The organism is Denitromonas ohlonensis, from assembly GCF_007625205.1.
Lineage (GTDB): Bacteria > Pseudomonadota > Gammaproteobacteria > Burkholderiales > Rhodocyclaceae > Nitrogeniibacter > Nitrogeniibacter ohlonensis.
In genome coordinates, this window is sequence record NZ_VMNI01000007.1 from 57,672 (window position 1) to 113,607 (window position 55,936).

58 protein-coding genes (1 of these 58 running past the window's edge) are annotated in these 55,936 nt (G+C 63.4%); 38 read left to right on the forward strand and 20 right to left on the reverse strand.

Annotated features, from left to right (window positions below; translation table 11 throughout):
* The 27 genes from flhC to FHP89_RS07595 form a co-directional block, all read left to right on the forward strand.
* Nucleotides 1-91: the 3' portion of a flagellar transcriptional regulator FlhC gene (flhC, locus tag FHP89_RS07465; protein ID WP_144172616.1), read on the forward strand. 461 nt of this gene lie to the left of the window's left edge; 91 of the gene's 552 nt are visible here — the last part of the coding sequence; its start codon lies beyond the left edge, outside the window; its stop codon occupies nt 89-91.
* A 196-nt stretch (nt 92-287) separates the two neighbouring features.
* Nucleotides 288-1,142, forward strand: a complete 855-nt coding sequence (gene motA / locus FHP89_RS07470) for a flagellar motor stator protein MotA (protein ID WP_144172625.1) — start codon at nt 288-290, stop codon at nt 1,140-1,142.
* Nucleotides 1,143-1,177: 35 nt separating this feature from the next.
* Nucleotides 1,178-2,242, forward strand: a complete 1,065-nt coding sequence (motB, locus tag FHP89_RS07475) for a flagellar motor protein MotB (RefSeq protein ID WP_144172633.1) — start codon at nt 1,178-1,180, stop codon at nt 2,240-2,242.
* A gap of 333 nt (nt 2,243-2,575) precedes the next feature.
* Nucleotides 2,576-3,520: a methyl-accepting chemotaxis protein gene (locus FHP89_RS07480; protein ID WP_186300168.1), complete on the forward strand. Its 945-nt coding sequence runs from the start codon at nt 2,576-2,578 to the stop codon at nt 3,518-3,520.
* 18 nt (nt 3,521-3,538) lie between these two features.
* A complete protein-coding gene (locus tag FHP89_RS07485) occupies nt 3,539-3,913 on the forward strand; it encodes a response regulator (RefSeq protein ID WP_391525461.1) in 375 nt (124 codons plus the stop codon).
* Between the two features lie 11 nt (nt 3,914-3,924).
* Nucleotides 3,925-6,072, forward strand: a complete 2,148-nt coding sequence (locus FHP89_RS07490; protein WP_144172639.1) for a chemotaxis protein CheW — start codon at nt 3,925-3,927, stop codon at nt 6,070-6,072.
* Nucleotides 6,073-6,441: 369 nt separating this feature from the next.
* A complete protein-coding gene (locus FHP89_RS07495) occupies nt 6,442-6,945 on the forward strand; it encodes a chemotaxis protein CheW (protein WP_144172641.1) in 504 nt (167 codons plus the stop codon).
* Between the two features lie 111 nt (nt 6,946-7,056).
* Nucleotides 7,057-9,921 carry a methyl-accepting chemotaxis protein gene (locus FHP89_RS07500; RefSeq protein WP_144172650.1) on the forward strand — a complete coding sequence of 955 codons (2,865 nt, stop codon included), beginning with the start codon at nt 7,057-7,059 and terminating at the stop codon, nt 9,919-9,921.
* A 2-nt stretch (nt 9,922-9,923) separates the two neighbouring features.
* On the forward strand, nt 9,924-10,847 hold the full coding sequence (locus tag FHP89_RS07505) for a CheR family methyltransferase (protein ID WP_144172660.1): 924 nt from the start codon (nt 9,924-9,926) through the stop codon (nt 10,845-10,847).
* A complete protein-coding gene (gene cheD / locus FHP89_RS07510) occupies nt 10,825-11,469 on the forward strand; it encodes a chemoreceptor glutamine deamidase CheD (protein WP_144172669.1) in 645 nt (214 codons plus the stop codon). The genes FHP89_RS07505 and cheD overlap by 23 nt, the downstream gene beginning before the upstream one ends.
* A complete protein-coding gene (locus FHP89_RS07515; protein WP_144172677.1) occupies nt 11,466-12,539 on the forward strand; it encodes a protein-glutamate methylesterase/protein-glutamine glutaminase in 1,074 nt (357 codons plus the stop codon). The genes cheD and FHP89_RS07515 overlap by 4 nt, the downstream gene beginning before the upstream one ends.
* 28 nt (nt 12,540-12,567) lie before the next feature.
* Nucleotides 12,568-12,867, forward strand: coding sequence for an STAS domain-containing protein (locus tag FHP89_RS07520; RefSeq protein WP_144172685.1), 300 nt, complete (start codon nt 12,568-12,570; stop codon nt 12,865-12,867).
* A 248-nt stretch (nt 12,868-13,115) separates the two neighbouring features.
* Nucleotides 13,116-14,795: a methyl-accepting chemotaxis protein gene (locus tag FHP89_RS07525; protein WP_144172689.1), complete on the forward strand. Its 1,680-nt coding sequence runs from the start codon at nt 13,116-13,118 to the stop codon at nt 14,793-14,795.
* A gap of 91 nt (nt 14,796-14,886) precedes the next feature.
* Nucleotides 14,887-15,855 carry a chemotaxis protein gene (locus FHP89_RS07530; RefSeq protein WP_144172691.1) on the forward strand — a complete coding sequence of 323 codons (969 nt, stop codon included), beginning with the start codon at nt 14,887-14,889 and terminating at the stop codon, nt 15,853-15,855.
* 15 nt (nt 15,856-15,870) lie between these two features.
* Nucleotides 15,871-16,848 carry a chemotaxis protein gene (locus FHP89_RS07535; RefSeq protein ID WP_144172693.1) on the forward strand — a complete coding sequence of 326 codons (978 nt, stop codon included), beginning with the start codon at nt 15,871-15,873 and terminating at the stop codon, nt 16,846-16,848.
* Between the two features lie 36 nt (nt 16,849-16,884).
* Nucleotides 16,885-17,286, forward strand: a complete 402-nt coding sequence (gene cheY, locus FHP89_RS07540) for a chemotaxis response regulator CheY (protein WP_144172695.1) — start codon at nt 16,885-16,887, stop codon at nt 17,284-17,286.
* Between the two features lie 28 nt (nt 17,287-17,314).
* Nucleotides 17,315-18,208, forward strand: coding sequence for a protein phosphatase CheZ (gene cheZ, locus FHP89_RS07545; RefSeq protein WP_144172697.1), 894 nt, complete (start codon nt 17,315-17,317; stop codon nt 18,206-18,208).
* 64 nt (nt 18,209-18,272) lie between these two features.
* Complete coding sequence (locus FHP89_RS07550) at nt 18,273-20,147, forward strand: chemotaxis protein CheA (protein WP_186300169.1); 1,875 nt, start codon at nt 18,273-18,275, stop codon at nt 20,145-20,147.
* A gap of 137 nt (nt 20,148-20,284) precedes the next feature.
* Nucleotides 20,285-20,626, forward strand: coding sequence for a DUF3135 domain-containing protein (locus tag FHP89_RS07555; protein ID WP_144172699.1), 342 nt, complete (start codon nt 20,285-20,287; stop codon nt 20,624-20,626).
* 624 nt (nt 20,627-21,250) lie between these two features.
* Nucleotides 21,251-21,796: a TRAP transporter small permease gene (locus FHP89_RS07560; RefSeq protein ID WP_222105336.1), complete on the forward strand. Its 546-nt coding sequence runs from the start codon at nt 21,251-21,253 to the stop codon at nt 21,794-21,796.
* Entirely contained in the window at nt 21,789-23,087 is a 1,299-nt protein-coding gene (locus FHP89_RS07565; RefSeq protein ID WP_144172701.1) for a TRAP transporter large permease, read from the forward strand. Before FHP89_RS07560 ends, FHP89_RS07565 begins: the two co-directional genes overlap by 8 nt.
* A gap of 78 nt (nt 23,088-23,165) precedes the next feature.
* On the forward strand, nt 23,166-24,161 hold the full coding sequence (gene dctP / locus FHP89_RS07570; RefSeq protein ID WP_144172703.1) for a TRAP transporter substrate-binding protein DctP: 996 nt from the start codon (nt 23,166-23,168) through the stop codon (nt 24,159-24,161).
* 126 nt (nt 24,162-24,287) lie between these two features.
* A complete protein-coding gene (locus FHP89_RS07575; RefSeq protein ID WP_144172705.1) occupies nt 24,288-25,190 on the forward strand; it encodes a LysR family transcriptional regulator in 903 nt (300 codons plus the stop codon).
* 150 nt (nt 25,191-25,340) lie between these two features.
* A complete protein-coding gene (locus FHP89_RS07580) occupies nt 25,341-26,459 on the forward strand; it encodes an NAD(P)/FAD-dependent oxidoreductase (protein ID WP_144172708.1) in 1,119 nt (372 codons plus the stop codon).
* A complete protein-coding gene (locus tag FHP89_RS07585) occupies nt 26,443-26,754 on the forward strand; it encodes a (2Fe-2S)-binding protein (protein ID WP_144172710.1) in 312 nt (103 codons plus the stop codon). The genes FHP89_RS07580 and FHP89_RS07585 overlap by 17 nt, the downstream gene beginning before the upstream one ends.
* Nucleotides 26,754-28,148, forward strand: coding sequence for an NAD(P)/FAD-dependent oxidoreductase (locus FHP89_RS07590; protein ID WP_144172712.1), 1,395 nt, complete (start codon nt 26,754-26,756; stop codon nt 28,146-28,148). The genes FHP89_RS07585 and FHP89_RS07590 overlap by 1 nt, the downstream gene beginning before the upstream one ends.
* A 41-nt stretch (nt 28,149-28,189) precedes the next feature.
* Nucleotides 28,190-28,546: a RidA family protein gene (locus FHP89_RS07595; RefSeq protein WP_144172715.1), complete on the forward strand. Its 357-nt coding sequence runs from the start codon at nt 28,190-28,192 to the stop codon at nt 28,544-28,546.
* Nucleotides 28,547-28,591: 45 nt separating this feature from the next.
* On the opposite strand, the gene tal is transcribed toward FHP89_RS07595, so the two are convergent.
* The 8 genes from tal to FHP89_RS07635 all read right to left on the reverse strand — a co-directional run bounded on the left by tal (nt 28,592) and on the right by FHP89_RS07635 (nt 36,648).
* On the reverse strand, nt 28,592-29,668 hold the full coding sequence (tal, locus tag FHP89_RS07600; RefSeq protein WP_144172717.1) for a transaldolase: 1,077 nt from the start codon (nt 29,666-29,668) through the stop codon (nt 28,592-28,594).
* 68 nt (nt 29,669-29,736) lie between these two features.
* Nucleotides 29,737-30,837, reverse strand: a complete 1,101-nt coding sequence (locus FHP89_RS07605) for an FAD-dependent oxidoreductase (RefSeq protein WP_144172719.1) — start codon at nt 30,835-30,837, stop codon at nt 29,737-29,739.
* Nucleotides 30,834-31,568 (reverse strand): DUF3047 domain-containing protein, encoded by a 735-nt coding sequence (locus FHP89_RS07610; RefSeq protein WP_186300170.1) that lies wholly within the window; start codon nt 31,566-31,568, stop codon nt 30,834-30,836. Before FHP89_RS07610 ends, FHP89_RS07605 begins: the two co-directional genes overlap by 4 nt.
* 65 nt (nt 31,569-31,633) lie before the next feature.
* Complete coding sequence (locus FHP89_RS07615; protein WP_260851515.1) at nt 31,634-32,275, reverse strand: TIGR04282 family arsenosugar biosynthesis glycosyltransferase; 642 nt, start codon at nt 32,273-32,275, stop codon at nt 31,634-31,636.
* A complete protein-coding gene (locus tag FHP89_RS07620; RefSeq protein ID WP_144172723.1) occupies nt 32,250-32,945 on the reverse strand; it encodes a TIGR04283 family arsenosugar biosynthesis glycosyltransferase in 696 nt (231 codons plus the stop codon). Before FHP89_RS07620 ends, FHP89_RS07615 begins: the two co-directional genes overlap by 26 nt.
* An 8-nt stretch (nt 32,946-32,953) precedes the next feature.
* Nucleotides 32,954-33,685, reverse strand: a complete 732-nt coding sequence (locus FHP89_RS07625; RefSeq protein ID WP_144172725.1) for a DUF1223 domain-containing protein — start codon at nt 33,683-33,685, stop codon at nt 32,954-32,956.
* The gene (locus FHP89_RS07630) at nt 33,675-34,484 is read right to left on the reverse strand and encodes a DUF547 domain-containing protein (RefSeq protein WP_144172727.1); all 810 of its coding nucleotides are present in this window, start codon (nt 34,482-34,484) and stop codon (nt 33,675-33,677) included. Before FHP89_RS07630 ends, FHP89_RS07625 begins: the two co-directional genes overlap by 11 nt.
* Before the next feature lie 13 nt (nt 34,485-34,497).
* On the reverse strand, nt 34,498-36,648 hold the full coding sequence (locus FHP89_RS07635) for an FAD-dependent oxidoreductase (RefSeq protein ID WP_144172729.1): 2,151 nt from the start codon (nt 36,646-36,648) through the stop codon (nt 34,498-34,500).
* Nucleotides 36,649-37,110: 462 nt separating this feature from the next.
* Between FHP89_RS07635 and infA the strand changes: the two genes are divergently transcribed.
* Nucleotides 37,111-37,353: a translation initiation factor IF-1 gene (infA, locus tag FHP89_RS07640; RefSeq protein ID WP_144172732.1), complete on the forward strand. Its 243-nt coding sequence runs from the start codon at nt 37,111-37,113 to the stop codon at nt 37,351-37,353.
* 67 nt (nt 37,354-37,420) lie between these two features.
* Here infA and FHP89_RS07645 read toward each other — a convergent pair whose 3' ends face one another.
* Complete coding sequence (locus tag FHP89_RS07645) at nt 37,421-38,320, reverse strand: HD-GYP domain-containing protein (protein WP_222105337.1); 900 nt, start codon at nt 38,318-38,320, stop codon at nt 37,421-37,423.
* A gap of 197 nt (nt 38,321-38,517) precedes the next feature.
* Here FHP89_RS07645 and FHP89_RS07650 point away from each other — a divergent pair, with 197 nt between their 5' ends.
* Both FHP89_RS07650 and FHP89_RS07655 read left to right on the forward strand, forming a co-directional pair.
* Complete coding sequence (locus FHP89_RS07650; RefSeq protein ID WP_144172734.1) at nt 38,518-39,189, forward strand: lamin tail domain-containing protein; 672 nt, start codon at nt 38,518-38,520, stop codon at nt 39,187-39,189.
* A 16-nt stretch (nt 39,190-39,205) separates the two neighbouring features.
* A complete protein-coding gene (locus FHP89_RS07655) occupies nt 39,206-40,141 on the forward strand; it encodes an SdiA-regulated domain-containing protein (protein WP_144172736.1) in 936 nt (311 codons plus the stop codon).
* A gap of 53 nt (nt 40,142-40,194) precedes the next feature.
* Here the strand turns inward: FHP89_RS07655 and FHP89_RS07660 are convergent, their stop codons facing one another.
* From FHP89_RS07660 to xseA, 8 genes are all read right to left on the reverse strand, one after another.
* Nucleotides 40,195-41,121 (reverse strand): hypothetical protein, encoded by a 927-nt coding sequence (locus FHP89_RS07660; protein WP_144172738.1) that lies wholly within the window; start codon nt 41,119-41,121, stop codon nt 40,195-40,197.
* Nucleotides 41,118-42,515 (reverse strand): sodium:solute symporter family transporter, encoded by a 1,398-nt coding sequence (locus tag FHP89_RS07665; RefSeq protein ID WP_144172741.1) that lies wholly within the window; start codon nt 42,513-42,515, stop codon nt 41,118-41,120. The genes FHP89_RS07660 and FHP89_RS07665 overlap by 4 nt, the downstream gene beginning before the upstream one ends.
* Nucleotides 42,516-42,539: 24 nt before the next feature.
* Nucleotides 42,540-43,505: an arsenosugar biosynthesis radical SAM (seleno)protein ArsS gene (arsS, locus tag FHP89_RS07670; protein WP_144172743.1), complete on the reverse strand. Its 966-nt coding sequence runs from the start codon at nt 43,503-43,505 to the stop codon at nt 42,540-42,542.
* Nucleotides 43,506-43,607: 102 nt separating this feature from the next.
* Complete coding sequence (locus tag FHP89_RS07675) at nt 43,608-44,369, reverse strand: pseudouridine synthase (RefSeq protein WP_144172746.1); 762 nt, start codon at nt 44,367-44,369, stop codon at nt 43,608-43,610.
* A gap of 1 nt (nt 44,370) precedes the next feature.
* Nucleotides 44,371-44,571 (reverse strand): zf-HC2 domain-containing protein, encoded by a 201-nt coding sequence (locus FHP89_RS07680; RefSeq protein WP_144172748.1) that lies wholly within the window; start codon nt 44,569-44,571, stop codon nt 44,371-44,373.
* A complete protein-coding gene (locus FHP89_RS07685) occupies nt 44,565-45,170 on the reverse strand; it encodes a sigma-70 family RNA polymerase sigma factor (RefSeq protein WP_260851516.1) in 606 nt (201 codons plus the stop codon). The genes FHP89_RS07680 and FHP89_RS07685 overlap by 7 nt, the downstream gene beginning before the upstream one ends.
* 145 nt (nt 45,171-45,315) lie before the next feature.
* The gene (locus tag FHP89_RS07690) at nt 45,316-45,900 is read right to left on the reverse strand and encodes a superoxide dismutase (protein WP_144172750.1); all 585 of its coding nucleotides are present in this window, start codon (nt 45,898-45,900) and stop codon (nt 45,316-45,318) included.
* 87 nt (nt 45,901-45,987) lie between these two features.
* Nucleotides 45,988-47,358, reverse strand: a complete 1,371-nt coding sequence (gene xseA, locus FHP89_RS07695) for an exodeoxyribonuclease VII large subunit (RefSeq protein WP_313792160.1) — start codon at nt 47,356-47,358, stop codon at nt 45,988-45,990.
* A gap of 357 nt (nt 47,359-47,715) precedes the next feature.
* On the opposite strand from xseA, the gene FHP89_RS07700 reads away from it, so the two are divergent.
* The 7 genes from FHP89_RS07700 (at nt 47,716) to FHP89_RS07730 (ending at nt 52,787) form a co-directional block, all read left to right on the forward strand.
* On the forward strand, nt 47,716-48,324 hold the full coding sequence (locus FHP89_RS07700; protein WP_144172753.1) for a MotA/TolQ/ExbB proton channel family protein: 609 nt from the start codon (nt 47,716-47,718) through the stop codon (nt 48,322-48,324).
* Between the two features lie 12 nt (nt 48,325-48,336).
* The gene (locus FHP89_RS07705; RefSeq protein ID WP_144172755.1) at nt 48,337-48,753 is read left to right on the forward strand and encodes an ExbD/TolR family protein; all 417 of its coding nucleotides are present in this window, start codon (nt 48,337-48,339) and stop codon (nt 48,751-48,753) included.
* A 16-nt stretch (nt 48,754-48,769) separates the two neighbouring features.
* Nucleotides 48,770-49,786 carry a tetraacyldisaccharide 4'-kinase gene (lpxK, locus tag FHP89_RS07710; RefSeq protein ID WP_144172757.1) on the forward strand — a complete coding sequence of 339 codons (1,017 nt, stop codon included), beginning with the start codon at nt 48,770-48,772 and terminating at the stop codon, nt 49,784-49,786.
* Nucleotides 49,767-49,952 carry a Trm112 family protein gene (locus tag FHP89_RS07715; RefSeq protein WP_144172759.1) on the forward strand — a complete coding sequence of 62 codons (186 nt, stop codon included), beginning with the start codon at nt 49,767-49,769 and terminating at the stop codon, nt 49,950-49,952. The genes lpxK and FHP89_RS07715 overlap by 20 nt, the downstream gene beginning before the upstream one ends.
* Nucleotides 49,949-50,725, forward strand: a complete 777-nt coding sequence (kdsB, locus tag FHP89_RS07720) for a 3-deoxy-manno-octulosonate cytidylyltransferase (RefSeq protein ID WP_144172761.1) — start codon at nt 49,949-49,951, stop codon at nt 50,723-50,725. The genes FHP89_RS07715 and kdsB overlap by 4 nt, the downstream gene beginning before the upstream one ends.
* Before the next feature lie 70 nt (nt 50,726-50,795).
* A complete protein-coding gene (adk, locus tag FHP89_RS07725; protein WP_144172763.1) occupies nt 50,796-51,449 on the forward strand; it encodes an adenylate kinase in 654 nt (217 codons plus the stop codon).
* Nucleotides 51,450-51,530: 81 nt separating this feature from the next.
* A complete protein-coding gene (locus FHP89_RS07730) occupies nt 51,531-52,787 on the forward strand; it encodes a 6-phosphofructokinase (protein ID WP_144172765.1) in 1,257 nt (418 codons plus the stop codon).
* A gap of 46 nt (nt 52,788-52,833) precedes the next feature.
* Here the strand turns inward: FHP89_RS07730 and FHP89_RS07735 are convergent, their stop codons facing one another.
* Nucleotides 52,834-53,463 carry a YbhB/YbcL family Raf kinase inhibitor-like protein gene (locus FHP89_RS07735; RefSeq protein WP_144172767.1) on the reverse strand — a complete coding sequence of 210 codons (630 nt, stop codon included), beginning with the start codon at nt 53,461-53,463 and terminating at the stop codon, nt 52,834-52,836.
* Between the two features lie 67 nt (nt 53,464-53,530).
* Complete coding sequence (murJ, locus tag FHP89_RS07740; protein WP_144172769.1) at nt 53,531-55,066, reverse strand: murein biosynthesis integral membrane protein MurJ; 1,536 nt, start codon at nt 55,064-55,066, stop codon at nt 53,531-53,533.
* Between the two features lie 137 nt (nt 55,067-55,203).
* On the opposite strand from murJ, the gene rpsT reads away from it, so the two are divergent.
* Nucleotides 55,204-55,470 carry a 30S ribosomal protein S20 gene (gene rpsT / locus FHP89_RS07745; RefSeq protein WP_144172771.1) on the forward strand — a complete coding sequence of 89 codons (267 nt, stop codon included), beginning with the start codon at nt 55,204-55,206 and terminating at the stop codon, nt 55,468-55,470.
* A gap of 84 nt (nt 55,471-55,554) precedes the next feature.
* Here the strand turns inward: rpsT and FHP89_RS07750 are convergent, their stop codons facing one another.
* Nucleotides 55,555-55,848, reverse strand: a complete 294-nt coding sequence (locus FHP89_RS07750; protein ID WP_144172773.1) for a DUF3579 domain-containing protein — start codon at nt 55,846-55,848, stop codon at nt 55,555-55,557.
* Nucleotides 55,849-55,936 lie beyond the last annotated feature (88 nt).

The following is a 55,936-nucleotide window of genomic DNA, read 5'->3' on the forward strand; positions in this document are numbered from 1 at the left end:
GTATGTGTGTGGCCTGTGCAACATGCCCTCCCGAGCCGGAAAGGGTCGCCGCTCACGGAGGATTGCGACTGATCGCAATGCACTGGTCTGACCTCCTCCTTGCTGCGCAAGGGGTTACAAGCCGCCGGAAATACCCGGCGGTTTTTTTTTGCCAAGCCCCGCAGCACATGGATTTGCCGGCGTTCGGGTGCTCAAGTTTCTCTTGGCAGCGCCGTTAGCAGGCTTGTGCAAAGCGATCCAGTGCGGGTCGCGCGCATCACAGATCAGACTACACAAGGGTTGCTTCGATGCTCCTCATCGTCGGATACGTCATCGTGCTCGCCGCCTCGCTCGGCACCTACGCCGTCCACGGCAGCCTGGCGGCGTTGTGGGTGCCGACCGAATACATCGCCATCGTCGGCTTGATGATCGGCGGCTTCATTGCCAGTAACGGCACCAAGGCCATCAAGTCCACCATGGCGACGCTGCCCTCGGTGCTCAAGGGCTCCTCGTACAACAAGGCCTACTACATGGACGTGCTCGCGCTCATGTATGAGTTGCTGTCCAAGGTGCGCAAGGAAGGCCTGATGTCGATCGAAGGCGATATCGAAAACGCCGATGCCAGCCCGATTTTTTCCAAGTACCCCGCCTTCATGTCGGATCATCACGCGGTCGAGTTTCTCACCGACTATCTGCGCATGATGGTCGGCGGCAACCTCAATGCCTTCGAAATCGAAAACCTGATGGACATGGAGATCGAAACCCACCACCAGGAAGCGCACGGCCCGGCCCACGTTATGTCGAAGGTCGCGGACTCGGTGCCCGCTTTCGGTATCGTGGTGGCGGTGATGGGCGTGGTGAACGTGATGGGCTCGGTCGGCCAGCCGCCGGCGGTGCTCGGCAAGATGATTGGTGGCGCGCTGGTGGGTACCTTCCTGGGTATTCTGGTGTCTTACGGCTTCGTGGCCCCGATCGCCGGTCAGCTCGAACAGAAAGTCGAAGAGGGCAGCAAGATCTACCAGTGCATGAAAGTCGTGCTGCTCGCCAGCATGAACGGCTACGCACCGCAGGTGGCCATCGAATTTGGCCGGAAGGTGTTGTTCTCCTCTGATCGTCCTTCTTTCATTGAACTGGAAGAGGACGTGAAGAGCCGCAAGGGCTAAGCGGCTTTGCGTTGTGCTCTTGAGACATTGATCGCATGAGTGACGATACCCAACAACCTATTGTCGTCAAGAAGATCAAGAAGGGCGGCGGCGGCGCGCACGGTGGTGCGTGGAAGATCGCCTACGCCGACTTCGTGACGGCCATGATGGCTTTCTTTCTGCTGATGTGGCTGCTCGGTTCGACCGCCGACGGCGACAAGGAGGGCATTGCTGAATTCTTTCAGAACCCGCTCAAAGTTGGCATGAGTGGTGGTTCCGGCTCAGGTGACAGTTCCAGCATCCTGATGGGCGGCGGCGAAGATCTGACGCGTTCGCTGGGGCAGGTCAAGCGCGGTGACGTGGAAGGCAACAAGACCGTCAATCTGGATGCCGCACGCGATCCCTCGGCTGAATCCAAAGGGCATGACGCGGCACAGTTCGAGAAAGACGAGCGCGCCGCGCTGGTTGACCTCAAAGGACAGATTGAGGCCTTGATCGAAGCCACGGCGGCGCTGCGGGCGATGAAAGATCAATTGGTGATGGATATCACCGAGGAGGGGCTGCGCATCCAGATTGTGGATGAGCAGAACCGGCCGATGTTCACCGGTGGCAGCGATACGCTGCAGCCCTACACCAAAGGGCTGTTGCACGCGATCGGTAAAGCGCTCAACCAGGTCCAGAACCGGATCAGCCTGTCGGGTCACACGGACGCCAGTCAGTACGCGGGCGGTAGTCGCGGCTTCTCCAACTGGGAGTTGTCGGCCAACCGCGCCAACGCCTCACGTCGGGAGCTTGTGGTTGGTGGGCTTGCGGACGACAAGGTGATACGTGTGGTCGGTCTGGCCGATACCATTCCGTTCAAGGCCGACGATCCCTATGACCCGACCAACCGGCGCATCAGCATCATTGTGCTCAACCGCAAGGCCGAGGCCGCGGTTCGCGGCACGCCGGAGCAACTTCAGGTCAGCAATGGCTCGGACGAGACGCAGATTGCCGATGGGCTGACACAGCGGGCGCCGGCGCCGGCCCTTGTCCCCGCGCTGCCACCGCCGCGCATTGCGCCACGAGAGCTGCCAAACGGCGACCGTCGGCCGCGTATCGTGATGCCATCCCAGCGATAGGGCCATCCCCGAGCTTGCTTCCGGCGAGCGCGTTTGCGCCTCGCTTGCCACCGCCTGTCGACCCCGACGCTCGCTAAAGTCAGCCGCCGTCATGACGTTATGGACATGACGGTTTGCTTAATCTCTGCGGGACCCCGAATGCCTCATTGCTCGGTTCGCCTTCTTGTTGTGGGATGTGTCTGGACACTGGTGGTGGGTGTTGTGTTCACTGCCGTGCCCGAGTTTTCGGGGCGGTTGTGGACCTGCATCGCGGTCGTGGCCGGGGGCTGGGCTGGCATCTTGGCCCTCAGCGCACGGGGGGCAAAAGGCGAGGGGGACGCCGCCGCGGCACCCATGGCGCACTTCGAATCGGAGCTGGCCACCTGCATGAGCGCCTTTGAGGCGCAGTTTCAGGCTATTGAGCTGGAGTCCGCCCAGATGCTCGGCGTGCTTGCCGACGCGGTCGATCAATTGTCCGACGGTTTCGAGGCCTTGCATGCGTCGGTGAGCCACCCGGTGCCGGCCGTTGCAACGGAAGCCAACACCAGCCGGGCGACACTCCAGCGTGTTGTGGTGGCGCTTGATCAGGTGCTGGAGACGGAGGTCGCGCACAGTCATGCCAGCCAGACGCTAACGGTGCTGACCGAAGCGCTGACGGCCCGAACCCAGCAGGCAAGCACGCTGCTCAATGAGATCAACGCGATCGCCCGGCAAAGTGGGCTGTTGGCCCTGAATGCCTCGATCGAAGGTGCGCGAGCAGGCGAGGGCGGGCGCGAATTTGTGGTGGTGGCCGACGAGGTCGCCGCCTTGTCGCTGCGAACAGAGGATTTCAGCGCGCAGATCGCGGTCTTGCTGGGCGCGATGCAAGGGCTGCTGGGGGATGCGTGTACCGCGATTGACGCGGCAAAGGCACAGAACACGCTCGGTGTGCGGGATGTGAAAGCGCAGGCCGAACAGTTGCTCGCGGCGTCCCACGACAGTGCGGATGTCGGCACGATGTCACCTGCGTCGGCGCTTGATGCCGACACCGCAAAGTTGGTTCAGGCCCTGCAGTTTCAGGACATCGTTGCGCAGATTGTTGGGCATGTGCTGGCGCGGGTCGGTGGCATGCGTGAGGCCTTGGCCGAATTGGGCGGCGTCGCCCACGATGCGGCGCTGGCGCGCGATGCCGGCGCGGTAAGCGCGGTGTGTGATCGCGCCGAGCGCATTGGTCAGCGGCTGCGGGCATTGGCCGTGCATACCGAAAACCCGCCGGTGGGGCGGGGTGCCACGCCCGGCGGCAGCATTGAACTGTTTTGAATACGGCGAACGTACAGGATGGATAGCGTGAGCAAGCACATACTCGCCATTGATGATTCGGCCTCGATCCGGCAGATGGTGAATTTCACCTTGAAAAGCGCCGGCTATCACGTGGTGGACGCGGTCGATGGGCGCGACGGTCTCGAGCGGGCAAAAAGTCAGCAGTTCGACCTCGTGCTGACGGACCAGAACATGCCGCGCATGGATGGTCTGGCATTGATTCGCGCCTTGCGCGAGATGCCCGCCTATCAGCGCACGCCGATTCTCATGCTGACCACCGAGTCCTCCGATGAAATGAAGTCTCAAGGCCGTGCGGCCGGTGCCACCGGCTGGATGGTGAAGCCTTTCGATCCGCTCAAGCTGATCGAAGTGGTGCGCAAGGTCATCGGTTAAGGGAGCCCATTGTGTCCATCGACATGAGCCAGTTCTATCAGGTGTTTTTTGACGAGGCCGCGGAGCATCTCGGTCAGATCGAAAACCTGCTGGTGTCGATCGACCTGCGCCACCCGGACGAGGAAGAACTCAACGCCGTGTTTCGCGCCGCGCACTCGATCAAGGGGTCCGCCGCGACCTTCGGTTTCAGTGACATGGCGGACATCACGCATGTGATGGAGAGCCTGCTCGACGAGGTCCGCAAGGGCGCCCGGGCGCTCAGCGCCGATATGGTTGATGCCTGCCTGGCGGCGGGCGACATCCTCACGGCCCAGCTCGCCGGTCATCGCGGCGAAGGCGAGGCCGACCCGGCGCAGGCGAGCGCCATCGTTGCGCGACTGGAGCAACTGCTCAAGGCCGGCAACTCGCCCGCGCCGCTGGTCGAGGCGTCGCCGGCCGCCGAGACACCCGCGCCCGCCGTTGCCGCGCCACCTGCGGCATCCAGCGCCTTGACGGCTGGTGTGTTCGATGTGCGCTTTGTGCCGGAACCGCATGTGGCGTCTCAGCCCGAATTGCTCGACAACATGCTCGATGAGCTGGGTCGGTTGGGCGGCGTCGAGATCGTGTCGCGCCCCGCAGTGGATTCGGATGATCCGCAGTGGTGGCTGAAGATTACCTCGATGATGCCGGCCGATATGTTGCGCGATGTGCTCGACTTCATGGCCGAGCCGGGCTCCGTAGACATCTCGCCGGTCGGTGGCGAGCCGCCGGCAGGTGAGGAGACCGCGTATGGCTTTTTTGAGCCCTTGCCTGATGCGCTGCCGCAGGCCGCGGCCGAGGGGGAGGGTGCGGCGCGTGCCGAATGCGTCGTCGTGGAAGAAGAAGCCTACGGATTTTTCACGGAACCAGGCCCGGCGGTCGAGTCCCGGTTGGTCGAGGCAGAGGTCTCGCCGGAGAGCGTCGCTGTGGCCGAGGCCGCCATGCCGGCCAAAAGCGGCGGTGATACCTCGATTCGCGTCGGGGTCGAAAAGGTTGACCAGATGATCAATCTGGTCGGCGAACTGGTGATTACCCAGGCCATGTTGGCGGCGTCGGCGCAAGGCATTGATCCGGTGCTCTACGAGCGGCTGCTGGCCGGAATCAATCAGCTGCAACGCAACACGCGCGACCTGCAGGAAACCGTGATGTCGGTGCGCATGCTGCCGATTTCGATGGTGTTCTCACGCTTTCCGCGCGTGGTGCACGATTTGTCGCGCAAGCTCGACAAACGGGTCGAGCTCAAGTTGCTGGGTGAGCACACCGAACTGGATAAAGGCCTGGTCGAACGCCTGGCCGATCCGCTGACGCATCTGGTGCGCAATAGCCTCGATCACGGTATCGAGACACCGGAGCAACGTCGCGCGGCCGGCAAGCCGGAGACCGGCATCATCACATTGTCGGCCTCGCATCAGAGCGGCAACATCGTCATCGAGGTCGGCGACGACGGGGCCGGTCTGGACCGGGCGCGGATTCTCGCCAAGGCGCGTGAAAAGGGCTTGACGGCCCCCGACAGCCTGAGCGATGCCGACGTCTGGATGCTGATCTTCGAAGCCGGTTTTTCCACCGCCGAAGTGGTCACCGAGGTGTCGGGCCGTGGCGTGGGGATGGATGTTGTCCGCCGCAACATTTCTGCCATGGGCGGGCGCGTGGATGTGCAATCGATCCTCGGCGTGGGCACGCGCTTTACCGTGCGCCTGCCGCTCACGCTCGCCATCCTGGACGGGATGTCGGTGCGGGTCGGTGGCGAAACCTACATTCTCCCGCTGGGTCATGTGGCGGAGTCCCTGCAGCCAACGGCCGACATGATCCACAGCATCTCGGGGGTGCCTCGCCTGATCCGCCTGCGTGGGCGCTACGTGCCGGTGATCGAGCTGTATCGAGAATTCGGTGTGGCCGACGGCTGCGCCGACTGGACTCGCGGGATCATGGTGGTGATCGATGTGGATGGCTCGCAGGCGGCATTGTTTGTCGACGCGTTGCTCGGGCAGCATCAAGTGGTCATCAAGAGCCTTGAAGCCAACTTCCGGCGAATCAAGGGGTTCTCCGGCGCCACCATCCTTGGCGACGGTCGTGTTGCGATGATTCTCGATCTCCCCGCGCTGGCCAGCAGCGCCCGGCGCCTTCAGTCTGTGGCTGCCTGATGCTGTCTCCTCTCAGGTAGTGTGATTTGCGGCCCGAGTTCGGGCCGTTCTTTTTTCCGCTCGGCATTCAACCCTTCAGAAGCCCCGCCAAGCTGCCGTTGTTCAGGGTGAGAATTTGAACCTGGAAACCGCAGCTGAGCGCTTGTGCCCATGAGCAAGGTATTGAACATGCGAACCTATTCGGCTTCGAGGCCGATCACCCGATGTGTGATAGCGCTACGCGCCCGATTGCGCGTCTGGCGGGCCGCCTTGCTGTGTTGCGCCTCCTTGCAGCGTGCAGGTTGTGCGTCGTCGCGCCTTGCCAGACAGCCCGCCAGACGCACACTCGGGCGCGTCCAACTACGGTCTCTAGGTTGAAAGGGTTTTGCAATGCAATATGAAGCCACGGCCCACCGCGATTCCGCGGAAGACGACGGACTTGCCCAGGAGTTCCTGACCTTCATTCTGGGTGACGAGGAGTACGCCATCGACATCCTGAAAGTGCAGGAAATCCGAGGCTACGATCCGGTGACGTCGATTGCCAATGCGCCGGCATTCATCAAGGGCGTGATCAACCTGCGGGGCACGATCGTGCCGATCGTCGATCTGCGCATCAAGTTTGGTGTGGGAAAGATCGAGTACACCGCGTTTACGGTGGTGATCATTCTCAACATCGGCCCACGTGTGGTCGGTGTGGTTGTGGACAGCGTGTCGGATGTGCTGACGCTGTTGCCGCGGGATATCCATCCGGCGTCGGACATTTCGGTCGGGATTGGTGCCGGTTTTCTCAAGGGCCTGGGCACCGCAGGGGATCGCATGCTGATCTTGCTCGATATCGATTGCATGATGCGCTCGCCCGAGATGGCCTTGATCGACACCGACGATGTGGCGTGATCGCAGGGTCGTCGCGCGGCGTTCAAGTCGCTCTGGCGCAGGCCGTAAATAGCTTCACATCAGAAACACGCCGATGGGCGACCAATGGTCGCGTATTGGAAGGACACAGCCATGAAAACCAACCTGCCGGTAACGGACCGTGAGATCGAGGTCGGCGACGAGCAAATGCTCGTCTCAATGACCGATCTCAAGGGGCGGATCACCTACGCGAGCCAGGATTTCTGCGATATCAGTGGCTATACCCAGGCCGAACTGGTTGGCAAGTCTCACAACGTGATTCGTCATCCGGACATGCCGCCCGAGGCTTTCGAGGACTTGTGGCAGCATCTCAAGCAGGGGCGCGCCTGGTCGGGCTACGTCAAGAACCGGTGCAAGAATGGTGACTATTACTGGGTGCAGGCCAATATCGCGCCGGTTCGTCAAGGCGCCGACGTGGTGGGATACCTGTCGCTGCGTAGTCGAGCTGATCAGCAGGCGATTGCCAGGATCGGCGCTCAATACCAGTTGTTTAGACAGAACCGCGCCAAGGGGCTGACGATCTGTGGCGGCCGCGTGGTGTCGGAGCGCACCGCGAAGTGGCGCAGTCGGTTTGGTGGCATCACCATTCGTCAGCGGCTGACGGCATCCTTGCTGACCGTGTTTGCGGTGATCGTATTTGGCACTGTGCTGGGTGTGGGCGGCATGCGCTCGGCCGAGAGCGGCATGGCATCGGTGTACAACCTGCGCATGGTGCCGACGGCGCAACTGGTAGATATCAACGATCAGTTGGCCGATATTGGCGCGCTGATGCGCCTGGCCACCGCGGGCGATGGGGCGACGGGGCAACGAGCCCCCTTGAACGAGAGCATTGCTCAGATCGAAAAGGACATGCGCCTGATCGATGAGCAACTGAAACGACGTGGTACGGAGGTATTACCCGAGCGCGAGCGCGCGCTGGTTGATGGGTTTGCCGATGCGCGCGATGCGTTGTTCAACGACGGTATTCGACCGGGCGTGGCCATGTTGCGCGAAGGGCGCCTTGATGCGTTCAATGCCCACTACCTGACCACCTTCTTGCCGGTCTACGATCAGGCCAACAAACTCGTTGGTGAGTTGATCAAGGTGCATCAGAGTCTGGCCAAGGAGGATTATGCCGAGGTGCAGTCGCTCGCAAGCAAGTTGCAATGGGCGGGTATTGCTGGCGGGGCGCTGGCGCTGGCGTTGATTACGTTTCTCGGCCTGACGACACTGCGCGCTGTGAGGCAACCGCTCGACACTGCCAATGCGGCGCTTCGTAAAATCGCGGGCGGCGACTTTTCGTCGGCGCTGACGGTTCATCAGCGCGATGAGCTGGGCGAGGTGCTCAATAGCTTGCAATGCATGCAAGTCAAGCTGGGTTTTGATCTGAACGATGCGATCCGTGCCGGCGAGGCGTCGCGGCGCATCAAGATTGGTCTCGACAACGTGGCGACCAATGTGATGATTGCTGACCGGGATCTGAACATCATCTATCTGAATCGGGCGATTGTTCAAATGTTTGCCGACGCCGAGAGTGATATCCGCCAGGATCTGCCGAACTTCACCGCCAGCGAACTGATGGGGCAGAACATCGACGTTTTTCATACGGATCCGGCATATCAGCGCAAGTTGCTTGAACGGCTCACCAAGACCCATCGCGCCACCATCCATATGGGCGGACGAACCTTCAACCTGACCGTCACGCCGGCGCTGGATGATGATGGTGATCGGTTGGGGACGGCCATCGAGTGGGTTGATCGCACGGTTGAAGTGGCCGTTGAGAACGAGTTGGCCGCGCTGGTCAAGGCGGCTGCGAATGGCGACCTGAGCCAGCGGGTGCCGGAGGAGGGCAAAAGCGGGTTCTTCCGTCAGCTGTCGGGCGACCTGAATGCCCTGATGGATACCATTCATGCCGGATTGAGCGATGTCGCCGATGTGCTTAACAGTGTCGCCAATGGCGATCTGACCCGCAGCATCACGGCCCAGTATGGCGGCACCTTTGGGCAGCTGAAGGAAGACACCAACGCGACAGTGGCGCGCTTGCGCGAGGTGGTGGGGCAGATCAAGGAAAGTGCCGAGATGGTCAACAGCACGGCCGAGGAGATCGCGGCGGGCAACGCCGATCTGTCGAGCCGGACCGAAGAGCAGGCCAGCACGCTGGAAGAGACCGCGAGCTCGATGGAAGAGCTGAACGCGACCGTCCAGCAGAACGCGGCGAGTGCGCGTCAGGCGAATGAGCTGGCCGTCGCGGCCAACACCGAAGCCGAGGCGGGCGGCGAAAAGATGACGCAAGTGGTGGCGATGATGCAGACCGTCCAGTGCTCGGCACGCAAGATCAGCGACATCATCGGCGTGATCGACACCATCGCCTTCCAGACCAACATCCTGGCGCTCAACGCGGCAGTCGAGGCCGCACGGGCAGGCGAACAGGGCCGCGGATTTGCCGTGGTGGCCTCGGAGGTGCGGGGTCTGGCGCAGCGCAGCGCGCAGGCCGCCAAGGAGATCAAGTCGCTGATCGCCGATTCGGCCAGAACCATTGAAGACGGCTCGCAGCTGGTGAATGACACCGGTGAGACGATGACGACCGTGGTCGGGAACTTCAAACGGCTCACCGCACTGGTGACCGATATCGCCAATGCCAGCCGAGAGCAGAGCTCGGGTATCGAGCAAGTGACCGGGGCCGTCAGCCAGATGGATGAAGTGACTCAGCACAATGCGGCGCTGGTTGAGCAGGCGGCAGCCGCCGCGGCGAGCCTGGAGGATCAGGCGCGTGCCTTGGTGGACGTGGTTCAGCAGTTTCAGCTTGGCACTGAGGCCGTTGAGAATGCGCCCGCTTCGGTGACACAGGGCAGCTCCCGCAAGTCCAAGGTGGCGACCTTGCCCACGCGCAGCGCACGACGCACGCATGTGGCTGCGCCCTTGCCCAAGGTCAAGCGTGCGCGGGGCAGTGTGCTCGAAGACGAGTGGGAGGAGTTTTGAGCATGGCTGAAGAGTTCAAGCGGCCACTGACCGCCCAGACCGTGGGCGGCGCGGCAGGCCGAAACGCTGGGCTGTCGCCGGTCCAGGTGGCTTCACCGCTACGCGAGTTTCAATTCACGACTGCGGATTTCGACAAAATCCGGAAGCTGATTCATCAGCGCGCCGGCATTTCCTTGTCGAGCGCCAAGCAGGACATGGTGTACAGCCGCTTGTCGCGCCGCTTGCGGGCGTGCGGCGACAAAACCTTTGCCGACTATCTGGGGCGACTCGAGCGGGACAAGGCGGAGGCGGAAACCTTCATCAACTCCTTGACCACCAACCTCACGTCGTTTTTTCGTGAGGCGCACCATTTCGATATTCTGGCTGAATGCCTCAAGAAGATGGGTGACCGGCAGCCGATCAAGATCTGGTGCACTGCGGCGTCCACCGGCGAAGAGCCTTATACGCTGGCGATGACAGCCTGCGAGGCCTTCAACACACTGACGCCCCCGGTGCAGATTCTGGCCAGTGACATCGATACCAATGTGCTGGCCCATGGTCGGGCGGGAGTCTATCGCGCCGACCGAATCGAGCGGATGGACCCGGCGCGGGTGCGGCGGTTTTTTCTCAAGGGCGTTGGCACTCAGACGGACCAGGTGCGGGTTCGCCCGGAGTTGCAGCGCTTGATCAATTTCAGGCAGGTGAATCTGCTGGATGCGCGTTACACGGTGTCGGGTCCGCTGGACTTCATCTTCTGCCGCAACGTGATGATCTATTTCGACAAGCCGACGCAATACGGCATATTGCAGCGCTTTTCGCCGCTACTGAAGCCTGAGGGCTTGTTGTTTGCCGGGCATTCCGAGAGCTTTCTTCATGCGGCAGACCTGTTCCGGTCCCGTGGTCGAACGGTGTACGAGCGCAGCGATGCTCCCCGCAGCAAGCCCTGAAGTCTCAGAGCATCTGGCGACTCAGCGCTATTTTGATCGGGCGTTTGATCGTGCGGCGGTGAAGGTGTTGCCGGGCGAGTATTACGTCAGTGCCACTGACGAGGTGATCGTCACCGTACTGGGCTCTTGTGTCGCGGCGTGTATTCGCGATGTGCGCCTTGGCGTGGGCGGCTTGAATCATTTCATGCTGCCCAGTGGTGGCGCCGGATCCCAGGTGTCGTCGGCCTCGGCGCGCTACGGCGTGTTTGCCATGGAGGTGCTGGTCAATCACCTGTTCAAGCTCGGCGCACGTCGCGAGCATCTCGAAGCCAAGGTGTTTGGCGGGGGCAAAGTGGTGGCGTCCTTGTCGCGCAGCGAGGTGGGCGCGCGTAATGCCGCGTTTGTGCGGCACTATCTCGCCACCGAGGAGATTGCTTTGGTGGCCGAAGATCTGATGGACGATCACGCGCGCAAGGTGGTGTTTTTTCCGGCCACCGGGCGAGTGCTGGTGAAGCGGGTCGGCGGCGCGTCGCACAGCGCCGAACTCCAGCGTGAGCAGCGCTATCAGCGTCGCTTGCAGTCCGCGCCCATCGCTGGCGAGGTGGAGTTGTTTGATACCGATCTGACAGGGGCGCGACGATGACCATCAAAGTGCTGGTCTGTGACGACTCGGCTGCAACGCGCCTGATGCTTCGCCGGGTGATCGACGCGCAACCGGACATGACCGTCGTCGGTGTGGCGGCCGACGCATTGATTGCGCGGGAGATGATCAAAACGCTCAATCCCGACGTGCTGACGCTGGATGTCGAAATGCCGCGTATGGATGGTCTGGAGTTTCTCGAGCGGCTGATGCGGCTGCGACCGATGCCGGTGGTGATGGTTTCGGCCTTTACCGGCAAGAATTCCGATACATCAATCATGGCGCTGGAGCTGGGCGCCGTCGAGGTGCTCGGCAAGCCTGACGCCCGAAGCTCCTCGGCGCTGGCGGCCTATTCTGACGAAATCTGCGACAAGATTCGCGCGGCCCAGGCAGCGCATGTGCGGCGCCATGTGCCGGAGCGCGCGACGCAGCCGATTGAGCATGCGGCGGGATCGCTCAGTGCGCGTACGGCTCAGGGGCGCATCGTCTGCATCGGCGCATCGACGGGCGGGACGGAGGCAATCCGCGAGGTATTGATCCGGCTGCCCAAGCATTGCCCGCCAGTGCTGATCGTGCAACACATGCCGGAGATGTTCACCGGGGCCTTCGCCAAACGCCTGGACAGCCTCAGTCAGATCCATGTCAAAGAGGCTGAAGATGGCGAACGCATTGAGCCCGGTTGCGCCTATCTGGCGCCCGGGCATTCACATCTGCTGCTCAAGCGGCGCGGACTGGCCTATCATTGCGAGCTTTCGCGCGCCGATCCGGTCAATCGGCATCGGCCCTCGGTGGATGTCTTGTTTCACTCGGCGGCGGAACAGGCCGGCAAGGCCGCGCTGGGTGTTTTGCTGACAGGCATGGGCAAGGATGGCGCGCAGGGCTTGCTGGCCATGCATCGCGCCGGGGCATGGACCATTGGCCAGGACCAGGCCAGCTGTGTGGTTTATGGCATGCCGCGAGAGGCTGCGACGATTGGGGCGGTGTCGGAGGTGGCGCCGCTCACGGATGTGGCACAACGCATCATGAGCCGGCTGACCGGTACTGTGCTTGCCACTGCGAAACAGGTCGGGTGAGCTGGATAGAACAGGATAGGGGATCAATATGGACGTGACGGTTAACCAGAGTGAGGCGGGCGCAGTGATCAAGCTCGTCGGGCGATTCGATTTCAACGCGCACCGTGAGTTTCGCGATAGCGTCGATCGCGCCCTCGGGCAAAAAGGCGACGTCAATGTCGATCTCGGCGAAGTGTCTTACCTCGACAGTTCCGCGCTGGGCATGCTGCTCATGCTGCGAGACAAGGTGAAGACCGACGGCCATGTGGTGAAGCTTGTCAATGCCCGCGGCAGTGTTCGTCAGGTGCTCGATATCGCCAATTTTGGCAAGCTGTTTGCCATCAGCTAGGTAGCCGTCGCGCGTTCATTCGCGCAGGATTACCGCTAAAGACATAGAAAGCCGCTGCTGGCCCGATGGGGCCAGCAGCGGCTTTTGTTCTTCAATTCCTGTCATTGCGGGGCAATCGTTCGTCGCCTCGCAAGAAAACGCCGCTAAAGATTGCGTCCCCCGACCCGTAATCCGCCTTACAGCAGCAAGGTACGGTTTGCATACAAACAGAAAGTATCCCGATCAAAATCGGGCGGAGGAAAAGGATCATGGGGACGTTTCTCGGATTGGGTCTTGTCGGGCTGATTGTTGCGGCCGCGGGTGTTGCGATATCACTGGCCGCAGGTGCGCCCATGGGCGCAACACTGATTGCGGGGCACGGCGTGCTTGGTCTGGCCTTGGCGGGCATCCTGGCCGGTTTGCTCAAAGCGCGTTTTCTGGCGCCGCTCGATGCGCTGCAAGCGGCGTTTGCGCGGATGTACCGCGATGGTGACCTGTCTCAGCGGGTGCAACTTGGCGGTGGTCCGGTGGGCGCTTGTGCCGAACGCTTCAACGAGCTCATTGGCAGCTTTCAGGGCATTGTCGGCAAGGTGATCTTTGATGCCGATTGCGTGGCAGAAGCAGCGGACAAATTGTCGGCCCATGCCGGGAAGGTGGCGGAAGGTTCTCGCACTCAGCGCATTGAGTCTGAAAGCATGGTGCATTCCATCGAAGAGATGACCGCCGGCGTCAATGCTGTCGCGGAGCACGCCGGTCAGACCGCGCAGAACGCGCAGCAGGCGCGCGAATTGTCGCTCGAAGGCGGGCGCATCGTGTCCGAGGCATCCAACGAGATCGAGCGGATCGCCAAGTCGGTTGAGCAATCGGCACAGGTGATTGCGGCCCTGGGCGAGCGTTCGGAAGCGATCAGCGGCATCGTCAAGGTGATCCGTGAGATTGCCGATCAGACCAATCTGCTGGCGCTGAACGCGGCCATCGAAGCGGCACGCGCCGGTGAGCAGGGCCGAGGCTTTGCGGTGGTGGCCGACGAGGTGCGCAAGCTGGCCGAGCGGACATCGACGGCAACAACCGAAATCAGCGCCATGATCGAAGCGATCCAGGTCGAGACGCGTACCGCCATCGGATCCATCAAGGCCGGTAGCGACCAGGCGCGGTCGGGCGCCGAGCTGGCCCGTCAGGCGGCCGATTCGCTCGACAAGATCAACCGGGGTGCGACCGAGACCATGGAGAAAATTGACGCCATCGCGGTCGCGATCAGCCAGCAGAGTCGGGTCGCGGACGGCGTGGTCTCCAACGTGCGCGAAATCATGGTCATGGTGGAGCGAAACACCGAGGGCGCTTCGGCGACCTTGGGCGAAGCGCAACGGCTTGAAAGTCTGGCCGTCAATCTGCATGACATCAGCAAGGTATTCCGGCTGGGGGCGACGGGTGAGGCTGCCATGAAGGTTCATGCGCAAATGCCAGACCTGGCCAAAGCCGCAGCGGCAAAAGTGGCTGCGGCGTTTGAGCAGGCGGTGAGCAACAAGCGGATCACGGCCGAGGCGCTGTTTGATCGCAAGTACGACCCGATCCCGAATACCAAGCCGCAGAAATTCAGTTCGCGCTATGACAAGTTGGCGGATGAGATCCTGCCGGCGATTCAGGAGCCGATGCTCAAGGACAATCTACAGGTCGCTTACGCCATCAGCATCGACAACAAAGCCTACGTGCCGACACATAACAAGGTGTTCTCGCAGCCGCTGACGGGGGACTACGAGAAGGACTTCGTCGGCAACCGGACCAAGCGTGTGTTTGACGACCCAGTGGGACGCCAGTGCGGTGCGCATGAGCTTGAATTCCTGATCCAGACCTATCGCCGCGACACCGGTGAAATCTTCCATGACGTGTCGGCGCCGGTGTACGTGAATGGAAAGCACTGGGGCGGATTCCGGGTCGGATATCGCGCCTAAAGGTCTATCGGCTACGTGCCGTTAGTAGTAGCAGAGATTGCCAAGAGGATGCCTGGCCACTGAGTTGGTAACGCATCAACGGAGAAACAAGATGTCGGATTTGCTCAAGAATATCGATGCGCGTACCCGCCTGGCAGGTACCAATAAGCTGGAGATCCTGCTGTTTTCGCTCGGGACGGATTCGCGCACCGGACGCCGCGAGACATTTGGCATCAATGTTTTCAAGGTGCGTGAAGTCATGCGCACGCCGAACATTACGGCTGCGCCCGAAATGCCAAGCTCGGTCGAAGGCATGGTCAGTCTGCGCGGCACCCTGGTGCCGGTGGTCGATCTGGCCAAGTACGCCGGAATCGGCCTGGAGTCGCAGCGCGAAATCATGATCGTGACCGAATACAACGGCCACACTCAGGGTTTTCTGGTCGAAGCGGTCGACACCATCCTGCGTCTGGACTGGTCGCAGATGCGCGTACCACCGCAGATGCTGGCGGCCAAGCTGGGCGGGCTGGTGACGGCGGTCACCGAACTGCCCAACGGCGAACTGGTGATGATGCTCGATGTCGAGAAGGTGCTGTCGGAGACCTCCGGTTACGACGATGACCACTTGTTCAAGGGCATCGAGCCGATCGGCAATCCGGAAGCGACGGTGTTGTACGCCGATGATTCGTCCGTGGCACGCAATCAGATCGCTCGCACGCTTGAAGTCCTGGGCGTGAAGGGGATTGTGGCGGTGAATGGTCGTATGGCCTGGGACGAGCTGCAAAAGATCGCCATCGTCGCGGACAGTACGGGCCGCAAGGTCAAGGATCTGGTGGGTGTGGTGCTGACCGACATCGAGATGCCGGAAATGGATGGCTACATCCTGACCAAGAAAATCAAGTCCGACCCCCGCTTTGAAGGGCTACCGGTGCTGATGCACTCCTCCTTGTCGGGGATGTCGAACCAGCAGCTCGGCATGTCGGTCGGGGTCGATGAATACGTCCCCAAGTTCGAACCCCAGCGCCTGTCGTCGACGTTGCGACGCTTGCTGAACAAAGGCGAATCGGACGCTGCGGCGGCCTGAGCGAGGATCACGCACATGAGCAAAGTGCAAGCAAAAACCAAGAGCGACGCCTACGCGGTGGCAGAGAAGAATCTGCTCGACGCGGTGGATGCACGTACCACCCTGGCCGGCTCCAACCGGATGGAGATTCTGCTTTTCTCCCTCGGGACGGGCGAGACCTTCGGCATCAACGTGTTCAAGGTGCGCGAGGTGTCCAAGGCGCCTTTCGTCACCAAGGCGCCGAACATGCCCAAGGGCGTCGAAGGTCTCATCTCGTTGCGCGGCAACGTCATTCCGGTGCTGGCCCTGGCCAAGGTGCTTGAGCTGACCCAGCCGGGCGATCCGCTCGGTGGCTCGATGATGGTGACCGAGTACAGCAAGCGCACGCTCGGTTTCCTGGTCGATGAAGTCGATCGCATCATCCGTGTGGATTGGGACAAGGTGCGCACGCCCGAGAACGTGTCGAGCGGGGTGAATAGTTTCATTACCGCGATCACCGAATTGCCCGATGGCACGCTGGTGTCGATTCTCGATGTCGAAACCATCTTGGCCAACACTTTCGGCGAAGCGATCATTGGCAATATCGAGCCGCTTAATGCCGAACACGATGTGAATATTTTCTTTGTCGATGACTCCGCCGTAGCGCGCAAGAAGATCGCTGAAGTCCTCGACAAACTCGATGTCAAGCACAAGCACGCCCAGAACGGACTCGAAGCCTGGACCCGTCTCGAAGGCATGGCCAAACACGCGCATGCCTGTGGCCGGCCGCTGATCGACGAAGTGGATCTGATCCTGGTCGATGCCGAAATGCCCGAAATGGACGGCTATGTGCTGACGCGCAACATCAAGGCCGATATTCGCTTTGAAGGCATTCCCGTGGTGATGCATTCATCGCTGTCGTCCGAGGCCAACCGGGCCATGGGCAAACGTGTGGGTGTTGACGCCTACGTCGCAAAATTTGATGCAGACAATCTCGCGGACACGCTGCGTCCGCTGCTGATGCGCAACCGCTAAGCCGTATCAGGCACAAGCAATACTCCGGAGAAAATGATGGCGGATCCCAACATGAAGTTCCTCGTTGTCGATGATTTTTCGACCATGCGCCGAATCGTGCGCAACCTCCTCAAAGAGCTCGGCTACACCAACGTGGACGAAGCTGAAGACGGCGTTGCCGCGCTTCAGAAGCTTTCCAGCGGCGGTTTTGAGTTTGTGGTCACCGACTGGAACATGCCCAATATGGATGGGCTGACCCTGCTGCAGACCATTCGCCAGACGCCGCAATTCAAGGATTTGCCGGTGCTGATGATTACCGCCGAGGCCAAGAAGGAAAACATTATCGCCGCGGCCCAGGCCGGCGCCAGCGGCTATATCGTCAAGCCCTTCACGGCTGCCACGATGGCTGAAAAACTCGAGAAGATCTTCGAGCGTATGGGGAAAAAGGCGGCCGCTTGAGCGCCGTTGGACAACAGGAGGCTCAAGCATGTCTAAGAAATTGAAGTTCGATGAAACCGGTGACTCCGACGATCTGCAGGCGCTGTTCGACAGCATTGCCGCGGTTCCGGAAAAGCCGAAGCTCGAAGTGATCTCTCAAGCGGTGGTGGACGACGGCAGCGATTCAGATGACCTGCAGGCCTTGTTCGATGCGGTGGCGGAGGATTTTGCCGCCGCCCCGGAGGCCGCGCCCGAGCCGGAACCGGAGCCCCCGCTTCAGACAGCGCCAGCATCTGCTGCCGCGCCAATGTCGGGTGTGCCGGGCGATGATCACAGCTGCGAAGTGGTTTACAAGCGTCTCGGCCAGATGACCCGAAAGGTGCATGACTCATTGCGTGAGCTGGGCTACGACCAGCACTTGCAATCGGCGGCCGAGGCCATGCCGGATGCCCGCGAGCGGCTGAACTACATCGCGCAAATGACCGAGCAGGCGGCCAGCAAGGTGCTCAATGCCACCGATATCGCCAAGCCGATGCAAGACCGGATCGAAAGCGGCGCGATCGGCCTCAAGACGCAGTGGGACAAGCTCTTTGCCAATCAGCTGTCGCCCGATGAATTCAAAGCCCTGGCCGCGCAGACGCGGGACTTCCTCGGCAAGACGGTGGATGACAGTCGTGCCACCAATGCCCAACTGACCGAAATCATGATGGCCCAGGACTTCCAGGACCTGACCGGTCAGGTCATCAAAAAAGTCGTCGCGATGGCGCAGCAGCTGGAAAAGCAGTTGCTCGACGTACTCATCGAAACGGCACCCAATGACAAGAAACCCGTCCGCAAAGAGGACGGCCTCATGAACGGCCCGGTGATCAGCGCCGAAGGCCGTGACGATGTGGTGTCCAGCCAGGAGCAGGTCGACGATCTGCTCGAGAGCCTGGGATTCTGACGATACGGCGTGACCGGCGCCAGTGGCCCGGTCACGTATCAGCAACACAGTGGAGTGAGCCAAAATGAGCGATTTCGGTGGAATGGAAGACCTGCTGCAGGACTTTCTCCTCGAGGCCGGGGATCTGTTGTCCGATGTCGACAACAAACTGGTTGACCTGGAGCGGGCACCCGACGATCGCAGCATGCTCAACGAGATTTTCCGCGGCTTTCACACCATCAAGGGCGGCGCCGGCTTTCTGAACGCCACCGAGCTGGTGACCTTGTGCCATTTGACGGAAAACCTCTTCGACAAGCTGCGAAACGGTGAGCTGCGCGTGACGGCTGAATCGATGGACGTCATCCTCTCGGCCACCGGCGCTGTGCGTGACATGTTTGGCTCGCTGGAAAGCGCCACCCAGCCGCGCGCTGCGGACCCCGCCCTGATCGACAGCCTCAAGCGCGCGATTGCCGGCGAACTCGGCAAGGCCGAGGCGCCCGCCGCGGCGCCGGCCGCCGCCGCACCCGTACCCGCTGGCGCCGAGCCCGATTGGGCCAAACTGCACCAGGCAGTGACGGGCGTGCCCGCCGTTGCCGCCGTCAGCGCGCCGGTTGAAGTCAAACCCGTCGTGGCGGAAAAACCTGAAGAAATCATCAAGGCCGCCATCGGGCGTCGTGCCACCGACAAGCCGGGCTACTCCGGCCCCACCGGCCGGCGCGACAGCGAAAAGCAGCGCGATAACTCGATCCGTGTTGATACCACCCGTCTGGATCAGGTGCTCAACCTGTCCGGCGAAATCGGGCTGACCAAGAACCGGCTCAACGCATTGCGTAGCCAGATTCTGAACGGTGACGACGACCCGGAAACCATGCACGCGCTGGATGTAGCGGTGAGTCAGCTTGACCTGCTGGTGTCCGATCTGCAGAACGCGGTCATGAAGACGCGCATGCAGCCGATCGGCCGACTGTTCCAGAAGTACCCTCGCATCGCCCGCGATCTGGCCCGCAACCTGGGTAAGGATGTGGAGCTGGTGCTGGCCGGCGAAGACACCGAAATCGACAAGACCATGATCGAAGATCTGTCCGATCCGATCATTCACTTGATCCGCAATGCGGTCGACCACGGTGTCGAAGGCAAGGCTGAGCGTCTGGCCAATGGCAAGGGTGAAAAATCCATCCTGCGTCTCGAAGCGCGTCAGGAGGGCGACCACATCATCATCCTCGTCGCCGACGACGGCCGCGGCATGAACGCCGAAAATCTGCGCGCCTCGGCGGTGTCCAAAGGTCTCATCACCGATGAAGAAGCCAACACCATGGACGAGCGCCAGAGCTACAACCTGGTGTTCCTGCCCGGTTTCTCGACCGCCGGCGTGGTCTCCGACGTCTCCGGCCGTGGCGTCGGCATGGACGTGGTGCGCACCAATATCCAGAAGCTCAACGGCCAGATCGACATCAAATCGGTCGCCGGGCAGGGCACCAGCTTTGTCATCAGTCTCCCGCTGACGCTGGCCATCTTGCCGGTCTTGCTGGTGCGTCTCGGCGATCAGCCGCTGGCCGTGCCGCTGTCGATGGTCCGCGAGATCCTGCCGATCACGCCCGATGAGGTTCAGGAGGTCGGCGGTCGCGCCACCATGGTCGTGCGGGGTGAAGTCCTGCCCATCGTGCCGCTGGCCAATCTGCTCGGCTGGCCGCAGGACACCCAGCCGGAGTACGGCGTGCTCATGCAGACCGCAGAGCAGAGTTTCATCCTGGCGATCGACAGCTTCGCCGGGCGCGAAGACGCGGTGATCAAATCGCTCGACGACTTCCGCCCCAAAGGCGTGGCGGGTGTCACCACGCTGTCGAATGGTCAGATCGTTTTGATTCTCGACATGAAAGAGCTGCTCGGTGTTGGCGAGCGTCATGGGGTGTCGCGTGCGGTGCTGATTCAGCACTCGAAAAAGAAGCTGCTCGCCGCCTGATCTGCACCCGCTTCAAGACCAACCCAAGCGTGCTTTGGCCGCTTGGGTTTTTTCTTTTCGTGACATCCTCGCCTTGCCGCGACGAGAGTCCCGCCGTAGGATCGGACGCATGCACGAGCCGATGGAGGCGGGTGAGCGTGGCAGATTTCGATTTCGATGCCTGGAGCAATCTGGCCAGACGCAGCCCGGCGGCGTACTTTCGCGCGCGTGAGCGGGCGATCGACCGCATGATTGCATCGCACCCCCCCGCGGAGGCTGACCGCCTGCGCGAATTCCAGTCGCAGATCGACAGTGTCCGCGCCCTCGCGGGTTCACCGATCAAGGCCACCCGCGAGCTGGTCGGCATGATCGAAGATCGTCTCGAGGCCATGCGCTCGCGCGTGCGAGCCCTCCACCGGAACACCGACGAGCTCGAGGCACTGCGCCAGCGCTTGCTCTTGCCGCCACCCGACGGGTCTGATTCGGATCACCCCGGCTGAGCGTGGACTTTCGTTAATGCGATAGCGGCGGTTGCGTCAGGCGGCCGTGTGGGCTCGACTAATTTCACACGCCCCTCTCGGTGTCTCTCCTGAGCGCCACCGCGTTCTCCGGCAAGCGCAACGACGCTTGTCCCCGATGCGGCGCGATTGTGATGATGTGATCGGTTGTCGGTCGCAGCCTCGATGACGTCCACGCATTCCACATGGAAGCCGTAGCTGGACACGCCCGAGTGTGCGCCTGGCGGGCAATCGGGCGCGTCGCGCGATCACCTACCGGGTGATCGGTCTCGAAGCCGAAAAGCTTCGCATGTTCAACACCTTGCTCATGGGCGCAAGCGGTCAACTGCGCTTTGCAGGTTCAAGCAACCGACTCGGCCGGGCCGCGTGATCGGCGGATCTGCGGTCGCGGGGATGATGGCGTGACGCCGTGTGAGTTCAATCGGCCGCGAAATTCTCGTTGGGCGTCGATGTATAACAAAACCGCATGCGATCGGCTTGATAAATGATTTGAGATTATGCCCTGCTTTCCCATAATGGAATCCAGTGCCAACAAGAGCACTTCAATGGATTCAGACAGGGAGGCGACAAGATGATTCAGCGCAGGCGGCAAGGCCATTCGGCGACTTGCACCAAGACTTGGGTTGCGGCTGGCATGTCCGGCCCGAGGGCGAGATGATGGATCGCCTGTTCAAGATCGTTCTCACCGGACTCCTGTTGATTGTCGCCTTCTTTCAGGCAGTGCAGGTGGTGACGCGTTACGTGCTCGAGATCCCGATGATGGGACTCGAAGAAATGCTGATCTACCCGACCCTGTGGCTGTACGTCCTCGGCTCGGTCAATGCCTCGCGTGAAGACTCCCAGATTCGCGCCAATGTCCTCGACGTCTTCCTCAAGACGCAGCGCGCCCGGCTCAAACTGGCCGTTACTGCCGAGGTGATCAGCCTGGGCATCGTCGCCTGGTTGACCTGGTGGGGCTGGGACTTCTTCCGCTATTCGCTCCGGGTCTGGAAGGAAAGCCCGACGCTCTATGTGCCGACCTTCTATTCCGACTGCGCGGTGTTCATCGGCCTGCTGTTGATGACGCTCTGGACCGTGAAGTCCTTGATCAAGCACGTGCGCGTGCTCGCCGCTCATAACCCTTCTCTCGATGCCGAGGTGAACAATGGTTGAAAGTGCGTTGCTCGCCTTTGGCGTGCTGGTGGTCCTGCTGACGCTCGGCGTCCCGCTGCCCTACTGTTTTGGCGGCGGCATCATGGTGATGGTGTTCGTCGGTGGGGCGACCATGAAAGGCGCCATGCTGTGGGGCTTCGGTCAGCTGTCCTCCCCAGTGTTGCTGGCGATCCCGCTGTTCGTGCTGGCCGGCACGATCATGAGTTCCAGCGGCATTGCCGGCGCCTTGCTCAAGTTTGTCGATGTGTTCGTCAGCCGTATCAAGGGTGGGCTTGGGGTGGTGGCGACGGTCAGTTGCGCAATCATCGGCGCGATCTCGGGCAGTGGTCTGACCGGCATCGCGGCGATCGGCCCGATCCTGATCCCGGAGATGGAGCGCAAGGGCTATCCACGGGCCTATGCCACGGCCTTGATCGCCAACTCGTCGATTCTCGGATTGTTGATCCCGCCCAGCGTCACCATGATCGTGTATGGCTGGGTGACGGACACCTCCATCCTGGCCTGTTTTCTGGCCACGCTCGGCCCGGGGCTGTTCATCATGGCGGCGTTCTCGGCCACCAATCTGGTGTGGGCGAGAAAGTTTCCGCTGGTGCTGGATGCGCCGGTGTCCTTCGGCGGTTTTGTCTCCGAAGCCTCGTCGCGTGCCCTGATCGCGGTGCCCGCCCTGGTGATGCCGGTACTGATTCTGGGCGGCATCTACGGTGGTGTGATGACGCCGACCGAGGCCGCCGCGGTGTCGGTGATCTACGCGCTGCCGGTGGGTTTCTTCATTTACCGCGGGCTCACCATGCGGGCCTTGTTCGACGCGGGCAAAGAGGCCGGCACCGCGGTTGGCGCGATCATGATCATGATTCTGTTCAGCCTCATCTTGAGTCAGATGCTGGTGTTGCAGAACGCACCGCAGGCGCTGGTGGACACGATCTTCGGCTTCACTACCGACCGCACCCTGCTGCTGATTCTGGTCAACGTGATGTTGTTCCTGCTCGGCATGGTGGTCAATGACATCACGGCCATCATTCTGGTGGCGCCGCTGCTGATGCCGCTGATGCAGGCCATCGATGTGAGCCCGGTACAGTTCGCCGCCATCATCGGGGTCAATACCGCCATGGGCGGGGTGACGCCGCCCTACGCCAGCATCCTGTATCTGGGGGCGCGGATCGGCAAGGTCAAGGTCACGCAGGTGATCCGCCCGGCGATGATTCTGCTGGTGGTCGGTTATTTGCCGGTGGTCTTCCTGACGTCCTTCTGGCCGTCGCTGTCTCTCGCAATTCCGACGTTTTTCGGCTACTGACCGGCACCGTCCGGCAGGCCTGAGGTGTTGTAAAAATCCGCGCTCAGAAGAGCGCCCATAGTAAGGAGGAGAACCAAGATGATGCAGAAAAAACTCGCAGCGCTGCTGCTCGGTGCCGGACTCGTATTTGGTGCAAGCGCCGTGTCGGCCGCCAACCTGAAGATCTCGCATGTGCGGCCGCAAGGCGCGCAGGTGGACAAGGATCTGCGCGTCTTTGCCGAGCAGGTCACCCAGGCCACCGGTGGCAAACTGAAGTTCGACCTGTTCCCGGCCAACGCGCTGGGTGACTACACCGTGGTGCAGGAGCGCATCTCGGTTGGCGCGGTCGACATGGCGCTGCAACCGGTCGCCACCGGGGTCAACAAGCGCCTGCAGATCGGTGCGCTGCCCTACCTGGCCACCGACTGGCCGAGCGCCAAGCGCGTCTTCGGCAAGGGCTCGCCCTTGCGCGCCGCCATGGAAGATCTGTATGCCAAGCAGGACATCACCGTGCTGGCGGCCTATCCGGTGTATTTCGGCGGCATCTCGCTGAACAAACCGCCGGTCAATCCGGGTGACCCGGATGCCAAGAAAGGCCTGAAGCTGCGCGTTCCGCCGATCAAATCCTTCCAGTTGCTGGCTGACAGCATCGGCTACATCGGTTCGCCGCTGCCATTTTCCGAAGCCTTCACCGCCGTGCAGACCGGGGTGGTCGACGGCGTGATCGGCTCGGGCGCAGAGGGTTACTACGCCTCGTTCCGTGATGTGACCAAGTACTACCTGCCGATGAACACCCACTTCGAAGTGTGGTACCTGCTGATCAACGGCGAAGTGCTCAACGACATGGACAAGGCGGATCGCGCCAAGCTTGAAGAAGCCGCCGCGACGTTCGAGACCTCCCGTTGGGCGGCCGCCGAGGCGGATCAGGCCGGTAACGAGAAGAAGCTCCAGGACGCTGGCGCGCAACTGGTGCCGGTCAGTGCCGAGGCGCTGGCGGCCAATGCCCGCAATGCGCGCGCCCAGGTGTGGCCCGAAATCATCAAGGACATGGGCGAGGCATGGGCCCGTCCGATTGTCGACAGCGTCACCAAGTAAGATTGCCAACGGATTCGGGTGCAGCGGCACCCGGACAGTTCGTTGCACGTTGTCGTGCCGGCGAAGTCTCCTTTCGGAGGCTTCGCCGTTGCCGTTTGTTCTGCCGTCAGCAAGGAGTGCCTGACCATGCGCCTCAATCACCGCCAGCTCGAAGCCTTCCGCGCCATCATGCAGACCGGCATGGTGACCCGTGCCGCCGATGTGCTTAATGTGACCCAGCCGGCCATCAGCCGCTTGCTCGCCGACCTGGAATACGCGGTCGGCTTTGCGTTGTTCGAGCGCGCCAAGGGCCGACTGACGCCGACCGCCGAAGCGCGGTTGCTTTACGACGAGGTCGAGCGCTCGTTCTCCGGCCTGGAGAAAATCGGCCGCTTCGCCGAGGGGATCCGGAACTTCGAGCAGGGCAGCCTGAGCGTGGCCTCGATGCCGGCCATGGCGCTGAGCTTTCTGCCGCGCGTGTTCAAGCGCTTTTCCGAATCCTATCCCAAGGTCGGCTTCAAACTTCTCACCTTGAGTTCTCCCGAGGTGCTCGAAACCTTGACGACGCAGCAGGTTGATATCGGCTTTGCGGTGTTGTCGGTCGAGCACGCTGCGGTGCGGATCGAGCCGCTGTTCGAGGCGTCGCTATGCTGTGTGCTACCTGCAGATCACCGCCTGGCCGCGCGTGAGCTGTTGCGTGTCGAAGATCTTGAAGGCGAGAACTTCATCACCCTCGGGCCCGAGCTTGGCATTCGTATGCAGATCAACCGCATGTTCGAAGAGGCCGGGGTGTCGCGGCGCCTGGTGGTCGAAGCCCAATTGTCGGCCACCGCCTGTGCCTTTGTGCGCGAAGGGGTGGGCGTCGCGCTGGTCGATCCGGTCACCGCCTCGCAGTTCGTATCGACCAATCTGGTGGCGCGGCGTTTTGAGCCGGCCATTCCCTATCAGTACAGTGTGATCTTTCCGTCGCATCGCCCGCGCTCCCGGCTGGTCGATCCGTTCCTTGAGGCATTGCGACAAGCGCTCGCCGAGAGTCCCTTGATTCAATGATGCGGCCCGTCATCGAGTGCATAACATTCGTGCATTCAGTGAGTTGAACATATCATTTGTTGTTATTTGCTGGCTTGCTTAGCATGAAGTTCATGGGCAGCGGTGTCGGGTGACCCGCTGCAATCCGGATGATGGACGACAGGCGGGCAAATGGCTTCTGGACAGGACACCGAATTTCTCGTGATCGGCGGTGGCGTGGTTGGCGCAGCGATCGCCTACGGGCTGCTGCGCCGAGGGCGAACGGTGCGTCTGCTCGACGAAGGCGATGACGCCTTTCGCGCCGCCCGTGGCAATTTCGGGCTGGTGTGGGTGCAGGGCAAGGGTGCAGGTAACCCGGGCTATGCGCGGTGGTCCTGCGCCGCCGCACGTGACTGGCAGGGGTTTGCCGACGAGCTCGAGCACCGCACCGGCACAGACCTCCAGCTTCAGCAGGCCGGCGGCATGCATTTGTGCCTGAACGATGACGAGATGGCGGCACGCCAGCTGGAGCTCGATACCGTCGCCAGCCGCATCGGCGAACCCTATCCCTACGAAATGCTCGACCCTGCCCAGTTGGCGCGATTGCTGCCCAGCGTCGGCCCCGAGGTGGTGGGCGGCTCGTTCTCGCCGCTCGATGGCCATGTCAGCCCGCTGCGCCTGCTCAAGGCGTTGCATCAGGCCATCGATGCCCTTGGCGCTCAGCACGAGGCCGGTGTGCGGATTGATGACCTGGCTCATGTCGGCGGCCGTTTTGTCGCCCGCGCGCCCAACCATGTCTTTGAAGCCGATCGTGTGGTGCTTGCGGCCGGGCTGGGTAATGCGCTGCTGGCGCCGATGCTTGGCCTTGAAGCCCCGGTGACGCCGGTGCGCGGCCAGGTGCTGGTGTGCGAACGTGCGGCGCCGTTTCTTCCTTTGCCGACGCTGCATGTTCGCCAGACCGGCGACGGCAGCGTGCAGATTGGCGACTCCAAGGAAAACGTCGGCATGGACGACGGAACCAGTATCGACCAGCTCTCGCGGATCGCCGCACGGGCGGTGCGCTGCTTTCCGGTGCTGGCCAACGTCAACGTGGTGCGGGCGTGGGGCGCGCTGCGCGTGATGACGCCCGACGGCCTGCCGATCTATGAAGAAAGCCCGACTTGCCCCGGCGCCTTCGTGGTGACCTGCCACAGCGGCATCACCCTGGCCTCGGCCCATGCCGGCGTGCTCGCTGCGTGGCTCGATGGCGGTGAGCGGCCGGCCCATATCGACACTTTTACTGCGGACCGATTCCATGTTCAGAGAAGTTGATGCTTCGCGTCTTGATGAGGCGCCGGCCTGCCACATCGAGGTCGACGGTCACAAAGTCGCCGTCCGTGAAGGCGAGCCGCTGGCCGCCGCGCTGCTCAAGGCGGCCGTCATACCGATGCGCCATTCGGTGGTGTCGGGCGAGCCGCGTGCGCCGTACTGCATGATGGGCGTGTGCTTCGAGTGCCTGGTGGAAGTCGATGGCGTGCCCAATGTGCAGGCCTGCATGACGTCGGTCCGCGAAGGTATGACGGTGCGTCGGCAGCACGGCGCGCGGCAGATTGGAGGGCAGGCGTGATGCGTGAATACGATGTCGCTATCGTCGGCGCCGGGCCGGCCGGCATGTCTGCCGCCAGCCAGGCGGCTGCGCTGGGCTTGAGCGTGGTGCTGATGGACGAGCAGCCGCGCGCCGGCGGCCAGATTTATCGCAATGTGGGCGCGGCCTCGCGCGGTCGGCTCGACTGGCTGGGGCCCGACTATGCGCATGGTCGGGGGCTGGTCGAGCAACTGGCGAGCGCACCGGGCGTCACCCATCTCACCTCGGCGACGGTGTGGGATGTGAGCAGCGCGCTGGAGGTGTCGTACCTGCAGGGCGGCAGTGCCGCTCAGTGCCGCGCCAAGCACCTGATCGTGGCCACCGGCGCCATGGAGCGGCCGTCGCCGCTGCCCGGCTGGACCTTGCCCGGTGTCATGAACGCCGGCGCGGCGCAGATCATGATGAAGGTCGGCGGCGCCGTCCCGGAAGGGCGGATCGTACTGGTTGGCGGCGGCCCGCTGCTGTATCTGGTGGCGGTGCAATTGCTCGACGCGGGTGCACAGGTCGCTGCACTGCTTGAAACCTCGCCGAAGCACAATCGTCGCCCGGCCATGCGCCACCTGATGGGTGCCTTGCGTGCGCCGGGCTATCTGATCAAGGGCATGCGCTTGCTGGCGCGGATTCGTCGCGCCGGCGTGGCGCATCACTTTGCCGACGCCGAGGTGGCGATTGAAGGCGGCGACACCGCCGAGGCAGTGGTGTTCAATGCAGGTGGCAAGGCGAACCGCATCGCCGTCGATACCGTGTTGCTGCATCATGGCGTGATCCCGAATGTTCAGCTGACACGCATGCTGCGGCTCGAGCACGACTGGGATGCGCGTCAGCTGGCCTGGCGGCCGCGCTGCGATGCGTACGGCGTGAGCAGCCACGAGGCCATCTCGGTCACCGGGGACGGCGCCGGCATTGGTGGCGCACGCGCGGCCGAGTGCAGCGGCGCGATCGCGGCGCTCGGTGCAGCCTGCCGGCTGGGTGTGATCGACGCGTCGGCGCTGCAAGCGAAGGCGGCCCCCTTGCTGGCAGAGCATCAAGCCCAGCTGCGTATCCGGCCGTTTCTCGATACCTTGTACCAGCCCCCCGACTGGTTGCTGACACCGACCGACGACACCATCGTGTGTCGCTGCGAGGAGGTGACCGCGGGGCAGATACGCGACATGGCCCGGCTCGGGTGCACCGGGCCGAACCAGACGAAATTCTTCAGCCGGAGCGGCATGGGGCCGTGCCAGGGGCGGATGTGCGGTGTTACCGTGGCGCAGTTGATCGCCCAGACCCGGGGCGTGTCGGTCGAGGACGCCGGCTATTACCGGATACGACCGCCGCTCAAGCCCATCCCGTTGGCGGCGCTGGCGAGCATGGATGAAACACCCCCGGCCGGCTGAAGTCGGCGAGAGAATACGTTCCAAACAAACAAGGAGTCACGATGTCTGAAATCGAACGGATGCACACCGGTCCGCGCATGTCCAAAATTGTCCGCCATGGCGGCTTGGTCTACTTGTGCGGGCAGACCGCAGGCGGCATCGACGAGCCGGGCGATGTGACGGCTCAAACAACTGAGATGCTGTCGCGGGTGGATCGTTTGCTGACGGAAGCGGGCAGTGATCGCGGCCGCATTCTGTCGGCGCTGATTCATGTGACCGATATGGCTGATTTTGCGGCGATGAACGCGGTGTGGGAGGCGTGGTTGCCTGAGGGGGCTGCGCCGGCCCGGACGACCGTTGAGGCGCGTCTGGCCTCGCCCGCCTTGCGGGTCGAAATTACGATCGTCGCGGCCGTTTGAGCGTTTGAATACCGGGCCAGCGGCGCAATGCCGCTGGCCGTTTAATTACGCTGTCGCGGCGAGCAGTTCTGCAAAAGCGGTTTCGAACTGGGCCAGACCGGCCGTTTGAAGTTCATCCCCGATAGCGCTCATATCCAGCCCGCGGCGGGCCAGGCCTGAAAAGTGCGCCTGTGCGCCGACGGTGTTGCTGTCGACCGTGAGCTGCACCCGACCGTGGTCGAGCAGTGCGGCCAGGGTGGCGTCGGGCAGGGTGTTGACGGTTTCGGGGCCGATCAAGGGTTCGACGTAGAGCAGGTCGCTGTAGGCGGGGTTCTTGGTGCCGGTGCTGGCCCACAGCAGGTATTGTGGGCGGGCGCCCTGGGCGCGCAGCGCGTCGAATTCTTCGCCATGGAAACGGTTGCGATAGGCCTGGTAGGCGAGCCGCGCCATGGCGACGGCGGTGCCGCCGCGCAATTCGCGGGCGCTGTCATCCATTTCGTCCAGACGGCTATCGACCAAAGTATCGACCCGGCTCAGGAACAGGCTGGCGACCGAAAACACGCCGGTCACGGGTTTGCCGGCGGCGGCGCGTGCACTCAGGCCGCGCACATAGGCGGCGGCGACAGCGTCGGTCTGGGCGAGTGAGAAGAGCAGGGTGACATTGACGCTGATGCCGTCGGCAATCAGGCGCTCGATGGCGCGGACGCCGGCGGGGGTGGCAGGCACCTTGATCAGCACATTGTCGCGGGCGACGGCGGCGTGCAGGCGGTGTGCAGCGGCCACGGTGCCGTCTTCGTCATGGGCCAGCGCGGGCGAGACTTCGAGGCTGACATAGCCGGCCTCGCCCTTGGCGTCGGACCAGGTGGCGTGCAGCAGGTCGCAGGCGGCCTGGACGTCGGGGATCACCAACCGCTCATAGCGCGCTTCGGCCGTGATCGGCTCGGCCTTGAGGCGGGCCAGATCGTCTTCGTAATAGCGACCGCCGGCGATGGCTTTCTGAAAAATGGCGGGGTTGGTGGTGACGCCGGCAACGCCGTTTTCTTGCACGAAGCGGGCGAGGTGACCATCACGAATGAGACTGCGGGACAGGTTGTCGAGCCAGATTTGTTGGCCGAGTTTGCGAACTTCGAGAAGACGATTCATGGGGAAAACGAGTCGAATAATTGTTAGCGGTCCATTGTGCCCGCAAACGCCGTCAATCGAAAGTCACCTCACCGACCGTGCTGGCTGAAACGGGCCATGAAGGCGCGGTCGATGCGGTCTTTCCAGCGCCACACCCAGGCGCCCTCGATGGACAACGGCCCCCACGCGGCGAGGGCGCGCCGGTCGCCGGTGCTGATCAGATACAGCGCGCGGCGCTGCGCTTGCCAGCGCTGGAGCGTGCCGCCCGTGATGCTGCGACGCAGATTGTCGGCCAGCGGCGGCCCGGCGCGCACGGCAAAGACGCCGGACTTCGGGCGCGGATCTGCGTAGGCAGCCACGTCGCCGGCGGCGAACACAAAGGGGTGGGATGTCGATTGCAGCGTCGGGCCGACGCGAATGAAGCCGCCCGCGTCGGTGGCCAGGCCGGACTGCGCAGGCCACTCGGGCGCGGCGGCGCCGGTGACCTGGAGCACATGGCTGGCACGGACGTGTTGGCCATCGTCCAGCCAGACGCCGTCGGTGTCGATGGCCTTGGCACGGCGCTGGCCGATCCAGCGGATGTGGCGTGCGTCGAGCAGGCGGCGCGCCCGGCGCTGCAAGCGGCCGGGAAGCCCGTCGAGCGGCAGGGCGGTACTGCCGATCAGCGCGAGCGGCAGCGTGGGCAGACGGGCGCGCAGGGCGAGGGCAAGTTCGACACCCGCCGCGCCGCTACCGATGATCGCGGCGCTGCAGGCAGGGTCGGCGCTGGCGGCGGCGATCAGTGCGTCGATTCGGGTAACGAAATCTTCGATCGGGCGCACCGGGATGCCGTGGTCGGTGCCGCCGGCGATGCGCGCGCTGGCGGTGGTCGGGCCGGTGTCGATGGACAGCCAGTCGAAGGGGATCTCGCTGCCGTCGTCACACCGCACACGGCGGGCATCGAGGTCCAGCCCGACGCCGCGGGCCTGCTTGAAACGCACCCCGGCGCGCTCGGCCAGCGGTGGAAGTGCAATGGCGGTGTCGGCCAGGGCGTAGTGGCCGGCGATCCAGCCGGGCAGCATGCCGGAGTAGATCTGCCGCGGGTAGGGCGAGATGAGCGTGACCTCGGTGTCCGGCAGGCGCGCGCGGGCCAGCGCGTCGAGCACAACCACATGGGCGTGACCGCCGCCGAGCAGGACGAGGCGCTTCACTGGACGATCGGAACCAGTTGCAGATCACCGAAGCGGGCTTCGACCGTGGCGCCGGTGTTGTCGGTGTCGGCGCCGAGCGCGATGCCGGTGACGGCCGGGGCGGGCTCGCCAAACGCCGCCTGGAAGTCGGCAGCCAGATCGCGCGATTCGGCAATCCACTGGCCGGCTTTGGCGTCGCCGCGCTGGAGGACGATCATGCGCACCCGATCGGTGTAGGGGTTGGGCGCGATGGCGCCGATGGCATCGGCCGTGCCCCAGACGTAGCACAGCGCGGCGGTGGGCAAATCGGCGCCGTAGAGCGTGCGCGCCATGTCGATCTTGACCCGGTCGGTGAAGGGCAGGCGCGACTTGTCGTAGTCGAAAAAGACATACACGCGGGCCGCGTAGTCATCGGTGGCCTTGTTGGCCATGGCCGATTTCGGCACGGCCTCGGAGACTTTCCAGCGCCATTGCAGTCGCGTGTTGGCGGTGACGGCGTCAGGCAAGGTATAGACGAGGCTGGAGGCGGCGGACTTCGAGTAGGCGCGCAGCACCTTGCCGGTCGATTCTTGAACAATCGAGAAGTCAGTGCCAGGCAGATCCTTGTTGATTTGGGTGTACACCCAGCTGGCGGGGGGCGTGCCGGTGGGCGCGTCGGTAAAGGGCGCAGGCTGGGTGGTGAGCGCGGTGGCGCCCAGTGGCGTGATGAGCGCTGCACTGAGGCACAGGCGCGGGATGACGCGAGGCGACATGAATCGGGGCTCCGGCGGGCGGATTCGAATGCAATGTGACTGACAGGGGGCATGCGTGTTCCCGCTCATCGCGCGGTGAGCAGGGCGCTGCGTTGCAGGCGGTCGAGGTCTTGCGGGCGATCGACATCCCACACCGTGGCAGGCTCGGCCCAGCGCAAAGCGCACTCGCGCAGGCGGTCGCGGGTTTGCGCCATGACGGCGCCGCTGCCCCAGTCGATGTCGCGGAACACGTCCGGCTGTGGCTGGCGCAGGCCGACCAGCGCATAGCCGCCGTCTTCCGCGGGCAGGAAGACGGCGTCGTCGCCGCGCTGCAAGGCGCTGGCGCACGCTTGCAGCATGCCGGCGTCGAGCATCGGGCAGTCGGTGCCGATCAGTAGCGTGGGCGCGGTGGTGGTGAGCGCACGGAGCGCGTGATGCATGCGCTCGCCGAGGTGCGCGCCATGCTGCACGTGCAGGGGAATGCCGGTGGTGGCTGCCAGTGCACGGAAGAAGCGGTGGGTGGCGTCGGGGGCGCACCACAGACTGACCGGCCCGAGCCGGGCGGTGTGCGCGGTGGCGACGGCGTGGCGGACGAGTTGCCGGTGCAGTCGTGCGGCGCCGGCTGGGCCGAGCGCGGGGATGAGGCGCGTCTTCGCGGTACCGGCGATCGGCGCTTTGGCAAAGACCGCGATGTGCACGGACTCAGGACTGGCGGGGCGCATAGCCATAGCGTCTCGCAAGATCGACGGGATCGGCGCCGAGGGCGTAAGCGGCGCGCAGCCGCCACATCAGCACCATGGTGCGAAACACGCCGTGCGCCTCCCAGCGGCGGCCGGCGGTGGTGACGCGCTGGCGCAGGCAGGCCGGGCGGCCGAGGGCCTTCATGTTGCGCGAAAAGGCGATGTCTTCCATCAGCGGCTGATCGACGAAGCCGCCGACCTGCTTGAAGGCCTTGCGGGTGACGAAGATGGCCTGGTCGCCAGTGGCGATGCCGGTGAGCCGCGAGCGCCAATTCATCATCGTCGCGATGACGCTCAGCATGGGGTGTGTTCCTTCGATGCGCACATCGAAGCGTCCCCACAGGTGGGTGTCGAGTGCGGCATGGATGGCAGGGATCGCGCCGGCCGGCAGGCGGGTGTCGGCGTGCAGAAAGAGCAGCCGGTCGGCCCGAGCCATGGCCGCGCCAGCGTTCATCTGGCTGGCGCGTCCGCGCGGCGCGCTGACCGGCCGGTCGCTCAGCGGGGTGGCGAGATGGGCGGTGTAGTCCGTGCTGCCGCCGTCGACCACGATCAACTCGACGCCCGCTGGCCGCAGCGCTTGCAGCGGGGCGAGCACCGACGCGATGCCGGCGGCTTCGTTGAGCACGGGGAGGATGATCGACAGCGTCGGTGTCGGCATGGGCGCGATCAGCTGTGGCAGTCGGGCAAGGCCAGGGCTTGTAGCACCTCGCCGCTGCGCAGGTCTTCGATAAAGGCGACGACGCCGCCCGTTTTCTCTTGCGGCAGGAAGCGTACATCGGCGTTCAGTGGGGCCTTGGTCGGCATGGCTCGGGTCTCCCAGTCGCGCACCACAAAGCTGTGGCTGAGCGTCTCGCCCCTATTTTCGCCGGCTTTGACTTCGCTTTGATGACCATTTTCATAGCGTGCGACAACAAGCTGCGTCTGGCGGTCGCTCGGCGCCGTGGCGCGCACGCTGACTGTCGCGCCGGCGGGTGCCTTGGCGGATGTGAGCTGGATATGTGCTGTCGCAGCGCCCCGGGTGACACCGGCCAGCGGGTCGTTTCCGCGCCAGGCGCGGCTGTCGCGGCCGTTGATCATGATTTGCGGGGTGTAGACCGTGCGTCCGCCGGTGAGCGCCACTTTGTTGCGCTGGCGTTGGCCATTTCGCGGCTCGGCGAAGCGGTCTTTCCAGCCGATGTAGTCCCAGTAGTCGACATGGTAGGCGATGGCCACGGTGTCGCTGGATTGCTTGAGCGTGCCCAACCAGCGATCGGCCGGCGGGCAGGAGCTGCAGCCTTCGGAAGTGTAGAGCTCGACCAGCGGGGTTTGCAGGGGGCCGCTGCTGGCGGTGCATTCGGCGGCCACGGCACCACCGGCGCACAGCGCGGCGGCAAGGGCGAATAGCGGTTTAGCGGGCATCGTTGAGCCTCCAGTCGTAATCGAGGTGCTCGATCTTCGGCGCGCTGGCGCGCAGTTTTTTTGCGGCTTCCGGCGTGTCGGCGAGCGCCTCGGCGTAGTGGGCGAAGGTGGCTTGGAGCGAGTCAAAACCCCTGTGGCCACGAGCGAAGTCGTCGGCGTACCAGTCGAAAATCTTCGAGACGTAGAGTGTGTTGCTGGCCGCGTCGAAGCGGTTGCGGCTGCGGTCGGAGAGGAAGCGGCGCATGCCGTCTTCGAGCTGGGTGTCGAGCCGCTCGGCGACGAAGGCTTCGTTGCGCAGCATCGGGCAACCGATCGAGGCGCAGACCACGGCGGCATGGATGCGCGGGTCGTCGAAGGCGCCGGCGGCGCGAATGCGGCCGTGTTCGATGCCGTCCAGGCTCTCTTCCTGACCGAGCAGGGTGAAAAATGTCTGTTTCCAGGGCGAGGAGAACAGGCTGCCGAGGTCTTTGATTGAGTCCAGATCAGGATAGCGGGTGAGGATCAGTTCGACGGTGTAGGCGTTATAAGCGTTGATCAGGAAGGCGAGTTGCTGCGGCTTCGGCCAGCTGGCGTAGTCGGCGGGCGTGACGGCCGACACGGCGTCGAGGTAGGCCTTGAGCGGGGCGCGATCCTTCTTCAGCGCGGCGTAGCGCACCGCCGACGCGTTGCCGGCAGCATTGACCACGACGTGTTGCTTGAGCAGCGTGTTCCAGGCGGCATGGCTGTGATCAAAGGCCTGCGCAGCGGCGCTGAACAGGGTGAGGCTGGCCACCAGCAGGAGGGAAGTGAGGCGTGTCATCGTCCTACCTTCTTTACGCGCGGCGCCAGGCGTGAAAGCGGCCGACCCATTCGAGCAGCTTCTGCGGGGCGTGGGCGCGCTTCCATTCGCCGGCGACGTATTTGTTGGCCTCGGCCATGGTCGGGTAGATGTGAATGGTGCCGAGGATCTTGTTCAGACCGATGCCGTGCTTCATGGCCAGCACGTATTCGGCGATCAGGTCGCCGGCGTGTTCGCCCACGATGGTGACACCGAGAATGCGGTCCTTTCCCGGCACGGTGAGCACTTTCACAAAGCCGTGGGCTTCCGAGTCGGCGATGGCGCGGTCGAGATCGTCGATGCCGAACTTGGTGGCTTCGTAGGCAATGCCCTCGGCCCTGGCGTCGGCTTCATTCAAGCCCACGCGGGCGACTTCCGGCTCGACAAAAGTGGCCCAGGGGATCACCGAGTAGTCGGCCTTGAAGGTCTTGAACGGGTCGAACAAGGCATTGACCGCGGCGTACCACGCCTGATGGGCGGCAGTGTGGGTGAATTGAAAGGGGCCGGCGACATCGCCTGCGGCGTAGATGTTGGGGTAGATCGTCTGCAGAAACTCGTTGGTTTCCACCGTCTTGCCGGTCGGGATGCCCATTTCCTCGAGGCCGAAGCCGGTCAGGTTGGCGGCGCGGCCGACGGCGACCAGCACGGCGTCGAAGGGGATGCGCACATCCTTGCCTTCGTGTTCGGCGATCAGCACTTTTTCGCCGTCTTCGATTACGAATTGCTTGGCTTTTGTGCCGACGCGCACATCGATGCCTTCGGCGATGAAGCGTTCCATCACCAGTTGCGAGACGTCTTCGTCTTCCCGCGCCATGATCCGCGGCAGCATCTCGATTTGCGTCACCTGGCTGCCCAGGCGGGCGAAGGCTTGTGTCAGCTCGCTGCCGATCGGGCCGCCGCCGAGCACCAGCAGGCGGCGCGGCTGTTCGCGCAGCGCCCACAAATTGTCGGAGGTGAGGTAATCCATCTCGTCGATGCCGGGAATGGGCGGCACGAAGGGGCGGGCGCCGGTGGCGATGACAATGGCGCGGGTGGTGAGCGTCTCGATGCGGCCATCGTTGTGGGTCACTTCGACCGTCCAGGGCGAGGTGATTTTGGCGGAGCCTTCGACCACGTCCACGCCCAGGCCGGTGTAGCGCTCGACCGAGTCGTGCGGTTCGATGGCCTTGACTACCGACTGCACGCGTTCCATCACCTTGGCAAAGTCCATTTTCGCTTCGGCCGAGTCGATGCCGAATTCCTGGGCGCGCTCGACATGCGACAAAAACTTGGCCGAGCGGATCAGCGCTTTCGACGGCACGCAGCCGGTGTTCAGGCAGTCGCCGCCGAGCTTGTGGCGCTCGATCAACGTGACTTTCGACTTCACCGCTGCAGCGATGTAGGACGTCACCAGACCGGCCGAGCCGCCGCCGATGACGACGAGGTTGCGGTCAAAGGTGGCGGGCTTCTTGTCGGCCCATCGGGCATAGACTTTTTTGGCCTGCACCGCAGCGACAATCTTTTTGGCGATGAGCGGGAAGATGCCGAGCAGCGCGAAGGAGCCGATCAGACCCGGCGAGAGAATGCCGGAGAGCGAATCAATCTGGCCCAGCTGGGTGCCGGCATTCACGTACACGATGGTGCCGGCGAGCATGCCGATCTGGCTCACCCAGTAGAAGGTGGTGGTGCGGATCGGGGTCAGACCCATCACCAGGTTGATGACGAAAAACGGCAAGGCCGGCACCAGGCGCAGCGTGAAGAGGTAGAAGCCGCCATCTTTTTTGACGCCCGCGTTGAGCGCCTTGAGGCGATCGCCAAAGCGGCTTTGCACCCAGTCGCGCAGCAAAAAGCGCGAGGCGAGAAAGGCCAGCGTCGCGCCGATGGAGGAGGCGAAGGAGACGATGAGCAGACCGGTCAGCAGTCCGAAGATCGCGCCAGCGGCCAGGGTGAGCACGGCGGCGCCGGGAAAGGACAGCGCGGTCACGGTCACATACACGGCAAAGAAAATGCCGGCGGTCGCCCACGGGTTGGCGGCGCGATAGGTTTCGATGGCCGCTTGCTGACTCTTGAAGAAATCGAGGTTGAAAAAGCGCCCCAGATCGAAGATGAAATAGCTGGTGATCAGGGCCAGCAGGACGATGACGAGTCCGAGTTTTTTCTTGTTCATGGCCTCACGGCACTCCCTGAGTTGATTGCCGCATGGCGAGATGGCACGCCAGCGAGCTTGTGATGGTTCAGACCGTTCAGGGGGCGAAAACCTGACAGTGAATTGTCGCGCTATGGCAGGAGATTTTTGTGCGAGGCACAAAAATCGAGTAGAATGAAGCCCTTATCTCGGTCGCGAAACCGCCAGCAGGTGGCCGCATCGAATCAGCATGGCGCAACAAGCGCCGTCTTACTCGCCATTCTGGCAGGCCTTCGAGGCGCCGGGGTGGTCGGAACGTCGGGCGTGGTCCCGTCAATTGCGTCTGGACGTTGTCTGTCCGGGCAGCCCGTCGGCACCGGGCAACAATTGCCTGCCGCCAGCTAAAGAATTGAAACCGGCGCGCTCGCCAGTCGTGAGGGGCGTGTTTTTGACTGCCGCACCGATGGCATCGCCGGACCCACAACAGATTAGGAGAGAGCATTTATGGCAAAAGAAGAAATGATCCAGTTCGAAGGTGTAGTGCAGGAAGTGCTTCGCGATGCCCGGTTTCTGGTCAAGCTCGACAACGGCATGGATGTGGCAGCCTACGCTTCGGGCAAGATGCGCAAGTTTCGCATCCGGATCCTGGCCGGTGATCGGGTGACGCTCGAAATGTCGCCCTACGACCTGTCCAAAGCGCGCATCAGCTTCCGTCACAAGGAAGTTCAGCAGCGCCGCCCGCACTGAGCGCTGGCGACATCATGAAAAAACCCGGTCTAACCGGGTTTTTTTACGTCCAGCGTGGGTGACGAAGCTAGGTGTCAATGACGCCGCTGGCCCACGCGCTGCGCGCTGCGCCGTTCAGAAAGCGCTGAATGAGTGCGTTGTCGGCGGCGGGCGCGAGATCCTCGGCCGAGGCGACGCCGCCGGTCTGGCGCGCTTCGAGTTGCCCCTTTGCGCCGGTGGCGAGGCGGTATTCGCCGCTGCACTGCGGGCAGAACAGGGTGCCGCCAGTGGTTTGCTCACGGCGCGCCACCAGGGTGGGGCCGCACATCATGCAGACGAGCAGCGGAATGCCTTCGTCGGTGTGGCCGACGATATGTTCCAGGGCGCCGGTGTCGACCAGGCTGAGAAAATGCTCGCCGAAACGAGCGTCGAACTGGCTGCCGAGATTTTCCCGGATGTGGGTCAGCGCGGTGTCGATCGGCATGCCTTTGCGATAGGGGCGGGCGCTGGTCATGGCATCGAAAGCGTCGCAGATACCGATGATCCGTGCATCGCGCGGGATGTCGTCCGCAGCGAGCCCGGCCGGGTAGCCCTTGCCGTCAGGGCGTTCGTGATGCGACAGCACCGCGTCGACCGCCAGCGCCGCCAGGGGGTGGCCAGCGAGCAGCCGCGCACCGACGGCGGGGTGGGTGCGGACGATGTCGAATTCAATGCCGGTGAGCCGGTCCGGCTTGCGCAGGATCGCGTCGGGAATGCCGACTTTCCCCAGATCATGCAGAAACCCGCCCACGGCGATGCGGGCCACGTCCCGCTCGCCCAAGCCAGCGCGGCGGGCGAGTGTTTCGGCCAGACGCGACACGCGCCACAGGTGACCGCCGGTGTAGGGGTCGCGCGCTTCCACCACCCAGGCCATGGCCAGCAAGGTGTGCATCAATTGCTGGGCGCCTTGAGCGTCCGGGCGACGTCGAGAAAAGGGCCAAAGTGGCATGGGGGCGGTGATTCCGGCGATGGTCGATACCAATATTATCGGCGCGGGCGCGCGGAAATTGAGTCAATCGGGGCATCTGTCCAACGGTGTATCAGCCCGTCGTCGAATCGTCACACATCATCGCTAGCATGGCGTCATCCATGGCCGATCGGGATCGGTCGGCGTGGTCTAAACAAAAAAACGATGAGGTCAGTGCGATGAAGAAGACGCTTTGCGGTGTTGGTTTGGCCATGCTGCTGTCGGGGCCGGCATTTTCGGCGGTGTCAGTGGCGGACATCCAGATCACCGAATGGATGTACAGCGGCGGCAGTGGTGAATTCGTCGAGTTCACCAATATGGGCAACTCGGCGGTGGACTTCGCCGGCTGGAGTTATGACGACGAGAGCCGTCTGGCCGGTGTATTCGATCTGTCAGGCTTTGGCCTGGTCGGTGTCGGTGAGTCGGTGATCATTACCGAAAGTGCCGAGACCGATTTCCGTCTCGATTGGTCGCTGGCCGCCGGGGTGAAAGTCCTGGGTGGATATACCAATAATCTGAGCCGCGGGGATGAAATCAATCTGTTTGATGCGTCGGGCAGCCTGATCGACCGCCTCACTTATGGTGACCAGGTCTTTGCCGGCACGGTGCGCACCCAGAACGCTACCGGCAACCCGCTCAGCGCGGCCGACCTGGCCGGGACCACCGTGACCGCCAACTGGGTGCTGGCGAGCGCCGGCGACAGCTTCGGCTCTTATGCGGCGAAGAGCGGTGACGTCGGCAACCCGGGTTTCTACGTTGCCGCGCCGGTGCCTGAGCCCGAAACTTATGCACTGATGCTGGCGGGTCTGGCCCTGGTCGGTGGCATTGCCCGCCGTCGTGCCGCGCGCTGATCGAGGAGACATGGCCATGAAACGCATGCATTGTCTCGTCGCCACGCTGGCGCTTTTCGGCTCCGTTGCCCACGCCGCGAATTCGATTGATCTATCGACCTATTCGGTGACCGGCAATTACACGCTCGATTCGCTCGGGACGATGGGCCTGGAAGCGTCCGCCGTCACCTATGCCCGCGATCGCAGTTCGCTGTTCTTTGTCGGAGACGAGGGCGAAGGTGTGGTGGAAGTGTCCTTGACGGGCCAGACCCTCTCGTCAATGGCGTTCAGCGCCTGGCCGGCGACGACCCGTCACAACGATGCCGAGGGCCTGACCTATCTGGGTGGCGGTGTGCTGGTGGTGGCCGAAGAGCGCCTTCAGGATGCTTTCCAGTTCAACTACGTCGCCGGTGGCAGCGTGTCGCTGGCCAATGCACCATGGGCGTCGATCTCCGACTACGCTTATGCCAACAACGGCATCGAAGGCATCAGCTATGACCCGCGTGACGGCAGCTTCGTGTCGGTCAGGCAGGACAGCCCGATGGAAGTGCGTGCCGGTTCGCTGACGTTCGCCGCCGGTGGCGGCATCTCGACCATGACACCGCTGTTTGACGCCAGCATGCTCGGGGTGAGCACGCTGTCAGATGTTCAGACGCTGTCGCCCATCGATGCGCTGGCCGGCACCGCCGCGGCTGACAATCTGTTGGTGCTGAGTCTGGGGTCGCAGACCTTGCTGGAGATTGACCGCGCCGGCAACACGCTGAGCCGCTTCGACCTGGCCGGCATCACCAGCCAGGCGATCGAGGGCGTTACGGTGGATGAGCTCGGCCGCATCTACCTGGTGGCCGAAGATTCTGGCACGCCGAACTCGCGCCTGTTCGTGCTCTCGCCGGTGCCCGAGCCTGAAACCTGGGCAATGATGCTGGTCGGTCTGGCCGGGCTGGCACATCGGGTGCGTCGTCGCAGCGTTTGATATCGGTGCGGCATTGACGAGAACGGCCGGGGCCATGCCTCGGCCGATTTTGTTTACCCCGGCGCGGCTTGCGCCAGCGTGAAGATAGGGCCGTTCGCGATGCGGTCAAAATACGACTGATTCGCCGGGCTGCCCGGTGGCCAGTTGGCAATGAAATCGGCCTGCCACGCGGCGACGTCGTGATGCAGCGCCAGGGCCTCGATGCGATGCGCGCCAACGCGCACGCCATACAGCACCGGATGCGGGCAGGGGTGTCGGCTGATGCGGGTGAGAATGCCATGTTGCGTGCCGCTAAAGTTCGGCATGCCGGCAGCGCCATTGTTGATCAGCACCTTGCCGTCGGCGAACTGTCGGCATACGGGCAGGCAGGTGTGGCTGCTGGCAAAGACGTCCACGTCGGCGGTGTGAAACTGTGGCGTCAAGCCTGCGCGATGGGAGGCGTCGTTCAGGCGGCTGACATCGAAATCCCAGCCCGCCAGCGCATTGGCGTCGCCGTGCACCACGCCGACGCGCAAGGCACCGATGCGGTAGCGCGCAAACATCGGCAAGGTGGCCAGTTTGGCGAGATGGGCCGGGTGGCGCGCGGCGGTGGCTTTGAGGCGGGCGTGGATCTGGTTTGAGCGTGCCACCACGTCGGCGTCGACGGTATCGGGATAGGCGCAACCGCAGCCGGCGTCGTCGGCCTCGGGCTGGAGTTCGGCTTCGACGTTGCCGAGGATGGCGTCGTGTTTAAGCACTGCGGTGTTGACGCGGTCGAAGCCGGCGTCATCGACATTGAACCAGTTGAAATCGCCGTTGAAGCACAGGGTGACCGGCCCAGGTTCGGCGTCGGCCATGGCGAGCAGCGCATCGAGTGCGGCGGTGTTGCCGTACAGCCCACCGACCACGTACAGCGTTTCGGCGAGGCGCTCGGGTGCCGTGGCAATGGTCGCCGCGCCATAGCGGTAGCGCAGCGGACAGACGCGGCCGGCCGCGTTCATGCGGCTTCGGCCGTGCTGCGCCGGTGGCCGAGCGCCAGTGGCAGCAGGAAGCCGGCGGTGCATAGGATCAGGCCGTACAGGTTGGTGCCCAGCAGCAGGCCGTACTTGCCGGTGCCGATGGCCCAGCTGGCGGGGATCGCGCCGAGCGCGAGCATCACGCCCAGCGTCATGCCGCTCCAGAAGGCGAGATGGAAGGAGAGCGGCGAGAAGCCGACCCAGCGCGAGAGCAGAAACACCGGCGCCAGGCCGATCACCATGGTGCCCGACAGCGTGGTGGCCTTGAGGATGTCGGTACCGGCGATCATCGGCAGGTTGCCGAGCAGGGCGAACACCGCCATGGTCACCACGCCGTTGCGGATGGCGCGGGTGCCCGGGGTGCGCCCGGCGAGTAGCGGCAGCTCGTGCGCGACCGACTTGGACAGCGAGGTGAAGGTCGAATCCAGCGTTGAGGCGGCCGAAGAAATCATCACTACGCTCATGGCAAAGAAGCCGGCCAGGCCGAGGCCTTTGGCGACTTGTGCGGGCGCATTGCCGGCAGCGGCGATGCCTTCGAGTTTGGCGTGGACACCGACCAGACTGAAGGCGAGAATCGCAAAAAAGCCGAGCACGCCCGCGACCACAAAGGCGCGCAGCATGGTTTTTTCGCGCGTGATGAAGCCGCGGTCGGTCAGCACCGGGTCGTGGAAGGGGTAGGACAGCACCTGCAGCAGCGCGACCAGCAGCAGGTCGGCGCCCGCGTCGAGCGCGAAATTACCCTCCGTGAGCAGCGCCACCGGGCCGTGGGTAGGCACGATCCAGATCAGCACCAGACCGAGGAAGAGCACGAACACCACGGCCTGGATCACGTCGGTAAAGATCGAGCTGCGCAGCCCACCCTTGAGGCTGTAGAGCAGCACGGCGGCGGTGAACAGCAGTGCCGAGGCAATGAAGGCGAAGGAGCCGGACTCGCCGTAGTAACCGCCGACCACCGCGGTGTTGCTCCACACTTCGTTGTACAGGCGCACCAGGATCGCGGCCGAAAAGGCCATGGCAGCGAAGCGCCCGTATTTGGCGATCAGGAAGGGCACCATCCCGGTCGCCCCTTCGCGGGTGCGCAGGCGGTAGATGATCCAGCCGGCAAAGGGGATCGACAGCCAATAGGTGGCGTAGGCCAGCCCGCCGACGATGCCGTAGGCGGCGCCGAGGTTGGCCGCGTTGGTGACCGATTTGGCGAAGATCCAGCTGATGAAGATGCTCATCATCAAGGCCCAGGAGGACGCCGGCCGGCCTTCGGTGTCAGTGCCGCGAAAGAAGCCGCCCTCATCCTTGACCTTGGGGGAGATGAGGTACATCACCACCCCGAAGACCACCAGGAAGCCCCAGAAGTACACGCCTTGTGTGTTGGAGAAGTCCATTGTCGGCCTCGTGTCTTTCCGGGTTCAGCTCAGCGCGCCGCCGCAGCTCGAGCCTTGCCCGGCCGTGCAGCCGTAGCAGTGACCGGCCACCTGAATGCGCCCGCCTTCGAGTTGTTGTGCGGTGACCTGGCGAATGTTCAGGCGCTGGCCGTCGGCGTCTTCGGTATGCATTTCAAGCATCTGGTTGAAGTCGCAGTCATACAGATTGCCCTGCCAGTCGATGCTGATCTGGGTGCGGCACATCACGCCGGGCAGGTTGTCGTCGCGGTGCGCGGACTGGAGCAGATCCATGTAGCGGTTAAAGCTGCCTTTGGAGAGCAGGGTCGAGCCAAAGCGCTGGATGGGCATGTTGGCCAGCGTGAATAGCTGGTTGAAGACGATGCCGAAGTGTTCGCCGAGGTGGGTCTTGTAGGCCGCTTCGAGCGGCGCTTGCGGCGGCGGCAGGACGGCGCCCTGTGGGTTGAAGACCAGATTGAGCGTCAGCGCATTGCCCGGCTGGCCGTAGCCCAGGGCGTTGAGCTGTTTGAGGCCGTTGATGCTCGCTTCGAACACGCCCTTGCCGCGTTGCGCGTTCACATTGTCTTCGAGATAACAGGGGAGCGAGGCGACGACTTCCACGCCTTGCTCGGCCAGAAATTCGGCCAGCGTCTCGTAGCCCGGCTCGCTGAGAATGGTCAGGTTGCAGCGGTCGATCACACGCAGGCCGCGGGCGCGGGCGGCGGTGACCAGACGGCGGAAGCGCGGGTTGAGTTCGGGCGCGCCGCCGGTCAGGTCGAGCATGCGCACGTCGGGGTTGGCGTCGACAAAGCGCAGGATGGCGTCGATGGTCTCGCTGTCCATCTCCTCGGTGCGCTTGGGGCCGGCGTTCACATGGCAGTGCAGGCATTGCTGGTTACAGCGGTAGCCGAGATTGATCTGCAGGGTTTCGATGCGGCGGCGGGTCAGCGGGGGAAAAGCGGTCTTGCGAAGCAGGGGCAAGGTGGCGAGCATGCGCCGTCTCCTTTATTGGGCGTTGTTCTTGGCCGATTCGAAGGATCGTCGGCCTGCTGTGGAGTCAGACCATCGCGGCGGCGAAAAGCTTACAGCGCTTCGCTATTTTTGTAATGCGGCGGTCCAGCCGAATTGCGCCAGCAGCGCCATGAAGTCGTCCGCCGGCGCGGCCTGCAGGTGCAGGCGCTTGTCGCTTTGCGGGTGGTTGAGCCACAGGTCGGTGCTGGCGAGCAACAGGCGCTGGCTACCGAAGTGCTCGGCAAACATCCGGTTGTGCTGCCCTTTGCCGTAGGTGGCGTCGCCGATGATGGGGTGGGCGATGTGCTTGAGATGGCGACGGATCTGATGCTTGCGGCCGGTTTCGGGCTCGACTTCGAGCAGGGCGTAACGGCTGGTGGGGTAGCGATCGACGGCGATTGGCAATTCGATGGTGGCCAGGCGTCGGTAGGCGCTGCGGGCCGCCTGTGGCGCCGATTGCGCACGTGGATCGACCCACTCGCGGTCGTCGCGCTGTTTGCTGAGCGGATGGTCGATTACGCCGGATTCGGGCGGATGGCCGCGTACCACCGTGACATAGCGCTTGGCCACCGTTTGTGCTTCAAACTGCCGCCCGATGCGGCCGGCGGTGTCGGCGTCGAGCGCGAACACCAGCACGCCGGAGGTGCCCCGGTCGAGCCGGTGGGCCGGCCAGACGTGCTGGCCGATCTGGTCGCGCAGCAGTTGCACCGCGAAACGGGTTTCGTGGCGATCCAGCGCAGTGCGATGGACGAGCAAGCCCGCGGGCTTGTGAATGGCGACGAGGCTGTCGTCGCGATACAGGATCTCCAGCGGCGCGTCGTCCGCCGGCGCACCGACCTCCGGCATGTCAGCGGTCGACCGGGGTGTCGTCGTCGGCGGTGGACGGATAGCGGCGAATCGCGCCGCGCAGAAAATCCATCTGCTTGCGCAGGTTACTGCAGCCCTTGCACATGGCCAGGTGCAATTCGAGCTGCATGCGCTCGACGATGCCCAGCTCGCGATCTTGTGCTTGCGAGATGAGTTGAGAGGTTTCCTTGCAACTCAGCATGCCGACGCCCCCTCCGCAAACCAGTTGGACTCAAGACAGCGGCGCAGGCCGTTGCGTGCCCGGTGCAGGATCACGTGGCAGTTGCTCATGCTGATCGACAAGGTCTCGCAGATCTCGTTGCTGTCGAGCTCAAGGAACTCGCGCATCATGAACACGCGTGCGGTATTTTCGGGCAGACGGGTGAGGCAGGCGTCAAACACCTTCCAGAATTGTTGCTCGCGCAGTGCGTCTTCCGGGTCGCCCCAGTCGGTGGGGCGGGCGGCGGGCGTCCAGTGTTCGTTGGCCTTGAACAGGGTGTCGAAGGCGCTGTCCATGCTCTCGCCTTCGGCAATGTAGTCGCCCGCATTGACAGTGCGAGAGCGCTGCTTGATGGCGTCGAGCACGTTGTTGCGCAAAATCGCGAATACCCAGGTCTTGACCGAGGAGCGGCCGCCGAACTGCTCGGCCTTGTTGAGCGCCGTGATCATGGTGTCCTGCACCATGTCTTCGGCCAGATGGCTGTCACGCAACTGCAAGGTGGCAAAGCGCAGCATGTCGTTGCGCATGGCTGCCAGCGCCTCGGGGGTCACTTTGGGGGTGTCAGGGGCGGGTGAAGTCACGGGACATCCTTGGGGCGCCGGGCAGCGCGTTGGGGCAGGGCGCAGGATACACCAATGCCCCGGGTATTCGCCGCCCGCCATGGCCGGAAAACAAAAAGGCCGCGACACGTGTCGCGGCCTTTTTGCAGGGCGTTTCGACGAAAAATCAGCCGAAGTTCTTTGCCGCAAAGTCCCAGTTCGCCAGGCTCTTCAGGAAGGTGGCGACAAAGTCCGGACGACGGTTGCGGTAGTCGATGTAGTAGGCGTGTTCCCACACATCGATACAGAGCAGCGCGGTGTCGGCGGTGGTCAGCGGGGTGCCGGCCGCGGTGGTGTTGACGATGTCGACCGTGCCGTCCGTCTTCTTGACCAGCCAGGTCCAGCCCGAACCGAAGTTGCCCACGGCCGACGCGGTAAAGGCCTTGGCGAAGTCTTCGAAGGACCCCCACTTGGCCTTGATGGCCGCAGCCAGTGCGCCGGTCGGCTCACCGCCACCGTTGGGGGTCATGCTGTTCCAGAAGAAGGTGTGGTTCCAGACTTGGGCGGCGTTGTTGAACAGGCCGCCAGCCGGTGCCTTCTTGATGATGGCTTCCAGATCCAGGCTGTCGTACTCGGTGCCCTTGATCAGGTTGTTCAGGTTGGTGGCATAGGCTTGATGGTGCTTGCCGTAGTGGAATTCCAGCGTTTCGGCAGAAACGTGCGGGGCCAGAGCATCTTTGGCGTACGGCAGTTGGGGCAAAACGTGTTCCATGGTTTCTCCTTGTTGAAGCCTTGACTGAAGTCAATTAACCCGACAATTCTAGTCGGGAATGAGGGGGGATGACAACCGCGCCGCGGCTCAGTCGCTATCGATCGCCGGTTGTTGCTGGATGACCCGCGCGCTCAGCTTACCGCGATGCAGTTGCACCGTGATGTCATGATTGGTGGCCGTGGCAGCGGCGTCACGCAGGATGTGGCCGTGTTCGTCGCGAGTGATGCTGTAGCCGCGAGAGAGCACGGCCTCGGGGTTCAGGTGGTCCAGGTGGGCGGCCAGGGCGTCGAGCTGTGTGCGTCGCTGAGTGAGTTGGCGGGTGATGTTGCGTTGCAGTGCGTTTTGCAGCGCGTCGATGGCGGGCTGGTAGCGCGCCGGCGTCGGCCGTAAGGCGCTGAGTCGTGCGCCCAGGTGCATGTTCTGGCGCGCCAGGGTTTGGGTGTGGCTGGCCATCGCCATGCGCATGCGTTGTGCCAACGCGGTTACGGCGGCGCGGCTGTCGGCCAGACGTTGACGAGGATGGGTTAGACGCAGGGCGATACGGTCGGTTTGCTGTTGCGCGGTGGTGAGGCGTCGTTGCATGGCGCGTTGCATGGCGATGTGGCGCCGGTCCAGCAGATCGGGCGCCGCGTAAAACCCGGCGCTGGCCAACTCGGCAGCGGCGGTGGGCGTGGTGGCGCGCAGATCGGCGGCAAAGTCGGCAATGGTGAAATCGGTTTCGTGGCCGACGCCGCTGATCACGGGCAGCGCGCAGCGACGAATGGCCCGCGCCACGACTTCTTCGTTGAAGGCCCACAGGTCTTCAATGCTGCCGCCGCCGCGCACCAGTACCACCACGTCCAGACCTTTGACGGGCGCGATGCGTGCCAGCCGGTCGAGCGCCGCGGCAATGCGCGCACCGGCGCCGTCGCCTTGTACGGGGGTCGGCAGCAAAACGAGCTTGAGGTGCGGCGCGCGGCGCGCGAAGCTGGCGCACACGTCTTTGAGCGCCGCCGCCTGCAGGCTGCTGATGATGGCCACGCCGCGCGGATAGTGGGGTGGCGAGCGCTTTTTGTCGTTGGCGAACAGGCCTTCGGCCTCGAGCTTGGCTTTGAGGCGGACAAAGGCGTCGAACAGATGGCCAACGCCGGCCTCGCGCACCGACTCGACGCTGAGCTGGTAGTCCCCGCGCGGCTCGTACAGCGTGACCTGCGCGCGCAACTCCACCTGCATGCCGGCCCGCAAGCTGATGCTGAGGCGTTGTGCACGGCTGCGCCACAAGGTACAGCGCACTTGGGCGCCAGCGTCTTTGAGCGTGAAATAGATATGACCCGATGGCGCGTGCGTCACGTTGGAGAGCTCACCGCGCACCCATAAAGGAGGAAAGCTGGTTTCCAGCGTCTCGCGGGCAATTCGATTCAAGTCACTGACCGATAAGGTCATTGGCGGGGCGTTGGCGGGTGTTGGCTGGGTTTCCATGGTCGCGATTGTATCGGCAATCCACACCGGACTGGTATTGTCAAGGCTTGCTGCGGTGCACCAGCAAAAATGTAATGGAATACTTCGGGTGTTTTTCAAGTTATTGATTTTATTGATGTTTTATTGCTGCCTCATTTTTAATCTAAGTAGGAAAAGCCCTTTCATTTAGCGGGTTTAGGGGCATCACATCAAACTCATCCACAAAGTTATCCACAGATTTTGTGGATGTCTCTGCGAAGCCCTTGTGGCGACACGGTTTGCACTGCCTTTGCAATGCTTTGAGGTCACCGCGCTGGACGAGATCGCCTGCCCGGCGCTACAGTTCCGCCTTTGAAAGATTCGCAGGGGATTGCGCGCGTGTTCGAGATCATCAAGGCGGCGGGCTGGCCAATCTGGCCGCTGTTGTTTGCATCTGTCATTGCCGTTGCGCTCATTATCGAGCGATCCATCACGCTGCGACGCTCCCGGATTGCACCGCGCGGCTTGCTCGACAAGGTCGTTGCCGACTTGCGTCGTCAGGGCGTGAGCGCGGAAATGATTCAGCGCGTGTCCGCGCATTCGCCGCTGGGCCAGGTGCTGGCGGCCGGCTTGCGTAATGTGAAGAGTTCGCGCGAGGTAATGAAAGAGGCGATTGAGGAGGCCGGCCGCACGGTGGTGCACGACCTCGAACGTTTCCTCACCACGCTGGGTACGATTGCGTCCATCGCGCCGCTGATGGGCTTGTTTGGCACCATCGTCGGCATGATCGAAATCTTTGGTTCGCAGACGCCGGGCGGCGCTAACCCGCAGCAGCTCGCGCACGGTATTTCGGTGGCGCTGTACAACACGGGTTTCGGCTTGATCATCGCCATTCCGGCCATGATCTTCTGGCGGCATTTCCGCGCGCTGGTCAATAGCTTTGTGCTCGACATGGAGCAGCAGGCTGTCAAGCTGGTTGAGGTCGTGCACGGCGAGCGCCGCGGCTGATCGGGAACATCCATGCGATTTCAGACCAACCGCCGGCAGGAAGAACCCGAGATCAACCTGATTCCGTTGATCGACGTGTTGCTGGTGATCATCATCTTCTTGATGCTCACCACCACCTATGCGAAGTTTTCGGGGCTTGAGTTGAATCTGCCGACCGCCAGCGCCGACGCCATCCAGACGCAGGCCAATGAAATCAATATCGCGGTGACCGCCGATGGCGACGTGCTGATCAATCGCGTGCCGGTGATCGGGCGGGACATCGACGCGATCGCCGCGGCGCTTGGGCGCGCTGCGCCAGCCGATGCCAAGCCGCCGCTGGTGGTGATCAACGCCGACGCCAAGGCGCAGCATCAGCGTGTGGTGGATGTGATGCAGGCGGCTCAACGGGTCGGCTTGCCGCAGATTACCTTCGCGACCCGCGGCGAGTGAGCCCGGTCGCGCACGCATGACGGCGACAGCGCCGGCCCTGTGGCAGCGCCGAGGCTGGCGCGCGCTCCTGCTTCTTCCCGTATCCCTTGTTTTTGCCGCGCTCTCCGGCGCGCGCCGTATGGCCTATCGGCTTGGCGTGCTTTCGTCGCAGACTGCGCCGGTGCCGGTGATTGTTGTCGGCAATGTGGCGGTGGGCGGTAGCGGGAAAACGCCGGTGGTGATCTGGCTGGTCCAGCGTCTTGTCGAACACGGCTACCGGCCCGGCATCATCAGCCGCGGCTACGGCGGCCAGCGCACCGATGCGCGCTGCGTGGAGGCGTGCTCCCGGCCTGACGAGGTGGGCGACGAGCCGCTGTTGATGGCTCGACGGACCGGTTGTCCGGTGGCCGTCGGCCGAGATCGTCCGGCCGCGGCGCGTGAGCTGTGCGAGGGCCATCCCGAGGTCGACGTCATCATCAGCGACGATGGTTTGCAGCATTACGCGCTGGCGCGCACGGCGGAAATCGTGGTGATCGACGAGCGAGTGCTGGGCAACGGCTGGCTGTTGCCGGCCGGGCCGCTGCGCGAAGGTATCGGGCGCGCCGGGCAGGCGGATCTGGTGCTCACGCATGGTCCGGTTTCGCCCGGTCTCGCGAGGCGTTTGAGCGGTGTCGAGTGTGCAGCGATGACGCTCGTCGGCGAGCGCTTTGAGCGCATCGAACAGGCCACGCAAGCGGCGGTCGCTGCCGATTTCGCCGGGCAAACGGTGCATGCCGTGGCCGGCATCGGGCGGCCGCAACGCTTTTTCGATCAGCTGACCGAGATGGGGCTGACGGTGATTGCGCATCCGTTTCCCGACCATCACGCCTTCACGCCGGCCGATCTGGCCTTCGGTGAGGGCGAAGCAACGATTCTGACCGAGAAGGATGCGGTAAAATGCGCCGCATTCGCGCCGGCGAACACATGGGTGTTTCCGGTGCGCGCCTCGATCCCCGACGCTGCCCTGCAGCCAATTCTGGAGAAGCTTTCCCGTCATGGACGCCAAGCTGCTTGAAATTCTGGTCTGCCCCTTGTGCAAGGGGCCACTCGACTACCGCAAGACCGAGCAGGAACTGGTCTGCAAACCCTGCCGGCTGGCCTACCCGATTCGTGACGGCATCCCCGTCATGCTCGAAGACGAAGCGCGGACGCTGTCCGTGACCGAGGACGGCGGGCCTTGAACGGCTTCAAGCTGGTCATTCCGGCGCGCTTCGCGTCGAGCCGTTTGCCCGGCAAACCGCTGGCCGATATTGCCGGCAAACCGATGATCGTGCGGGTGCTGGAGCGGGTACAGTCCGCCGGTGCCGACGAAGTCTGGGTGGCGACTGATCACGCCGGCGTGGCCGATGCCGTTCGTGCGGCGGGCGGGCAGGTGGTGATGACCCGCGCCGATCATCCCAGCGGCACGGATCGTCTGGCCGAGGTCGTGGCCTTGCTGGGCTGGGCGGATGACGACATCGTGGTTAACGTGCAGGGCGACGAGCCGCTGATCGATCCGGCGCTGGTGCGGGGCGTGGCCGAGGCGCTGGCGGCGGATCCGGCCGCGGCGATGTCCACCGCGGCGCATCCGATTGACTCGGCCGATGACATGTTCAATCCCAATGTGGTCAAGGTGGTGACCGATGTGCGCGGTCGGGCCATGTATTTCTCGCGGGCGCCGATCCCCTGGGCGCGCGACGCCTGGGCGACAGAACGCGATACTGTGCCCGCCGGACTGCCGGTAATGCGGCATATCGGCCTGTACGCCTACCGGGCATCTTTCCTGCGTCGCTACGCCAGTCTCGAAGCGTGTGCGCTCGAACAGTGGGAGGCCCTGGAGCAATTGCGCGCCCTGTGGCATGGCGATGCCATCCAGGTGCTGTCGGTCGATCATGCGCCGGCCGCTGGCGTGGACACGGAAGCCGACCTGGCGCGGGTGCGCCAAGTGTTTGACCGGTCCGGGGTTTGCAGGTAACTTCACGCGTTGGTCGGGAGCGGCAGGTGGCCGCATCCTGGTCGCATATCAAGACAGGGAGGGGGTATTCATGCGATTGATTCTTCTGGGGCCGCCGGGAGCCGGCAAGGGCACACAGGCCAATTTCATCAAAGAAAAATTCGGTATTCCGCAGATCTCGACGGGCGACATGTTGCGCGCCGCGGTCAAGGCCGGTACGCCGCTGGGCATCGAAGCCAAGAAGGTGATGGACGCGGGTGGTCTGGTGTCCGACGAAATCATCATCGGTCTGGTCAAGGACCGGCTTCAGCAGCCCGATTGCCAGGCCGGCTACATGTTTGACGGCTTTCCGCGCACGCTACCGCAGGCCGATGCGCTGAAAGACGCTGGCGTGAAGGTCGACGTGGTGTTGCAGATCGATGTGCCCGATGGCGAAATCATCGAGCGCATGAGCGGTCGCCGCGCACACCTGCCGTCGGGCCGGACCTACCACATCAAGTACAACCCGCCCAAGGTCGAAGGCAAGGACGATGTGACCGGCGAAGATCTGGTTCAGCGCGATGACGACCGTGAAGAGACCGTGCGCAAGCGTCTCGACGTCTATCATTCGCAGACCAAGCCGCTGCTCAACTACTACAGCAGCTGGTCGGCCACGGGCGAAGCCGCGGCCCCGACGGTGAAAGTCATTTCCGGGCAGGGCTCGGTCGATGCGATCACCGCACGGGTGTTCGACGCACTCGGCTGATATACCCGCAGGACCCAAAGCGCGGCGGTGCCCGGTTTCGACCGGCCCGCCGCGTTTTTTTGATCGACGGAGATTCGCCTGATGGCGCCCAGAACCCTGTTGTATGCCCAGTCCGGCGGCGTGACCGCGGTCATCAACGCCACGGCGGCGGGGGTGATCACCGAAGCCCGCACGCACCCAGCGCAGATCGGGCGCGTGCTTGGCGCGCGCCAGGGCATACTTGGCGTGCTGGGAGAGGACCTGCTCGATACCGCGGGCTTGAGCGTCCCGGATCTGGCGGCGCTGGCCGGGCAACCGGGCGGGGCGTTTGGCTCCTGCCGTTTCGATCTCGATGCGCCGGACGATAACCCCGCGCAGTTCGAGCGCCTGTTCGAGGTGTTTGCCGCGCATGACGTGGGCTATTTTCTTTACAACGGCGGCAACGGTTCGATGGACACCGTCCTCAAGCTGTCGGCTGCCGCCCGCGCGCGCAACTATCCGCTGAGCTGTGTTGGTGTGCCAAAGACCGTGGACAACGATCTGGTGGGTACCGATGTGTCACCGGGCTATGGCTCCGCCGCCAAATATCTGGCTACCTCCATGCGCGAGGCCGGCATGGACCTGCGTGCCATGAGCGGTCGGCGCGGGCGCATTTTTGTGATGGAGGTGATGGGCCGCAACTGTGGCTGGCTCGCCGCCGCCACCGTCTTGGCCCGGCAGGCGCCGGACGACCCGCCGCATGTGCTGCTGTTGCCGGAAGTGCCTTTTGACGCCGATGCCTTTCTCGCACGTGTCCAGGCCTGCGTCGAGCGCCTGGGCTATTGCGCGATCACCGCGGCCGAGGGCGTGCGAAACCAGGACGGCGTGTTGCTGGTCGAGCAGGACGAAGATGTGCGCGGCTATGTCCAGTTGGGGGGCATCGGCCAGTGGCTGGCGCGGCTGGTGCATGACAGGCTCGGCTACAAGCATCACTGGGCGGTGCCCGACTACCTGCAGCGCGCGGCGGGCCATCTGGTGTCGGCGACCGACCGGGCGCAGGCCGAGGCGGTGGGGCAGGCCGCGGTGCGCTATGCGCTGAACGGGCGCGACGCGGTGATGCCGGCGATCGTGCGTGAAGGCGATGCGCCCTATCGCTGGCGCATTGAGCCGGCGCCACTGGGGCCGATCGCCAATGCCGAGCGACGGCTGCCGACCGACTTTATCGCCGGCGCGGGTTTTGATCTCACCGGTGAGGCGCTGCGCTGGTTGCGACCGCTGATTGCGGGCGAGATCTACCCCGCGTTTTTTGAAGGCTTGCCGGACTACCGGCCGCCGACCTTTGTTGCCGTAGGCAAGAAGCTCGCCCCCTACACCGGCTGACGCCATGCCGCGCCCGATAAGGGCGCCGCATTGAGGCGAGCGCGGATCAGGCGGGAACGGCGGGATTCAGGCTGTAGCGAACGGTCAGCGCGGCCTGGCCCAGGATGTGCCCCGCCAGTGCGTCCCGGACTTGCTGGCCGGTAAAGCGCTCGCTCATCGGGCAACTGGCCAGATCCGTGGCGAACAGCGTAAACACATAGCGATGGACGATGCTGTCGTTCCATGGCGGGCAGGGGCCGTCGTAGCCGTGGTAGTCACCGCGCATGTCCGGGTCACCCGCGAACCAGCCGGTATAGTCATTGATGCCTTGTCGGGTGCCATGGGGCGCCGCCGGGCCGGGTTTGCCGCGCGCCGTGACGCCGGACGAGAAGGCGGCTTCGGCCAGTTCACCGAGGGCGGGATCAATATCGATGAGCACCCAGTGAAAGAAATCGACGCGCGGCAGATCGGCCGGCACCGAGCGGCCTTCCTGATTGACATCATCGCCCTGGCTCGGCACATCCGGGTCGTGGCAGATCAGCACCAGCGAGCGCGTGCCGGCGGGCAGGTCGGACCAGGCGATGTGCGGGCTGCGGTTGTCGCTGAGTGCGACATGGCCTTCGGTGGCCGGTACACAGAACGCGTAGGCACCGTCGATCGGCTGGCCGTCCTTGAGACTACGACTGGATATTTTCACGGGCATCTCCTGATGGCTTGTCGGGAAAACGATGCCTGCATTCTAGGTCGACTTGGCCACGATGTGCTCAGGCGGCCCGACGGGAGAAGTCGCGCGGGCGGAAGCCCAGTGCGAACAGCGTGGCGAAATAGGTCGCCATCCCTGCCAGTACGACCAAGGACAGGCGGATTGCGCGCGCCCAGCCGCCTTCGGCGGTCCAGCTCAGGTCGGTGCCTTTGGCAAACCACATCACCCCACCCAGTGCGACAAGGGCGATGAGCAGCTTGAGGGCGAACATCCCCCAGCCGGGACGGGGCATGAAGACACCGCGTCGGCGCAGTCCGCGATACAGCAGGCCGGCGTTCAGGCAGGCAGCAACCCCAATCGACAGCGCCAGACCGGCGTGTTTGAGCGGGCCGATGAAAGCCAGGTTCATCAATTGAGTGGCCGCCAGGGTGACCAGCGCGATCTTGACCGGGGTGCGGATGTCTTGCCGCGCGTAAAAGCCGGGGGCGAGTACCTTTACTAGGATCATGCCAGTCAGGCCGACGCTGTAGGCGATCAGCGCGCTGCGGGTGTGGAAGACGTCGGTGGCGCTGAAGGCGCCGTAGTGGAACAGTGTGGCGATCAGCGGTACCGCCAGCATGGCCAGGGCGAGCGCCGCCGGCAGGGTGAGCATCAGGGTCAGGCGCAGGCCCCAGTCCAGCAGCTCGGAGAACTGGGTCGGGTCCTCATCGGCATGGCATTTGGACAGGCTGGGCAACAGGATGGTGCCCAATGCGACGCCGAGCAGACCGGCCGGAAACTCCATCAGGCGGTCGGCAAAATACAGCCAGGACACACTGCCGCTGGCCAGAAACGACGCGAAGATGGTGTTGATGAGCAGCGAGATCTGGCTCACTGACACGCCAAGAATCGCGGGCGCCATCAGATACAGGATGCGGCGCACGCCGGGGTCTTTGGTGTCCAGGCGGAAGCTCGGCAGCATGCCGATGCGTGAGAGCGGGCGCAGTTGCAGAATGAGTTGCAGCGCGCCGCCGAGAAACACCGCCCAGGCCAGCGCCAGCACGGGTGGGTCGAATAGCGGCGCGGCAAACAAGGCCATGCCGATGAAGCTGAGATTGAGCAGCACCGGGGTGAAGGCCGGAATCGCGAAGCGGCTCCAGGTGTTGAGGACGCCGCCCGAGAGGGCGACCAGCGACATGAAGAAGATGTACGGAAAAGTGATGCGGGTCAGTTCGACCGTCAGCGCGAACTTGTCGGCGTCAGCCGAAAAACCGGGTGCCGACACATAAATGATGAGCGGCGCGGCAAAGGCCCCGATGATCGAGATCAGCAGCACGATCAGGCCGAGCAGTGTGGCGACCTTGCTGACCAGTTGCTGCGCTTCGGTTTCGCCCCGGCGGTTCTTGTATTCGGCCAGAATCGGGACAAAGGCTTGCGAGAACGCGCCCTCGGCGAACATCCGGCGCAGCAGATTGGGGAGCCGAAAGGCGACAAAGAAGGCGTCGGTTGCGGCGCCCGCACCGAACGCGCGCGCGATCACGAAATCTCGGGCGAAGCCGAGAATGCGTGAAATCAGCGTCATGCTGCTGACGGTGGCGAGGGCGCGAAGCAGGTTCATCGAAGGAGGCGTCCGGCAAACTGCGCATGATACTGTGTTGTATCTAAATCAGTGGAATGCGGTTTTGGCTTGCGCTGTAGCGGGCTGACGCGCTATCATCTCGCGCTTTCAGTATCTACCAACACGGACGAAGACTTATGGCCAATACGGCACAAGCCCGCAAGCGCGCTCGCCAAAACGACGCCGCGCGTGCTCACAACGCAAGCTTGCGCTCGCGTCTTCGCACTGCGATCAAGGCTGTGCGTAAGGCAGTCGATGCAGGCGATCAGGACGTTGCACGCACACTGTTTCAGAACTCGGTGAAAACCATCGACACCATCGCTGACAAGCGAATCATCCACAAGAACGCTGCTGCGCGCCACAAGAGCCGCCTGTCTGCAGCGATCAAAGGGATGGCCGCTTAAGCACTGCTCGCGATGCAAAAAAGGCGACCTTCGGGTCGCCTTTTTACTTTGGGGTGCCAGCGTGTGGCGGGGCAGCCTGTTTGATTAAACCGCGCTTTGTTCCGGATCGATGGTTTCGATGCTCAGATTGTTATCGTCGGCAAAGTTGATCAAGAATTTGTACGCAAGCGGTTCAATATCGTAGAGACGGGCATCGACCACGACGCTTTTGTCGCCGGTGAGCGTACAGCCAGGACGAACATAGGGTGAATACATCATGCGGTTGTCGGAGCCAAACGCCGACATGATGCCGCACAGGCGATCGGCCCAGTCGCTGGGGCGGAATTTCTTGCCGTCCCGTGTGACGCCGATGATGACAAAGCTATCGATCTTTTTCATGTAGTTGTGTTTTCGCGCGACCGTGTTTGAGTCGCAGCCCCTCCCGAAAGCGCGACGGCTGAGACTCTGTACGGTCTCTGGTGAACGT

Bases quoted from the DNA above. Each gene is read 5' to 3' on its own strand.
- motB (WP_144172633.1), top strand. From the start codon at position 1,178: ATGAGTGACGATACCCAACAACCTATTGTCGTCAAGAAGATCAAGAAG.
- FHP89_RS07565 (WP_144172701.1), top strand. From the start codon at position 21,789: ATGGTTGAAAGTGCGTTGCTCGCCTTTGGCGTGCTGGTGGTCCTGCTG.
- arsS (WP_144172743.1), bottom strand. From the start codon at position 43,505: ATGCTCGCCACCTTGCCCCTGCTTCGCAAGACCGCTTTTCCCCCGCTG.
- FHP89_RS07595 (WP_144172715.1), top strand. From the start codon at position 28,190: ATGTCTGAAATCGAACGGATGCACACCGGTCCGCGCATGTCCAAAATT.
- FHP89_RS07530 (WP_144172691.1), top strand. From the start codon at position 14,887: ATGTCGGATTTGCTCAAGAATATCGATGCGCGTACCCGCCTGGCAGGT.
- cheY (WP_144172695.1), top strand. From the start codon at position 16,885: ATGGCGGATCCCAACATGAAGTTCCTCGTTGTCGATGATTTTTCGACC.
- FHP89_RS07495 (WP_144172641.1), top strand. From the start codon at position 6,442: ATGCAATATGAAGCCACGGCCCACCGCGATTCCGCGGAAGACGACGGA.
- FHP89_RS07655 (WP_144172736.1), top strand. From the start codon at position 39,206: ATGAAACGCATGCATTGTCTCGTCGCCACGCTGGCGCTTTTCGGCTCC.
- FHP89_RS07625 (WP_144172725.1), bottom strand. From the start codon at position 33,685: ATGCCCGCTAAACCGCTATTCGCCCTTGCCGCCGCGCTGTGCGCCGGT.
- FHP89_RS07515 (WP_144172677.1), top strand. From the start codon at position 11,466: ATGACCATCAAAGTGCTGGTCTGTGACGACTCGGCTGCAACGCGCCTG.
- FHP89_RS07610 (WP_186300170.1), bottom strand. From the start codon at position 31,568: ATGTCGCCTCGCGTCATCCCGCGCCTGTGCCTCAGTGCAGCGCTCATC.
- FHP89_RS07550 (WP_186300169.1), top strand. From the start codon at position 18,273: ATGAGCGATTTCGGTGGAATGGAAGACCTGCTGCAGGACTTTCTCCTC.
- FHP89_RS07535 (WP_144172693.1), top strand. From the start codon at position 15,871: ATGAGCAAAGTGCAAGCAAAAACCAAGAGCGACGCCTACGCGGTGGCA.
- FHP89_RS07680 (WP_144172748.1), bottom strand. From the start codon at position 44,571: ATGCTGAGTTGCAAGGAAACCTCTCAACTCATCTCGCAAGCACAAGAT.
- FHP89_RS07665 (WP_144172741.1), bottom strand. From the start codon at position 42,515: ATGGACTTCTCCAACACACAAGGCGTGTACTTCTGGGGCTTCCTGGTG.
- FHP89_RS07690 (WP_144172750.1), bottom strand. From the start codon at position 45,900: ATGGAACACGTTTTGCCCCAACTGCCGTACGCCAAAGATGCTCTGGCC.
- tal (WP_144172717.1), bottom strand. From the start codon at position 29,668: ATGAATCGTCTTCTCGAAGTTCGCAAACTCGGCCAACAAATCTGGCTC.
- infA (WP_144172732.1), top strand. From the start codon at position 37,111: ATGGCAAAAGAAGAAATGATCCAGTTCGAAGGTGTAGTGCAGGAAGTG.
- FHP89_RS07730 (WP_144172765.1), top strand. From the start codon at position 51,531: ATGGCGCCCAGAACCCTGTTGTATGCCCAGTCCGGCGGCGTGACCGCG.
- FHP89_RS07520 (WP_144172685.1), top strand. From the start codon at position 12,568: ATGGACGTGACGGTTAACCAGAGTGAGGCGGGCGCAGTGATCAAGCTC.
- FHP89_RS07575 (WP_144172705.1), top strand. From the start codon at position 24,288: ATGCGCCTCAATCACCGCCAGCTCGAAGCCTTCCGCGCCATCATGCAG.
- FHP89_RS07505 (WP_144172660.1), top strand. From the start codon at position 9,924: ATGGCTGAAGAGTTCAAGCGGCCACTGACCGCCCAGACCGTGGGCGGC.
- FHP89_RS07615 (WP_260851515.1), bottom strand. From the start codon at position 32,275: ATGGCTATGCGCCCCGCCAGTCCTGAGTCCGTGCACATCGCGGTCTTT.
- FHP89_RS07715 (WP_144172759.1), top strand. From the start codon at position 49,767: ATGGACGCCAAGCTGCTTGAAATTCTGGTCTGCCCCTTGTGCAAGGGG.
- cheZ (WP_144172697.1), top strand. From the start codon at position 17,315: ATGTCTAAGAAATTGAAGTTCGATGAAACCGGTGACTCCGACGATCTG.
- lpxK (WP_144172757.1), top strand. From the start codon at position 48,770: ATGACGGCGACAGCGCCGGCCCTGTGGCAGCGCCGAGGCTGGCGCGCG.
- FHP89_RS07750 (WP_144172773.1), bottom strand. From the start codon at position 55,848: ATGAAAAAGATCGATAGCTTTGTCATCATCGGCGTCACACGGGACGGC.
- FHP89_RS07705 (WP_144172755.1), top strand. From the start codon at position 48,337: ATGCGATTTCAGACCAACCGCCGGCAGGAAGAACCCGAGATCAACCTG.
- dctP (WP_144172703.1), top strand. From the start codon at position 23,166: ATGATGCAGAAAAAACTCGCAGCGCTGCTGCTCGGTGCCGGACTCGTA.
- FHP89_RS07580 (WP_144172708.1), top strand. From the start codon at position 25,341: ATGGCTTCTGGACAGGACACCGAATTTCTCGTGATCGGCGGTGGCGTG.
- FHP89_RS07525 (WP_144172689.1), top strand. From the start codon at position 13,116: ATGGGGACGTTTCTCGGATTGGGTCTTGTCGGGCTGATTGTTGCGGCC.
- FHP89_RS07660 (WP_144172738.1), bottom strand. From the start codon at position 41,121: ATGAACGCGGCCGGCCGCGTCTGTCCGCTGCGCTACCGCTATGGCGCG.
- adk (WP_144172763.1), top strand. From the start codon at position 50,796: ATGCGATTGATTCTTCTGGGGCCGCCGGGAGCCGGCAAGGGCACACAG.
- FHP89_RS07650 (WP_144172734.1), top strand. From the start codon at position 38,518: ATGAAGAAGACGCTTTGCGGTGTTGGTTTGGCCATGCTGCTGTCGGGG.
- cheD (WP_144172669.1), top strand. From the start codon at position 10,825: ATGCTCCCCGCAGCAAGCCCTGAAGTCTCAGAGCATCTGGCGACTCAG.
- FHP89_RS07645 (WP_222105337.1), bottom strand. From the start codon at position 38,320: ATGCCACTTTGGCCCTTTTCTCGACGTCGCCCGGACGCTCAAGGCGCC.
- FHP89_RS07590 (WP_144172712.1), top strand. From the start codon at position 26,754: ATGCGTGAATACGATGTCGCTATCGTCGGCGCCGGGCCGGCCGGCATG.
- rpsT (WP_144172771.1), top strand. From the start codon at position 55,204: ATGGCCAATACGGCACAAGCCCGCAAGCGCGCTCGCCAAAACGACGCC.
- motA (WP_144172625.1), top strand. From the start codon at position 288: ATGCTCCTCATCGTCGGATACGTCATCGTGCTCGCCGCCTCGCTCGGC.
- FHP89_RS07500 (WP_144172650.1), top strand. From the start codon at position 7,057: ATGAAAACCAACCTGCCGGTAACGGACCGTGAGATCGAGGTCGGCGAC.
- FHP89_RS07485 (WP_391525461.1), top strand. From the start codon at position 3,539: ATGGATAGCGTGAGCAAGCACATACTCGCCATTGATGATTCGGCCTCG.
- FHP89_RS07585 (WP_144172710.1), top strand. From the start codon at position 26,443: ATGTTCAGAGAAGTTGATGCTTCGCGTCTTGATGAGGCGCCGGCCTGC.
- FHP89_RS07630 (WP_144172727.1), bottom strand. From the start codon at position 34,484: ATGACACGCCTCACTTCCCTCCTGCTGGTGGCCAGCCTCACCCTGTTC.
- FHP89_RS07620 (WP_144172723.1), bottom strand. From the start codon at position 32,945: ATGCCGACACCGACGCTGTCGATCATCCTCCCCGTGCTCAACGAAGCC.
- FHP89_RS07480 (WP_186300168.1), top strand. From the start codon at position 2,576: ATGGCGCACTTCGAATCGGAGCTGGCCACCTGCATGAGCGCCTTTGAG.
- FHP89_RS07635 (WP_144172729.1), bottom strand. From the start codon at position 36,648: ATGAACAAGAAAAAACTCGGACTCGTCATCGTCCTGCTGGCCCTGATC.
- FHP89_RS07675 (WP_144172746.1), bottom strand. From the start codon at position 44,369: ATGCCGGAGGTCGGTGCGCCGGCGGACGACGCGCCGCTGGAGATCCTG.
- murJ (WP_144172769.1), bottom strand. From the start codon at position 55,066: ATGAACCTGCTTCGCGCCCTCGCCACCGTCAGCAGCATGACGCTGATT.
- xseA (WP_313792160.1), bottom strand. From the start codon at position 47,358: ATGGAAACCCAGCCAACACCCGCCAACGCCCCGCCAATGACCTTATCG.